The 57,671-nt window shown below is 70.1% G+C and carries 45 protein-coding genes, 2 tRNA genes and 1 pseudogene; 38 read left to right on the top strand and 10 right to left on the bottom strand.

The annotated features are described in order from the left end of the window. The first annotated feature begins 311 nt into the window (after positions 1-311). Positions 312-1,523: a glycosyltransferase gene (locus ASC56_RS05470; protein WP_055490030.1), complete on the top strand. Its 1,212-nt coding sequence runs from the start codon at positions 312-314 to the stop codon at positions 1,521-1,523. A gap of 74 nt (positions 1,524-1,597) precedes the next feature. On the opposite strand, the gene ASC56_RS05465 is transcribed toward ASC56_RS05470, so the two are convergent. Together ASC56_RS05465 and pepN are read right to left on the bottom strand one after the other, a co-directional pair. After that, positions 1,598-2,650: a hypothetical protein gene (locus ASC56_RS05465; RefSeq protein ID WP_055490029.1), complete on the bottom strand. Its 1,053-nt coding sequence runs from the start codon at positions 2,648-2,650 to the stop codon at positions 1,598-1,600. Between the two features lie 292 nt (positions 2,651-2,942). Next, positions 2,943-5,519, bottom strand: coding sequence for an aminopeptidase N (gene pepN, locus ASC56_RS05460; RefSeq protein WP_055490028.1), 2,577 nt, complete (start codon positions 5,517-5,519; stop codon positions 2,943-2,945). A gap of 134 nt (positions 5,520-5,653) precedes the next feature. Here pepN and ASC56_RS05455 point away from each other — a divergent pair, with 134 nt between their 5' ends. Continuing rightward, positions 5,654-6,316, top strand: a complete 663-nt coding sequence (locus ASC56_RS05455) for a DsbA family protein (protein WP_055490027.1) — start codon at positions 5,654-5,656, stop codon at positions 6,314-6,316. Positions 6,317-6,355: 39 nt separating this feature from the next. Here the strand turns inward: ASC56_RS05455 and ASC56_RS05450 are convergent, their stop codons facing one another. From ASC56_RS05450 to ASC56_RS05440, 3 genes are all read right to left on the bottom strand, one after another. After that, positions 6,356-6,586: a hypothetical protein gene (locus ASC56_RS05450; RefSeq protein WP_055490026.1), complete on the bottom strand. Its 231-nt coding sequence runs from the start codon at positions 6,584-6,586 to the stop codon at positions 6,356-6,358. A gap of 289 nt (positions 6,587-6,875) precedes the next feature. After that, complete coding sequence (locus ASC56_RS05445) at positions 6,876-7,517, bottom strand: superoxide dismutase (protein WP_055490025.1); 642 nt, start codon at positions 7,515-7,517, stop codon at positions 6,876-6,878. 182 nt (positions 7,518-7,699) lie between these two features. Beyond that, complete coding sequence (locus ASC56_RS05440) at positions 7,700-9,076, bottom strand: amino acid permease (protein ID WP_055490024.1); 1,377 nt, start codon at positions 9,074-9,076, stop codon at positions 7,700-7,702. Between the two features lie 469 nt (positions 9,077-9,545). Here ASC56_RS05440 and ASC56_RS05435 point away from each other — a divergent pair, with 469 nt between their 5' ends. Next, on the top strand, positions 9,546-10,124 hold the full coding sequence (locus ASC56_RS05435; RefSeq protein WP_055490023.1) for a biotin transporter BioY: 579 nt from the start codon (positions 9,546-9,548) through the stop codon (positions 10,122-10,124). Between the two features lie 346 nt (positions 10,125-10,470). Here the strand turns inward: ASC56_RS05435 and ASC56_RS05430 are convergent, their stop codons facing one another. Next, positions 10,471-11,952, bottom strand: coding sequence for an amino acid permease (locus tag ASC56_RS05430; protein WP_055490022.1), 1,482 nt, complete (start codon positions 11,950-11,952; stop codon positions 10,471-10,473). A gap of 272 nt (positions 11,953-12,224) precedes the next feature. Between ASC56_RS05430 and ASC56_RS05425 the strand changes: the two genes are divergently transcribed. Both ASC56_RS05425 and ASC56_RS05420 read left to right on the top strand, forming a co-directional pair. Then, positions 12,225-12,710: a ribose-5-phosphate isomerase gene (locus ASC56_RS05425; RefSeq protein ID WP_055490021.1), complete on the top strand. Its 486-nt coding sequence runs from the start codon at positions 12,225-12,227 to the stop codon at positions 12,708-12,710. Positions 12,711-12,997: 287 nt separating this feature from the next. Next, a complete protein-coding gene (locus ASC56_RS05420; protein WP_079102300.1) occupies positions 12,998-13,927 on the top strand; it encodes an Fpg/Nei family DNA glycosylase in 930 nt (309 codons plus the stop codon). Here the strand turns inward: ASC56_RS05420 and ASC56_RS05415 are convergent. Continuing rightward, complete coding sequence (locus ASC56_RS05415; RefSeq protein WP_055490020.1) at positions 13,815-15,044, bottom strand: GNAT family N-acetyltransferase; 1,230 nt, start codon at positions 15,042-15,044, stop codon at positions 13,815-13,817. The two genes, ASC56_RS05420 and ASC56_RS05415, sit on opposite strands and share 113 nt — an antisense overlap. Positions 15,045-15,193: 149 nt before the next feature. Here ASC56_RS05415 and ASC56_RS05410 point away from each other — a divergent pair, with 149 nt between their 5' ends. The 16 genes from ASC56_RS05410 (at position 15,194) to atpF (ending at position 33,391) form a co-directional block, all read left to right on the top strand. Then, positions 15,194-16,372, top strand: a complete 1,179-nt coding sequence (locus tag ASC56_RS05410; protein WP_055490019.1) for a PP2C family protein-serine/threonine phosphatase — start codon at positions 15,194-15,196, stop codon at positions 16,370-16,372. 202 nt (positions 16,373-16,574) lie between these two features. Next, positions 16,575-16,901 (top strand): hypothetical protein, encoded by a 327-nt coding sequence (locus tag ASC56_RS05405; RefSeq protein ID WP_055490018.1) that lies wholly within the window; start codon positions 16,575-16,577, stop codon positions 16,899-16,901. A gap of 175 nt (positions 16,902-17,076) precedes the next feature. Continuing rightward, the gene (locus ASC56_RS05400) at positions 17,077-17,391 is read left to right on the top strand and encodes a pore-forming ESAT-6 family protein (RefSeq protein WP_055490186.1); all 315 of its coding nucleotides are present in this window, start codon (positions 17,077-17,079) and stop codon (positions 17,389-17,391) included. A 42-nt stretch (positions 17,392-17,433) separates the two neighbouring features. Next, positions 17,434-17,823, top strand: a complete 390-nt coding sequence (locus ASC56_RS05395) for a DUF6507 family protein (protein WP_055490017.1) — start codon at positions 17,434-17,436, stop codon at positions 17,821-17,823. Continuing rightward, entirely contained in the window at positions 17,820-20,405 is a 2,586-nt protein-coding gene (locus ASC56_RS05390) for an ADP-ribosyltransferase (RefSeq protein ID WP_055490016.1), read from the top strand. Before ASC56_RS05395 ends, ASC56_RS05390 begins: the two co-directional genes overlap by 4 nt. A gap of 100 nt (positions 20,406-20,505) precedes the next feature. Next, positions 20,506-20,910, top strand: a complete 405-nt coding sequence (locus ASC56_RS05385) for a hypothetical protein (RefSeq protein WP_055490185.1) — start codon at positions 20,506-20,508, stop codon at positions 20,908-20,910. Continuing rightward, positions 20,903-22,048 carry a DUF6508 domain-containing protein gene (locus tag ASC56_RS05380; RefSeq protein ID WP_055490015.1) on the top strand — a complete coding sequence of 382 codons (1,146 nt, stop codon included), beginning with the start codon at positions 20,903-20,905 and terminating at the stop codon, positions 22,046-22,048. Before ASC56_RS05385 ends, ASC56_RS05380 begins: the two co-directional genes overlap by 8 nt. A gap of 60 nt (positions 22,049-22,108) precedes the next feature. Then, positions 22,109-22,477: a hypothetical protein gene (locus ASC56_RS05375; RefSeq protein ID WP_055490014.1), complete on the top strand. Its 369-nt coding sequence runs from the start codon at positions 22,109-22,111 to the stop codon at positions 22,475-22,477. A gap of 97 nt (positions 22,478-22,574) precedes the next feature. Beyond that, positions 22,575-23,027, top strand: coding sequence for an HD domain-containing protein (locus tag ASC56_RS05370; RefSeq protein ID WP_055490013.1), 453 nt, complete (start codon positions 22,575-22,577; stop codon positions 23,025-23,027). A 50-nt stretch (positions 23,028-23,077) separates the two neighbouring features. Beyond that, on the top strand, positions 23,078-23,380 hold the full coding sequence (locus ASC56_RS05365) for a hypothetical protein (RefSeq protein ID WP_055490012.1): 303 nt from the start codon (positions 23,078-23,080) through the stop codon (positions 23,378-23,380). Between the two features lie 76 nt (positions 23,381-23,456). Further along, positions 23,457-24,812 carry a type VII secretion integral membrane protein EccD gene (gene eccD / locus ASC56_RS05360; RefSeq protein WP_055490011.1) on the top strand — a complete coding sequence of 452 codons (1,356 nt, stop codon included), beginning with the start codon at positions 23,457-23,459 and terminating at the stop codon, positions 24,810-24,812. A 46-nt stretch (positions 24,813-24,858) separates the two neighbouring features. Next, on the top strand, positions 24,859-26,055 hold the full coding sequence (locus tag ASC56_RS05355; protein WP_055490010.1) for a MinD/ParA family protein: 1,197 nt from the start codon (positions 24,859-24,861) through the stop codon (positions 26,053-26,055). A gap of 21 nt (positions 26,056-26,076) precedes the next feature. Beyond that, a complete protein-coding gene (gene eccCa / locus ASC56_RS05350; protein ID WP_055490009.1) occupies positions 26,077-30,054 on the top strand; it encodes a type VII secretion protein EccCa in 3,978 nt (1,325 codons plus the stop codon). 82 nt (positions 30,055-30,136) lie between these two features. Continuing rightward, positions 30,137-31,561, top strand: coding sequence for a DUF6177 family protein (locus tag ASC56_RS05345; protein ID WP_055490008.1), 1,425 nt, complete (start codon positions 30,137-30,139; stop codon positions 31,559-31,561). A gap of 516 nt (positions 31,562-32,077) precedes the next feature. Continuing rightward, entirely contained in the window at positions 32,078-32,272 is a 195-nt protein-coding gene (locus tag ASC56_RS05340) for a hypothetical protein (protein WP_055490007.1), read from the top strand. Positions 32,273-32,881: 609 nt separating this feature from the next. Next, positions 32,882-33,391 (top strand): F0F1 ATP synthase subunit B, encoded by a 510-nt coding sequence (gene atpF / locus ASC56_RS05335; RefSeq protein WP_055490006.1) that lies wholly within the window; start codon positions 32,882-32,884, stop codon positions 33,389-33,391. Positions 33,392-33,591: 200 nt separating this feature from the next. On the opposite strand, the gene ASC56_RS05330 is transcribed toward atpF, so the two are convergent. Next, positions 33,592-33,665: transfer RNA gene (locus ASC56_RS05330), tRNA-Gly, on the bottom strand. A 152-nt stretch (positions 33,666-33,817) separates the two neighbouring features. Between ASC56_RS05330 and ASC56_RS05325 the strand changes: the two genes are divergently transcribed. The 5 genes from ASC56_RS05325 (at position 33,818) to clpX (ending at position 38,826) form a co-directional block, all read left to right on the top strand. After that, positions 33,818-33,894 (top strand) — tRNA-Pro (locus ASC56_RS05325). Between the two features lie 203 nt (positions 33,895-34,097). Beyond that, on the top strand, positions 34,098-35,486 hold the full coding sequence (gene tig / locus ASC56_RS05320; RefSeq protein ID WP_055490005.1) for a trigger factor: 1,389 nt from the start codon (positions 34,098-34,100) through the stop codon (positions 35,484-35,486). 414 nt (positions 35,487-35,900) lie between these two features. After that, the gene (locus ASC56_RS05315) at positions 35,901-36,512 is read left to right on the top strand and encodes an ATP-dependent Clp protease proteolytic subunit (RefSeq protein ID WP_055490184.1); all 612 of its coding nucleotides are present in this window, start codon (positions 35,901-35,903) and stop codon (positions 36,510-36,512) included. 154 nt (positions 36,513-36,666) lie between these two features. Further along, positions 36,667-37,347 carry an ATP-dependent Clp protease proteolytic subunit gene (locus tag ASC56_RS05310; RefSeq protein ID WP_055490004.1) on the top strand — a complete coding sequence of 227 codons (681 nt, stop codon included), beginning with the start codon at positions 36,667-36,669 and terminating at the stop codon, positions 37,345-37,347. Positions 37,348-37,539: 192 nt separating this feature from the next. Then, positions 37,540-38,826 (top strand): ATP-dependent Clp protease ATP-binding subunit ClpX, encoded by a 1,287-nt coding sequence (clpX, locus tag ASC56_RS05305; RefSeq protein ID WP_055490003.1) that lies wholly within the window; start codon positions 37,540-37,542, stop codon positions 38,824-38,826. A 72-nt stretch (positions 38,827-38,898) separates the two neighbouring features. Here clpX and ASC56_RS05300 read toward each other — a convergent pair whose 3' ends face one another. Continuing rightward, positions 38,899-39,867: a hypothetical protein gene (locus tag ASC56_RS05300; protein ID WP_055490002.1), complete on the bottom strand. Its 969-nt coding sequence runs from the start codon at positions 39,865-39,867 to the stop codon at positions 38,899-38,901. A 137-nt stretch (positions 39,868-40,004) separates the two neighbouring features. Between ASC56_RS05300 and ASC56_RS05295 the strand changes: the two genes are divergently transcribed. The 11 genes from ASC56_RS05295 (at position 40,005) to ASC56_RS05245 (ending at position 55,852) form a co-directional block, all read left to right on the top strand. Beyond that, positions 40,005-42,629, top strand: coding sequence for a valine--tRNA ligase (locus tag ASC56_RS05295; RefSeq protein ID WP_055490001.1), 2,625 nt, complete (start codon positions 40,005-40,007; stop codon positions 42,627-42,629). Positions 42,630-42,715: 86 nt separating this feature from the next. After that, positions 42,716-44,224 carry a folylpolyglutamate synthase/dihydrofolate synthase family protein gene (locus ASC56_RS05290; protein ID WP_063784925.1) on the top strand — a complete coding sequence of 503 codons (1,509 nt, stop codon included), beginning with the start codon at positions 42,716-42,718 and terminating at the stop codon, positions 44,222-44,224. Between the two features lie 6 nt (positions 44,225-44,230). Continuing rightward, a complete protein-coding gene (locus tag ASC56_RS05285) occupies positions 44,231-44,605 on the top strand; it encodes a DUF4233 domain-containing protein (RefSeq protein ID WP_055490000.1) in 375 nt (124 codons plus the stop codon). A gap of 104 nt (positions 44,606-44,709) precedes the next feature. Next, positions 44,710-45,123: a nucleoside-diphosphate kinase gene (gene ndk, locus ASC56_RS05280; protein WP_055489999.1), complete on the top strand. Its 414-nt coding sequence runs from the start codon at positions 44,710-44,712 to the stop codon at positions 45,121-45,123. A gap of 341 nt (positions 45,124-45,464) precedes the next feature. Then, on the top strand, positions 45,465-46,484 hold the full coding sequence (locus ASC56_RS05275; protein WP_055489998.1) for a rod shape-determining protein: 1,020 nt from the start codon (positions 45,465-45,467) through the stop codon (positions 46,482-46,484). 221 nt (positions 46,485-46,705) lie between these two features. Beyond that, the gene (gene mreC / locus ASC56_RS05270) at positions 46,706-47,650 is read left to right on the top strand and encodes a rod shape-determining protein MreC (RefSeq protein WP_055489997.1); all 945 of its coding nucleotides are present in this window, start codon (positions 46,706-46,708) and stop codon (positions 47,648-47,650) included. Positions 47,651-47,662: 12 nt separating this feature from the next. After that, complete coding sequence (gene mreD / locus ASC56_RS05265; RefSeq protein WP_055489996.1) at positions 47,663-48,331, top strand: rod shape-determining protein MreD; 669 nt, start codon at positions 47,663-47,665, stop codon at positions 48,329-48,331. A 138-nt stretch (positions 48,332-48,469) separates the two neighbouring features. Beyond that, entirely contained in the window at positions 48,470-50,719 is a 2,250-nt protein-coding gene (gene mrdA, locus ASC56_RS05260) for a penicillin-binding protein 2 (RefSeq protein WP_055489995.1), read from the top strand. Next, complete coding sequence (rodA, locus tag ASC56_RS05255) at positions 50,716-51,915, top strand: rod shape-determining protein RodA (protein WP_055489994.1); 1,200 nt, start codon at positions 50,716-50,718, stop codon at positions 51,913-51,915. The genes mrdA and rodA overlap by 4 nt, the downstream gene beginning before the upstream one ends. Before the next feature lie 133 nt (positions 51,916-52,048). Then, positions 52,049-53,770: a CYTH and CHAD domain-containing protein gene (locus ASC56_RS05250; protein ID WP_055489993.1), complete on the top strand. Its 1,722-nt coding sequence runs from the start codon at positions 52,049-52,051 to the stop codon at positions 53,768-53,770. 126 nt (positions 53,771-53,896) lie between these two features. Then, positions 53,897-55,852 (top strand): TIGR03960 family B12-binding radical SAM protein, encoded by a 1,956-nt coding sequence (locus tag ASC56_RS05245; protein ID WP_055489992.1) that lies wholly within the window; start codon positions 53,897-53,899, stop codon positions 55,850-55,852. Positions 55,853-55,955: 103 nt separating this feature from the next. On the opposite strand, the gene ASC56_RS05240 is transcribed toward ASC56_RS05245, so the two are convergent. Continuing rightward, positions 55,956-56,309: a DUF805 domain-containing protein gene (locus ASC56_RS05240; protein WP_055489991.1), complete on the bottom strand. Its 354-nt coding sequence runs from the start codon at positions 56,307-56,309 to the stop codon at positions 55,956-55,958. A 797-nt stretch (positions 56,310-57,106) separates the two neighbouring features. Here ASC56_RS05240 and ASC56_RS40495 point away from each other — a divergent pair. Next, positions 57,107-57,671, top strand: a pseudogene (locus ASC56_RS40495) (hypothetical protein); the annotation flags it as partial.

Raw genomic sequence — 57,671 nt, 5'->3', positions numbered from 1 at the left:
GGCTCACCCCTCTCCGGCAGCACCGGCTCCGCCCGCTCCACGGCCGGCTCCCGTGGGCCGTCGTGATCGCGGGGTGATCGACCCGGTCGTCCGGGGCCATCCGGTGATCGTTCCACCGCTATCGCACCGGGACCAGGGCATGCGAAGACCCCGGAATTACGGAGTAAACCCATCCGACTCGGACATGAGACCCGCCGTTCATCTGTCTGAAACATCTATGCCGCGTCATATCGGCTAACCCGCTGTTCACGGGGATGGTTCGCTATATGTGCAAGGCGGGTGGTCGTGTGCGCATGAGGCACGGTCTGCGCGTGCTCTCGGTCTATGAGGGCTTCTTCTCCGGGGGCGCCCGGATCCTCCACAGTGACGTCGTCCTGGGACTCCACGAAGGCGGCCAGCACCACAGTGTGCTGAGCCTCCACGGGGAGGTGCTCCGTGAGGCCACCCGGCAGCCGATGGAGGCCGACGCCTGCTACCGGTCGCTGACCGCGGCCGGGGTGGGCGTCACGTCCCTGGGCCGCACCTTCGGCCTGCCCGGGGCCTCGGCCGTCGATCCTGTGCTCTTCAGCGGGCCGGAGCTGGCGGCGACGGCCAGGGCCATGGCCGGTGCCGACGTCATCCTGTCGCTCAAGGAGCAGCCGCTCGGGCTGCTCAACCAGGGCGGCCTGCCGCGCCGGCCGGTGATCGTCTGCCTGCACCGCTCGGACCCGGAGAACCAGGGCGCGGCCCTGTGCGAGCTGAAGGCGGCCATCGCCGACGGCACGGTGGTGGCCTGCGTCTGCTGCGCCGAGTCGACCCGGGCCGCCTACGAGGCCGCCGGGATTCCGCCCGAGCTGCTGCACGTCATCCCCAACGGGGTCGACCTGCTGCGCTTCCGGCCCGATGCCGGTCGGCGCGCCCTGCTGCGGTCGGTGCTCGGCATCCCGGACTCCGCGCCGGTCGTCGTCTTCGCGGCCCGGTACGACACGATGAAGAACGTTCCGCTGTTCCTGCGCGCGGCACGGGCCTGGCTGCGGCGCGAGCCCCGGGGGCACGTGCTGATGTGCGGCGCGGGCATGACCGAGGCCCAGCCGGCGCTGCGCGCCGACATCGAGGCGGCGTTCGGGGACGACACGGCGCGGCTCACGCCCCGGCTCCACGCACTGGGAGTGCGGCGCGACATGGAGACCGTCTACGCGGCGGCCGACGTGGTGGCGCTGACCTCGTCCTGGGGCGAGGCGGCCCCGCTGTGTCTGATCGAGGGCATGATGTGCGGGGCGGTGCCCGTCGCCACCGACGTGGGCGACAGCGCGGCGATCGTGGCCGGGCACGGCTTCGTCACCCCGCCGGACCCCGACGCGATCGCGCGGGCCTGGAGCGACGCCGTCGCCGCCCGCCCGGCCCTCGCACCGGTCCTCGCCCACAGCCGTGAGCGCTTCAGCCGCACCCGCATGATCGCCTCGTACGCCGCGCTCATCGACCGTGTCCACGCCGAGGGGGTCAGGTCGCCGCTGCCCGAGCCGCCCCTGCCGGAGCCGCTCTGACCGCACGGCATGAGGAGGGGCCGCCGACGGACCGGCGGCCCCTCCTCTCCCCTCCGGAAGCCCGTGCAAGCGCCCTAACGGGGCAGCACCACGACATACGCGGCCGGCTCCCGGTCCGCCGCCGCCATCAGGGCCGTGCGGACCACGGCCGCCTGCTGCTCCAGCGAGTCCCGCAGCTTCTTCGGGGTGATGTGGACGACCGTGATGCCGAGCCGCTCCAGGTGTTCGCGCTTGCGCGCGTACTCCGACCACAGCGCGTCGTCGTCCTGGCGCGGCGCGCGGGTGTCCAGTTCCAGCGCCACTGCCTGGTCGGGCCAGTACGCGTCCAGACCGCCGAGGAAGGGACCGCCGGGAAGCCTGAGGTCCACGTTCCACATCGGGTCCGGGAGGCCGTACTCGCGCACCATCCGGTACAGCCGGCTCTCCGCGATCGCCCGGCCCTCCGCCAGGAGCGAGTCCACCGCGTCCACCACGTGCGGACGGCTCAGCAGCTTGGCCTGGTTCAGCTCCCTTACGACGGCGGCCGGTTCGCAGTGGCCGCCGCGTACCGCCTCCGTCAGCAGACGGCGCACCGCCCCGGTGTCCGCGAGTTCCGCCACCGCGTCGGCCAAGGCGCGCGGCACCGGTGCGACGGGCAGGCCGGTCACCGGCTGCGGGGCGGGCATCGCCGCGGTGCGGACGACCCGCGCGCAGCCCACGCTGCGCAGCCGGCGCAGCCGGGGGACCAGGACATCGATCTTCTCCAGCGAGGTCAGCGGGGGCGCGCAGGCGAAGCCGTGCAGCGTCAGCGCGGCCAGGCCCGTGATCACCGCGTCCGGTTGGCGCCGCGCGGTCCCCGGGCCCTCCGCGCCCGGCTGGACCGGGACGCCGGGCGCCGGGCCGCCGAGCGGTGAACGCGCCGCGTACAGGAGCACCGCGTGCAGACGTTCCTCGGAGGTCGGCGGGCCCGGGTGCAGCAGGTACACGCCGGGCAGGAACTGCTGCCAGGGGCCGCCGGGCCCGCACTGCTCGTTCGTCTCGGTGGCGGTCACACCGTGGGCGCGCAGCTGGGCCGTGGTCAGCACCCGGCGCTGTGCCTCCGACAGATGACGGAGGGGGCGGGGGGAGAGCGGGGTGTTGTGGTTCATGACCCCGGAGTTCCCGCCCGGGACGGGCCCCCTAACCGCTGTTACACGCCTGTCGACAAATGCGGACAAGATGGCGCTAAAGTACGCGCGTTCGACTGCCGAAAGAGGCTGGTCCGCGTGAGGGGAGCGGTGGGTTACGGCTTCGGATACTCGTATTTCGTAACTGTCGTTTCCCGAAGCCCGTCAACCGCCGTCCCCGTCAACCGCCGTCCCCGTCAACCGCCGTCCCCGCCGGGCGCCGGGCGTCGCGACGCCGCGGCGCCGCGACGCGGCGGAGATCCGTCACAGGCGCCTAGCGGGCCGCCCCCGCGTCGCACGCCTGGCCCCGCAGGGTGCGCGCCAGGTCGTCGCGCGCCTCCAGCACCAGCCTGCGCAGCGCCGGCGGCGCGGACTCGTGCGCGGCGAGCCACGCGTCCGTCGCGTCCAGCGTCCCCTGCGAGTCCTGGAGCGACGGGAACAGGCCCCTCACCACGTCCATCGCGATCTGGATGGACCGCTCGTGCCACACCCGCTCGATGGCCGCGAAGTACTTCGCCGCGTACGGGACGAGCAGCTCCCGCTGGGAGGACTGCACGAAGCCGGCGATGGTCGCCTCGACGAGCGCGTTCGACAGGGTGTCCGACTCGACGACTTGCGCCCACGCCTGGGCCTTGACCGCGGCCGAGGGGCGCGCGGCCAGGCAGCGGACCTGGTGACGCTTGCCGGAGGCCGTGTCGTCGCGGGCCAGTTCCGCGGCGAGCACCGACTCCTCCGCGGCCCCCCGTGCTGCCATGGGTTCCAGGAACGCCCAGCGCAGCTCCTGGTCGACGTCCAGGCCGTCGATCTTCTCCGTGCCCTCCAGCAGGCCCCGCAGCAGCCGCAGATCGGCCTCGTCCGACGCCACCGCCGCGAAGAACCGCGCCCACGTCAGCTGGTGCTGACTGCCCGGCTCCGCCTGCCGCAGCTCGCTCAGGGCGCCCTCGGCCAGCAGCCGGCCGCCCGTCTCGCGCCACTCGGGCGCCGCGTAGTGCGTCAGGGCCGAGTTCGCCCAGGTGTGCAGCATCTGGAGCACCCCGATGTCGGACTCGCGGCCGGAGAACCGCAGCACCAGATCGATGAACTCCCGTGCCGGCAGCAGCGCGTCCCGGGTCATGTTCCACAGTGCCGACCAGCTCAGCGCCCGCGCCAACGGGTCGGTGATCTGGCCCAGGCCCTCCTTCAGGGCCGCCAGGGAGGTCTCGTCGAACCGGATCTTGCAGTACGTGAGGTCGTCGTCGTTGACCAGCACCAGCTCCGGCGCCTCGGCGCCCGCCAGTTCGCCGACGAGCGTGCGCGGACCGTGGACGTCCGCCTCGGCGCGCGCGTACCGGACGAGCGCGCCCGCCTCACGGCGGTACAGGCCCACCGCCACCCGGTGCGGCCGCAGTTCCGGATGGGACTCCGACGCCTCCTGGAGCACCGACAGTTCGGCGATCCGCCCGTCGGTGCCGAGCAGCACCTGAGGGGTCAGGGAGTTGACGCCCGCCGTCTGCAGCCAGGACCGCGCCCAGGCCGCCATGTCCCGGCCGCTCGTCTCCGCCAGGACCGACAGCAGGTCGCCGAGGCGCGTGTTGCCGTACGCGTTCCGCTTGAAGTAACGGCGCGCCCCCTCCAGGAACGCCTCCCGGCCCACGTACGCGACCAGCTGCTTCAGCACGGAGGCACCCTTGGCGTAGGTGATGCCGTCGAAGTTGAGCTTCGCGTCCTCCAGGTCGCGGATGTCCGCCGTGACGGGGTGCGTGGAGGGCAGCTGGTCGGCGCGGTACGCCCACGCCTTGCGGTTGTTGGCGAAGGTGATCCAGCCGTCGGTGAAGCGGGTCGCCTCCACGAGCGAGAAGGAGCCCATGAAGTCGGCGAAGGACTCCTTCAGCCAGAGGTCGTCCCACCACACCATGGTCACCAGGTCGCCGAACCACATGTGGGCCATCTCGTGCAGGATCACATTGGCCCGGCGCTCGTACGACGCCTGCGTGACCTTGCCGCGGAAGATGAACTCCTCGCGGAAGGTGACCAGCCCCGGGTTCTCCATCGCGCCGAGGTTGTACTCGGGCACGAACGCCTGGTCGTACTTGCCGAAGGGGTACGGGTAGTCGAAGTGGTCGTGGAAGAAGTCCAGGCCCTGCTTGGTGACCAGGAAGACGTCGTCCGCGTCAAAGTGCTTCGCCAGGCCCTTGCGGCACATCGCGCCGAGCGGGATCCCCAGTGTCGTGCCGTCGTCGAAGGTGCGGGAGTAGGTGTCCGTGACGTAGTGGTACGGGCCCGCGACGACCGCCGTGATGTACGTCGAGATCGGCTTGGTCTCCCCGAAGAGCCAGACCCCGTCGTGCAGTTCGCCCGGGCCGTTGCTCCACACCGTCCAGCCCTCGGGGGCGCGGACCTCGAAACGGAAGGGGGCCTTGAGGTCCGGCTGCTCGAAGTTCGCGAAGACACGGCGTGAGTCGGCGGGCTCGTACTGCGTGTACAGGTACACCTCGCCGTCCTCCGGGTCGACGAAGCGGTGCAGGCCCTCGCCGGTGCGGGAGTAGGCGCACTGGGCGTCGACGACCAGCTCGTTCTCGGCGGCCAGGTCCTCCAGCTGGATGCGGGTGCCGTCGAAGACCTCGCTGGGGTCGAGGTCCTTGCCGTTGAGCGAGACCGCGGTGACGCTCGGGGCGATCAGGTCGGCGAAGCTCGTGGCGCCCGGATCGGCACAGCGGAAGCGGATCGTGGTGACCGAGCGGAACGTGCGCGGCTCGGTGGCGGGGGCGTCGCCCACCGCCGAACGCAGATCGAGCGACACGTCGTACCCGTCGACGGACAGCAGCGCGGCCCGCTCCTGGGCCTCGTCGCGGGACAGGTTCTCACCGGGCACGGGCGGCACTCCCTCTGGCGGCTGGGTGGGGCGAACAGGACCGATCCTGCCATGTGCCCCTGACGCGGGGCACCCGGGAATGACGGCGCCCACCCCGGTTGTTGCGCAGTCAACGACCGTTTCCGAGGAGAGCCATGTCCGAGACCGTGACCGCTTCCGGCAAGACCCCCGTCGACTTCTGGTTCGACCCGCTGTGCCCCTGGGCCTGGATGACCTCTCGCTGGGTCCTGGAGGTGGAGAAGGTCCGGGACATCGAGGTCCGCTGGCACATCATGAGCCTGGCCGTCCTCAACGAGGACAAGCTGGACCAGCTGCCGGAGGAGTACCGGGAGATGCTCGCGACCAAGGCGTGGAAGCCGGTGCGCGTGGTGACCGCGGCATGGCAGAAGCACGGCGCGGACGTGCTGGGCCCGCTGTACACCGCGCTCGGTACCCGTTTCCACAACCAGGGCGAGGGTCCGACGGCCGAGGCCATCGCGGCGGCGCTGGAGGAGGTCGGTCTCCCGGCCGACCTGATCGACTACGCCGACCAGGAGAACTTCGAGTTCGACGCCGAGCTGCGTGCCTCGCACAAGGAGGGCATCGAGAAGGTCGGCCAGGAGGTGGGCACGCCGGTGATCGCGGTCCCGGGCGCCGACGGTGAGCAGATCGCCTTCTTCGGCCCGGTGGTCACCCCGGCCCCCAAGGGCGAGGAGGCCGCGAAGCTGTGGGACGGCACCCTGGCGGTCGCCTCGGTACCGGGCTTCTACGAGATCAAGCGCACCCGCACGAAGGGCCCGGACTTCAGCAACCTGTAGGACCGACCGCGGTGGGGCTCCCGCCGGAGGGGTGTGGTCCTACACCCCCTCCGGCAGGGTGGCCCCCAGGCTCCAGTGGTCCTTCCGCTGAACCCGGCGGCAGCCCGGGCGCGCGCAGCGGTGGAAGTCCTTCGCGACGAAGAGCCGGCCCTCCAGGTGCGGCCTGAGGACCTCCTCGGCCGCCGCCTTCTCCGCGTCCGACCCCAGCTCCCGGAAGTCCTGCATGGTGTCGCCGCAGTTGGGGCACCGCCGATATGCCCGGTATGTCACGAGAGCCTCCTCCGGGGACGGCCGCGGCCGCCGGACGCCGCGGTCCGGTGAGCGTAGGCGCGCCCGGCGCCCGGCGGCAGCGCGGAACCGGTTCCACCACCCGTTCGGGGGGCGGAATGGGCCCGGCCGCGGGCGCCCGTGGCCGGCCCTGGTCGGTGTTTCGCCCCACCGTGCCCCGCACATGACGGGGCGGCCCCCGCGAGTCACGTCCTCGCGGGGGCCGCCTCTTCTTCCGCCTGCCCCGTGAAAGGTGAGAAGACGATCACGAGCAGGACGCTTCGGGCCGTCCTCAGGGAGCGAGCAGCAGCACGTCGGCGCGGGACCTGGCCGCCTCGTGACGCCGTGCCACGTCCTGCCAGTCGACCACCTGCCACATCGCCTCGATGAAGTCCACCTTCTGGTTCCTGTACTGCAGGTAGAAGGCGTGCTCCCAGGCGTCGAAGACGAGGATCGGGGTGGCGGCCTGGCCGACGTTGCCCTGGTGGTCGTAGACCTGCTCGACGATCAGCCGGCCGCTGAGCGGCTCGTACGCGAGGACGCCCCAGCCGGAGCCCTGCGTGGTCGCGGCGGCCTTGGACAGCTGCGCCTTGAAGTGGGCGAAGGAGCCGAACGACTCGGCGATGGCGTCCGCCAGCTCGCCCACGCCGTCCTTCTCCAGCGGTTCGCCGCCGCCGTCACCGGACATGTTCTGCCAGTAGATCGAGTGCAGGATGTGGCCGGACAGGTGGAACGCCAGGTTCTTCTCCAGGCCGTTGATCGACCCCCACTGCTCCTTGTCCCGTGCCTCGGCGAGCTGCTCCAGGCTGTCGTTGGCGCCCTTCACATACGCCGCGTGGTGCTTGTCGTGGTGCAGCTCGATGATCTCGGGGCTGATCACGGGGGCGAGCGCGGAGTAGTCGTAGGGCAGGTCGGGCAGCGTGTAGACGGGCATGGCGGGTCCCCTCCGAACCTCTTATTGCAAAGAGCTTGCAACTACACGCTAGCAACAAAAGGGCCCGCGCAGGCAACAGCGAGGCCCGTGCGGGCCATTCGCAGGCAACAGCGAGGCCCCGCGGGCAACAAGAAGGCCCTCACGTGTGGCACGTGAGGGCCTTCGCGGGTGGGGGCGGCGGGTCAGCTCCTGGCCCGGCGCCGCTGCCAGACGTATCCGACCGCCGCCAGGAACAGGGTCATCCCGCCGGTCGAGTACAGCTGCACGCGGGTGTCCGGCTGCCGCGCCATCAACACGAAGATCGTCGCCATGCCCGCCAGCGCGACCCACGTCAGCACCGGGAACGCCCACATCCGCACGACCAGCTTCTCGGGCGTCTCCCGCTCCAGGCGGCGGCGCAGACGCAGCTGCGAGACCGCGATGAAGATCCAGACGACCAGGATCACCGCGCCGATCATGTTCAGCAGCCAGGGGAAGACGTCGTTCGGCCGCCAGTGGCTCAGCAGCACGCACACGAAGCCGAACACACAGGAGGTGAGCACGGCGATCCGCGGGACACCGCCGGAGACCCTGGCCAGGACCTTCGGACCCTGGCCGCGCTCCACCAGCGAGTACGCGATGCGCGAGGAGCCGTAGATGTTGGCGTTCATCGCCGACAGCAGCGCGACCAGCACGACGACGTTCATCAACTGGCCCGCGCCCGGGATACCGAGGTGGTCGAGGGCGGCCACGTACGGACCCTTCTCCACGACCTCCTTGGAGTTCCACGGGACCAGGGTGACGATCACCGCCATGGAGCCGATGTAGAAGAGCGCGATGCGCCACATCGCCGTACGGACCGCGCTCGCCACACCCCTGACCGGGTTCTCCGACTCGGCCGCCGCGATGGTGACGGTCTCCAGGCCGCCGTACGCGAAGACCGACGCGAGCAGGCCGATGACGAGGCCCTCGCCGCCGTGGGGGAGGAAATGGGTGAGGTTGCTCGTCCCCGGGGAGTGGGTGCCGGGCAGGACGCCCGCGACGGCCAGCACGCCGAGCACCAGGAACAGGGAGATCGCGCCCACCTTGAGCGCGGCGAACCAGAACTCGAACTCGCCGAAGTTCTTCACCGCGGCCAGGTTCGCGCCGCAGAAGACCACCATGAACAGCGCCACCCACGCCCACTCGGGAGTGCCCGGCAGCCAGCCGGTGACGATCTTGGCGGCGCCGATGCCCTCCAGGCCCACGGCGGTGCACAGCAGCACCCAGAAGGACCAGCCCGCGGCGAAGCCCGCCCACGGGCCGATCGCCCGCTCGGCGTGCGCGGAGAACGAGCCCGACGACGGGTAGGCGGCCGACATCTCGCCGAGCATCCGCATCACCAGCATCACGAGGATGCCGGAGAGGGCGTAGGCGACGACGATCGAGGGCCCGGCGGCGGCGATACCCGCGCCGGAACCGACGAACAGGCCCGCGCCGATCACGCCACCGAGGGCGATCATCGACAGGTGGCGCTGCTTCAGGCCGTGGGAGAGGGAGACGTCCGCCGCGGGCGGGGTCTCGACGTGGGTGCTGGGCATGGGCGCGGCTCGTCCAGTCCGTCGGATGGGTAAAACGCCCACAGTCTGGGCGGACTCTCCGCTCAGAGGGAGAGAGTGCCCACTATCCGGACGCCATCCGTACGGAGGGTGAAGGGTCGATCACGCTGCGACTCGCGCGTGGGTGCGGCGTCTCCCTCGATCGAGCAGCTCTCCCTGCCCACGACGCCGACCGGGATGTCACCGGTGACGGTCACCCCGTGCAGACGGCGTCCCACCTCAAGCCCGGTTGGCGAAACCCTACAGTCGTCGCCGGACGGGGATCCGTATCGGTGAAGCCTCCACCTCAGTGACCGGTATCACGCCGCATCAGGTGTAACACGCATCTTTTGTGCAGGGCCCACCAAGCCGTCGATCCAGCCTTTGTCGAGCGCTGACGGTGATCGGCTCGCGGCGCCTGGGATAGCGTCACCGTGTCCCGAACCGTCCCCACCGCCGGAGTGAGTCCCTCATGAGCACCGCTACCGCCACCACCCGCCCCGGCGAGGTCCTCGCCGACCTGCTCCCCGCCTCCCGCGTCCGCGACATCGCCCTCGTGGCCGGCGGCGCCGCGCTCACCGGCCTCGCCGCGCAGCTCTCGGTGCCGGTGCCGGGCTCCCCGCTGCCGGTGACCGGACAGACCTTCGCCGTGCTGCTCGTGGGCACGTCCCTCGGCGCCGGCCGCGGCTTCCTCTCGCTCGCCCTCTACGCGCTGGCCGGCATCGCCGGTGTGCCGTGGTTCGCGGGTGCCACCTCGGGCGCCACTGCGCCCTCCTTCGGCTACATCCTCGGCATGCTCCTCGCGGCCACCGTCGTGGGCGCCCTGGCCCGCCGCGGCGCCGACCGCTCCGTGCTGCGCACGGCCGGCGCGATGCTGCTCGGCGAGGCGATCATCTACGCGGTCGGCGTCCCGTACCTGGCCGCCGCCACCGGGATGTCCGCGACCGCCGCGATCGCGGCCGGGCTCACCCCGTTCCTGATCGGCGACGCCCTGAAGGCGGCCCTGGCGATGGGCCTGCTGCCCACCGCCTGGAAGCTCGTCAGGAAGTGACGCCGTAGTTCCTGCGGAAGAGGCTCGCCGGGTCAGCCCGGCGAGCCTCTCTCGCGTCCCCGCGTCGTACAGCCCCTCAGCGCGGTCCCCCGCCCCGCACGCGAAGCCGGGCGCCCGCCCGATCGTCCACGGCGCCACCTCGGCGAACGCCTGGTCCAGCACCGCCCGCGCGGTCTCGCGCCCGCCCCTCGTCAGCAGGCGCGGCAGGAACCGCCCTTCGCGGTGCGGTACGGAGTCGGGGGCCTCCTTCGCCGGCGCCACGCCCGGATGATCGGCCCGCGTGCGCCAAGCGGAAGGGCCCCGCGGCCGTATGCCACGGGGCCCCTCACTCCTGCTGGTGCGGTGGTCAGGCGCGGATCTCCGCCCGTGCCTCCTCCGCCTCCGCGACCGGCTCGGCGGACCCGGCACCGGTCAGCTTCTGCTTCACCACGGCGATCACCACGACGACCGCGGCGACGAGCAGCGACAGCAGCACGGTCGTCCGGCCGCTGCTCTCCCCCTGGGTGTCGGTGAGCATGTAGCCGAGGACGAACACGATCAGCGCGGCCGTCGCCCACGTCAGATACGGGTACAGCCACATCTTCACGACCAGCTTCTCCGGCGCCTCGCGCTGGATGATCTTCCGCATCCGCAGCTGCGAGAAGCAGATCACCAGCCAGACGAACAGGGCGACCGCACCGCTGGAGTTGACCAGGAAGAGGAAGACCGAGTTCGGGTACTTGTAGTTGAAGAAGACGGCCAGGAAGCCGAAGAGGACGGAGACGACGATCGCCGCCATCGGCACACCACGGCTGGTCGTCCGCGCGAATGCCTTCGGGGCGTCGCCCCGCTTGCCGAGCGAGAAGGCCATGCGGGAGGCCGTGTAGAGCCCGGAGTTCAGACAGGACAGCACCGAGGTCAGCACGATGAAGTTCATGATCTCACCGGCGTGCGCGATGCCGAGGGAGTCGAGGGCGGCGACGTACGAGCCCTTGTCCTTGATCGACGGGTCGTTCCACGGCAGCAGGGAGACGACCACGAGGATCGAGCCCAGGTAGAAGACGCCGATGCGCCAGATGATGCTGTTGGTGGACTTGGTCACGGCCCGCTGCGGGTCCTCGGACTCGCCGGCCGCCAGCGTGGCGATCTCGCTGCCCATGAAGGAGAAGACGACCAGCAGCACACCGGTGAGGATGGCGCCGGGGCCGTGGGGCAGGAAGCCGCCGTGGGCGGTGAGGTTGCCCAGGCCCGCCTTGTCGCTGTGGACGCCCGGCAGCACCCCGAAGACGGCGAGCCCGCCGACGACGATGAAGGCGCCGATCGCCACGACCTTGATGCCCGCGAACCAGAACTCGAACTCGCCGTAGGAACCGACGGAGACCAGGTTGGTCGCGGTCAGCACGATCATCACGATCAGAGCCCAGCCCCACTGGGGCACGGCCGGGATCCAGCCCTGGAGGATCTTGGCGCCCGCGGTGGCCTCCACGGCGAGCACGACCACCCAGAAGAACCAGTACAGCCAGCCGATCGAGAAGCCGGCCCAGCGGCCGAGTGCACGGTCCGCGTGGGCCGAGAAGGAGCCCGAGGTGGGGTTCGCGGCGGACATCTCGCCCAGCATGCGCATCACCAGCACCACGAGCGTGCCGACGAGGGCGTAGGAGAGCAGGATGCCGGGGCCGGCGGTCGCGATGCCGGAGCTGGAACCGACGAAGAGGCCGGCTCCGATGACGCCACCGATGGCGATCATCGACAGATGACGGTTCTTGAGTCCGGCCTGGAGGCTGCCGCCGGGTTCTCCGGCGTGCCCCGGGTCGTTACCGGCCTTGGTGGGGGTCGGCTGCGAGGTCATGAGGGATATTTCCTTTGAGCCGGGTGTACGGAATGTGGGGGACACACGTACGTACGGATGATGTGGGTCCCGTACCGCCGGATCACACGGAGTACGGGGGCTCGTACGAGCGGTGTACGAGTCGGTCCAGTGAATCCGAGGCGAAGAAATTCGGGAACCTTTGAATCCGGATTGTTACTTGAGGTTTTCTTGAGCTTCTATGGTGTAAGTCACATCTTTCCTGGTCGGAACCCGACGAAGCCGATCCGCAACCGCCGTGTCACACTCGGACCATGCGCGTGTATCTCGGCTCCGACCATGCCGGCTTCGAACTGAAGAACCACCTCGTCGAGTGGCTCAAGTCCGCCGGCCACGAGCCCGTCGACTGCGGGCCGCACATCTACGACGCCCAGGACGACTACCCCCCGTTCTGTCTCCGCGCCGCGGAGCGTACGGCGGCGGACACCGACTCCCTCGGCATCGTGATCGGCGGTTCGGGCAACGGGGAGCAGATCGCCGCGAACAAGGTGAAGGGCGTGCGGGCGGCCCTCGCGTGGAGCGAGGAGACGGCGTCGCTGGGCCGGCAGCACAACAACGCGAACGTCGTCGCCGTGGGTGCGCGGATGCACACGTTGGAGGAGGCGACGAAGTTCGTGGAGACGTTCCTGAACACGCCGTTCTCGGGCGAGGAGCGCCACGTCCGGCGCATCGAGATGCTGTCGCACTACGAGACGACGGGCGAACTGCCCCCGATCCCGGCCCACCACCCGCAGAGCTGAGCCAGGTCCGGGTCCAGGTCCGGGTCCGGGTCCGGGTCCGGAGCGGACCAGGAGCCGAGCCACCACGCTGCCACCGGCGGGCGCAGCACCCACCCGGCGGGCGGGTGCGATGACCCCGCGGGGGCGCGGCCCCCGATGCAGGGACGCAGTCCCCGCCCGGGCTCCGGGGCGATGCCCCCAAGCGGCCCAGGGGCGAGCCCCCGTGGGGCCCGCGGGCCGGGAGCGTCCGGGATGGCAGGGCTGAGTTCCGAGCAGGGCTGTGATGTCGATCGGGAGGTAGGGGGAGCGTGCCTGAGGGGCACACCATTCACCGGCTGGCCAAGGACTACGCCGCGCGGTTCGCCGGCGGCGCCGTCACCGTCCGCAGCCCCCAGGGCAAGTTCGCCGACGCCGCCGCCCTCCTCGACGGCGCCGAGCTGCGCACCGCCGACGCGCACGGCAAGCACCTCTTCCTGGGCTTCCGCGAAAGCGACTGGGTGCACATCCACCTCGGCCTCTTCGGCAAGGTCACGTTCGGCGACGCCCCCGCGCCCCCGCCCACCGACACGGTCCGCCTCCGCCTCGCGAATGCGACCTCGTACGTCGATCTCCGCGGCCCCACCACCTGCGCGCTCGTCACGGACGAGGAGAAGGCCGCCCTGCACGGCCGCCTGGGCCCCGACCCGCTCCGCGACGACGCCGACCCCGCTGTCGCGTACCGGCGCGTCTCCCGCAGCCGTACGACCGTCGCCGCGCTGCTCATGGACCAGAAGATCATCGCGGGCGTCGGCAACGTCTACCGCGCCGAGGTCCTCTTCCGGCACGGCATCGACCCCTACCGGCCCGGCAGGGACATCACCCCTGCCGAGTGGGACGCCATCTGGGCCGACCTTGTCGCCCTGATGCGCGAGGGCGTCCGCAACAACCGCATCGACACCGTCCGCCCCGAACACACCCCCGAGGCCATGGGCCGCTCGCCGCGGGTCGACGACCACGGCGGCGAGGTGTACGTGTACCGCAGGGCGAACCTGCCCTGCCACATCTGTGGCGGCGAGATCCGCACCGCCGATCTCGCCGCCCGCAACCTCTTCTGGTGCCCCGGCTGCCAGAAGCCTCGGCCGCCCGTCAGAACCCGTGCGGCAGCCACGGCGCCACCGCCGAGCCGAACGCGAGCGACGCCTCCGCCAGCGCGCCCCGCCTCAGCTCCCGCACCCGCCCGGCGGCCGCCAGCGCCATGAGCGACACCCCGCCCAGATAGGCCGAACCCAACTCCCGTACGGACAGAGCGATATCGGCCGTATCCGGCGTAGGCACACAGGACGCTCCCTTCGCGTCCCCCGTCAGCCGCCAACGCCCCGCGTTCCAGGGGCAGAAGGTGTCCTCGACCTCGAACACCAGGTCCACCGGCGCCTGGTACGTCCGTGCCTCCAGCGCACCTGCGACGTCGACGAGCCGCAGGTACAGCGCATCCCGCAGCCGTGGTCGGCACCGCCGGATGTCGGAGACCAGGTGCTGCCAGGCGTCGTCGGCCGGCCGTCCGCGCACGATCAGTGTCGTCGTCAGGTCGATACCGAACAGGAAGCGCCACAACGCCGCGTCCGTCGCCGGGTCCAGTGCGGCCAGATCGGTCAGGCGCACCGTGCCGTTGTGACCGGTCACCCCCCAGTCGAGTTTGGTACGGAACCGTGCGTACCCCGTGATCCGGCCGTCCCGTTCGGCGACCACGCACTGCAGTGGCGACGCGCCGTCCCGCTCGCTCACGGGATCGAGTACTCCCAGCCGCTCCCAGCCGGGCTGCCGCGCCAGCATGCCCGGGCGGCCGGGCACCAACCGCGCGTACACCGCCTCGCAGGCGTCGAGGACGTCGCCGGGGGCCGCGTACCGCAGCCGTACCTCGTCCGTGCCGGCCGGGACGGACAGACGTACCCGGCTCGTGTCGATCTCGGCGCTGGTGTGGAAGGTCGCCGCGCCGTATCCGAACCTGCCGTAGATCTCGGGCTCCGACGCGGTCAGCACCGCCAGCGGCTCGCCCCCGGAGCGGATGTCGTCCAGCTGCCGGCGCATCATCGATGTCAGCACTCCGCGGCGGCGGTGCGTGGCCGCGACGCTCACCATCGTGATGCCCGCCGCGGGAACCGAGGCGCCGCCGGGGACGGTGAGGCGGAAGCCGAACGCGCCCGCCGTGCCCACGCACACCTCGCCGTCCCAAATGCCGAGCGAGCGGTCGAATTCCGTGAGTTCACGCCAGAGTCCTCGCTCTTCGGGTGATTCGTCCACGCCGCCGAAGGCCCGGATGAGGTTGGCGTACCAGCCGTCCCACTCGTCCTGTCGCAACACCCGCACGTCTGTGGTCATGAGCCATGCCTACCAGGGCAATGCGGGACGAGCGAGGGGATTTCTCCCCGGTTGCCCGAGCCGCTTTCCTGTGAAGTTCAGCGCTCGGACGGGGGACAAGTGGGACCTCCCGTGCCAAGCGGCTGGTCGGATGGATAGGGTCCCGAACAATGGCAGCAGGACGAGAGCGGCGCGCGGAAGCCGAAACGTTCACGGCCCGGTTGAAGAAGCAGTGGCACCGGGCCCGAACCGGCGTGCGCAGATCCGCCGTGGACTACTTCCGCGGGGACGGCTCGGACTGGGTGGCCCTGGCCGGTCTGCTGCTGACCGTACCGGTGATCGCCGCGACCACCCTGTTCGATCCCGTGTGGTGCTCGCCGGCCGTCCTCGTCCTGCCGATCGTGGCGGGCGGTCTGCTGCTGCGCCCCTCCAGCCTGCTCGGCCTGTACGCCGCTGCCGCCACCGCGCTGATCGTCGAGTCCGTGAAGCTCGGCCCGTACACCGAGGGGCCGTCGAGGGTCACGCCCGGCATCGTGCTCGTGGTCGCGGCCTGCGGGTTCTTCGGCCTGCTGATCGCACAGTTCCGCAGCCGGGTCGGGGTGCCGTGGCGGCGTGGCGGAACCATGCTCTTCGACCTGCGCGAACGCATCCGCGTGCAGAGCAAGTTGCCGAAGCTGCCGCTGGGCTGGCACCGCGAGATGGCGCTCAGACCGGCCGGCGGGCAGTCGTTCTCGGGTGACTTCGTGGTGGCGGCCCGGACGAACGGCGGCCGCACCCTGGAGGTCGTCCTGACCGATGTCTCCGGCAAGGGCATGGACGCCGGCTCGCGCGCCCTGCTGTTGTCCGGGGCGTTCGGCGGGCTGCTGGGATCGCTCCCACCACACGCGTTCCTGCCGGCGGCGAACGGCTATCTGCTGCGCCAGGACTGGGACGAGGGCTTCGCCACCTCCATCCACCTGGTCCTCGACCTGGAGTCGGGCGACTACGAACTGTATTCGGCCGGACACCCGCCGGGCCTGCAGCTCAGCGCGGGCAGCGGCCGCTGGGAGGAGAAGGCGGCGGAGGGCCCCCTCCTCGGGGTCTACGACGGCGCCCAGTTCGACCCGGTGAAGGGCTTGCTGCGTCCCGGCGACGTGCTGATGCTGTTCACGGACGGCCTGGTGGAGACGGCCGAACGCGACATCGTCGAGGGCATCGACCGCCTCACGGGCGAGGCGGACCGCTATGTGGCCGGCGGTTTCCACGGCGCGGCCTGGCACCTCATCGAGGCGGTGGCGAGGGACGTGAACGACGACCGGGCGCTGCTGCTGATCTGCCGCGAGGGCCCGACGGCCCAGGCGGCACGCTGACGGGTGCCGCGGTCGGCCGCGGGCGCCGGCTGCTGCTGCTGTGGAGGATGCCTGATATGCCCCCAGGGTTTGGTCATGGAATGTGACGGCTCTGTGAGCACCGAGCCCCCAGATTGCAGCGGCAATCGCTGAGTTGATAGAGATGACTTGGTATACGCCGGGTGCGGAGCGCGTACCGGCTGCTGAGAACGGGGAGGTCGCGATGAAGTTCGACATGGGGGCGCAGACCCTGTCGACGCTGATGAAGGACTCGCGTGGGTCGAGTAGCGATCTGGGGTCGCTGGTGCGTCAGTTGGCGCAGGCGGCGGAGCCGTTGGAGGGGAAGTTCCACGGTGCGGGCCGGGTGGCGTTCGATCAGTTCAAGGCGCGGGCGGACGGGATCGCGAAGGAGCTGAACGGTTCGCTGGCGGCGATCTTGGGCGGTCAGTCGGGGATGGAGTCGGCGTTCGGGTCGGGTGACCAGGAGCAGGGTGAGAACGCGCGGCGTCAGATGGGGGCGGCGAACTTCGACGGGGCGCGGTTCCGCTGAGCGTCGCTGTGTCCGGTGGCGGTGTGGGCCTCTCGGTGGGCCCTTCCGTGGTCGTGTCGGTGGGCCCCTCGGTGGTCGTGTCGGCGGACGCGTCGATGGTCGTGTCGATGGTCGTGTCCGTGGGTGTTTCGGTGGACGTTTCGGTGGATGTCTCTATTACGGGGAGTGGTGTGTGATGGCGGGTTCGGGTGCGGACCGTCGGTCGTATGACACGGGTGCGTCGGCGGATGTGCAGGGTCACATCCAGTCGGTGATCGGTCAGTTGGAGACGTTGATCGCGGAGCGTGACCGTCAGGTGAAGGCGGCGATGGCCGACTTCAGGGCCGATGGGGTGGCGGACGAGTACCACGGCAAGGAGCAGCGGTGGAAGAGTGCGTCGCAGGAGGTGAAGAGCATCATCGCGTTGCTGAAGTCGACGTTGGAGCTGAATGACTCGACGGCGCAGTCGACGCTGGCGAAGGCGAAGGCGGCGGTTCACAACATCGGCTGAGGGTTCGACGGTGGATCGACGGGGAACAGAGGGCGACGCGGGATGACCGGCTGGGATCTGAAGCCGCAGGGTATTTCGCATGTGTTGAGGACGACGGGTACGACGGCGTCGCACATCGAGGATCATGCGAAGGCGTTCGGGAAGCATCTGACGTCGGCGGCGAGTCATGCCGGCACCATTTCCGCGGAGGGTGGGGGCGGGGAGGGGTCCGGGAAGCAGCAGGGTGGTCTGGTGGCCCTTGCGCTCTCGCAGTACGCGGAGCATGCGACGAAGGATCTGCAGTTCATCGCGGCGCGTGCTGGTAAGTCGTTGCAGGGTGCGGTGGATGCGACGACGGCGTATCTGCGGGGAGATGAGCATATGGCGCGGGAGGCGCAGCGCAGGGCGCTGGCGGCGCCGCGGGTGGACATGCCGGGGGCGGGGCGGGCGTGATCAAGCCGGAGGAGATTCCGCAGTTCACGGGGAACCTGGCGGAGCTGGAGAAGGACTACGGTGATCTGAAGGCGGATGCGTCGCATCTGCGTTCCACGGGTCAGGATGTCCATTCTCAGTTCCAGGGCTTGTCGGCGTATTACAAGGCGCCGGAGGCGGAGTTGCTGTTCGCGACGACGAAGCCGGTGGCGGAGCGGGCGCATGGTTTCGCGGACGGTCTGGAGAAGGTGTCCTCGGCGCTGTCGTCGTATGCGGTCGAGGTCCGTCCTCTTGTCGAGAAGCTGAAGCAGCTGAAGGCCGACGCGACGACGTTCGTCAGCTCGGTGAAGGACGACAAGGACTGGGAGTACGACGAGGACAAGGTCCACCGGCACAACCAGATCCGGGACGAGATCACCGCGACGGTGGCGGCGTTCTGGGCGGCGGAGCGGACCTGCCACAACAAGATCACTGCGTTGTTCCATGGCACGCAGATGGTGGCGGGGGATGGTTCGGACCGTAAGGACCAGTACGGGTTCAACGCGGCGGACATGAAGAACGCGAAGCTTCCCTGGGGTGACCCGGTGGAGCAGAAGCACCACTGGTACGAGATCGGCCACTGGGTGAAGTCGTTCCTGTGGGACGGCATCGTCGTGGACGGTATCTGGGGGACGATCAAGGGCCTGGGCACGCTGGTGGGGTGCGATGGCTGGGCGGCGATGGGTCAGGCGTGGAAGGGGCTTGCGCAGCTGGCGACCGGTCTGACGATCTCCACGATCCCTGGCATGAACGCGTTGTTCTGGACGATGCCGGACAACATGATGCCGTCGTGGTTGCGTGAGTCGCGGAACACGATGAAGCAGACCGGCAAGGCGTTGGTGGCGTGGGACGAGTGGGGCAAGAATCCGGCTCGGGCCGCGGGCGCGGTCACCTTCAACGTGCTCACGACCGTGTTCACGGGTGGTGAGGGTGCGGCGGTGGCGGGCGCGGGCAAGGCGGGCGCGGTCGCGAAGGCGATCTCGTTGGCGGGCAAGGCGGGCCGGATCATCGACCCGATGACGTATGTCGGCAAGGGCGTGGGTGCGGGTCTGTCGAAGATCGGCGATGTCACCAAGGCGCTGAAGGGCATCGGCCACGTCGACATCCCCAAGCTGCCGGACGGCTCCGTGCATCTGCCGGACGGCCGCCTGCTGGACACGAACGGCAACCTCCTCGGGCACGACGGCACCATCGACAAGACGCCGGTGCCCCATGAGGTGGCCCCTGGGCTCCCCGCCCACTGGACGATCCCGAACCAGCCGCCGGTGCCCGCGGGGGTCACCCACGCGGCGGCGGACGGTGTGCACGGTGGAGTCGGGCACACGACGGACGGTGTGTACGGCGGCATGCCGCACACCTCGCACGGTGTGTACGGCGGGGTTCCGCACTCCGCGGGCGCCGACGTCCACAGCCCCGCCACGCATGCCCCGAGCGACGGTGTCCACGGCGGCATCCCGCACAGCACGAAGGACGCGGTCTCGGCGGGCGGTCACTCCGGCCCGACCCCCGCGTGGTACCACGAGACGACGGTCAGCCCCACGCACGACGTGCCGACCACGACGCACGAGGTGCCCGGCAACCCGCACGACGCCCCGACGACCACGCCGCACCCAGGCGGCCACGACACGCCGCCGGGCGGGCACGACGGGTCCGGGCACGACGGGTCCGGGCACGACGGGTCCGGGCACGACGGGTCCGGGCACGACGGGTCCGGGCACGACGGGTCCGGGCACGACCACCATGACGCGGGCCACGACGGCACGGGTCACGACGCCGCGCACGTCGGCGACCACGGGGGTGTCCCTCACGATCTGGCGGACACCGGCGCCCACCACGGCGCCGACACCCCGGCTGTCCCCGGCCAGCGCGGAACGGATGTGCCAGGGCATGGCGGGGCCGGGGAGCCGTTCGAGTACAAGCCGCACATGTCGGTGGACGACTTCAACCAGCTGGCCACCGACGCGGAGAAGCACGCGGTGGCCACAGCCGAACTGGAGCGCGGCACGAACCCCGCGCCCAGCGTGACCGACGAAGCGGGGCAGAACTACGGCGACGCGTACTGGAACGACTTCCTGGACCAGCTCGAGCCCTCCAAGAGGGAGGCGCTGCATACCTACAGCGGCTTCTACTACACGCAGATCAACGGCCACCTCCGGGGCAAATACCCCGACGTGTCCCCCAAGGTCCTGCACACCATCGACGAGATGAATCAGGTCATGGGCGCCCGCCCTGTGCCCGAGGACGTCATGGTCATCCGCGGCACTGGGATCGACCACCTCAACTTGAGGTCGCCACTCGAGATGCTGGGCAACACGTACGACGACCCCGCGTACACCTCCACGGCGCTCGGCAAGACGGTGCCCGGGCCCTTCAGGCACAAGCCGGTGTACATGCACTGGCGGGTGCCGAAGGGTACGCCTGCCCTCTGGATCGACCACATCTCCGCAAACCCCGGAGAACGGGAATTGCTCCTCGCCAGCGGTACGGAGTACAAGGTGACGCGCGTCTTCATGGACGAGGCGGGCAAGTGGCACGTCTACGGTGAGGTCCTGCCGAGGCCGTAGGGAACGGCCTCGGCGGACCTGGCCCGCCAGCAAAGTTGGAGGCCGGTCGTCGGCCGGACCGCCGTTGCGCATCAGGTAGAGCTAGAGGAATGTGGACTTCATGAGCAGTGAGCAGCCGATCAACCCGCGCTTCGACGACGACCTGATGTTCGTCGAGAAGCCGGGCGGTCCGCCGCGCTACCGGGACTGGACCGAGAAGCCGGTGCAGTACTTCACGGTGGTCGACAAGCAGAGCGGTGCGGTCCTCGGATACGTGTGGGCCGGCGACGAAGAGGAGGCTGCCGCGTGGGAACCGCGGCAGGCTGCCGGGCCCCGGGGGGTGAACGAGGGCATGTCCTGGATCAGTCGGCTGCGCAAAGCCAAGGAACGGGGCCTCCAGCCGTCCCAGGCTCTCGCCGAGTTGTACGGCGACCGGGAGCCGGGCGGCAACGGTCGGCCCCTGCCCGGCTCCCTGACCGACGCCCCGAACGCCGCCGCGGTCGAAGCCCTGGCCCAGGGTGACTGAACAGCCCCCCGTCAACCCGCATCTGGACGACGACATGTGGTTCAACCAGGTGTCGCCGGGACCGTCGCGTTACCAGGGCCGGACCGAGAAGCCGGTGCAGTACTTCGCGGTGGTCGGCAAGCGGGACGGCGTGGTTCTCGGGTACGTGTGGGCCGGGGACGAGGACGACGCCGCCGCATGGGAACCTCGGCAGGCCGCCGGCCCCCGGGCCTTGATGGAGGGTTCCGGCTGGTTCCACCGCCTGGAGGAGGCCAAGGGTCGGGGCATCCTGCCGTCCCAGGCCCTCGCGGAGCTGCTGGCCGACCCGGAGGGCAACAGAGGCCGGGCCCTGCCGGGCTCCCTCGCCGAGGCCCCGACCCTCGCCGTCGTGAAGGCCTTGGCCGGTCCGTACGGCCCTGTCCGCATGGTCCACCCCGTGCACTACGTCACCGTCAGCGCGCCCGATGGGGAAGTGATCGGGTACGTGTGGGGTGACGCCACCGCCGTCGGGTGGATTCAGCGGGCGGCGAGCAGCAGAAGTGCGTACCGGGCGGGGGCGGAGTGGGCCCGCAAGGCCGATGACGCGCGTCAGCGCGGCCTCGCCCCCGTCGCCGTCCTCACCGAACTCAGCCGCGAACCGTACGTCGGGCCCGTCACCGGTGCCCCCGGTACCGCCGCGATCCAGGAACTCGCCCGTACCGTCACCCCGGCCGACGACCGACGGCTCCTCGCCCAGCTCCGCCAGGACGACCACGCCGCCTGGCGGGAACTGGCCGACGCCGTCGAGGCCCTTACGGACGAGGACCGGAACATACAGTGGGGCGGGGGCCATAAACAGGCGAACGGTGTGTATCAGTGGCCGTACCCGATCTACAGCAAGCCCCTGTTGCGTGCCGTCACCGCGCTGTCGGGTGTCGGGGCCGTCACTCCCGAGCATCGGTGGACGGCCGGCGAGGTGCCTGAAGTTCCGCCCGGCGGGCGGATGCATCCCGCGGACGCCGTGCGCGCCGCGACCGCCGTCGTGATCGCGGAGCGGCCCTGTGAAGGGACCATCGCCGAGGCCGTGGAGATCGGGCTCTTCGACGCCGTGGCGGAGTCCCTTCGCGGCTGGTACGCGGCCGCCGGAACCGAGTTGGCGCCAGACCCTCCCCCGCGATAGACACAACCGCCCTACGGCACCCGATTCACCAGGAACCCCGTCCCCAGGAGCCCCCTCCCCATGACCACCCCACCGGGCAATCCCTACGCCCAGCAGGCCAACCCCGCCGCCCCGGCGGGCCAGTGGGCCGCTCCTCAGGGCCACGGCCCCTACCTCACCTGCCGGTTCTGCGGTTCCGCCCCCGCCGTCGACGTCACCTTCCGCGCCCACCGTGGGCTCCTCGTCCTCATGACGTTCCGGAAGCTGGAAGGGCCCATGTGCCATGGCTGCGGGATGCAGGTGTACAGGAAGCTGACCACGGAGACGCTCTGGCAGGGCTGGTGGAGCCCCCTCTCCCTGGTGCTGTTCACCCCGCTCACCCTGCTCTGGAACGTCGTCGCCAGTGCCAAGGTGAAGAAGCTCCAGGCCGCCGTGCCCGCCCCGTACTGACCCACCGTCCGTCCCACGCGTGCCCGGCCGCCCCCAGGGTGTACCGCCGGCTCTCGCATGCCTTATGTTGCACAGGCAAAGTTAGGGGGAGCATGTCATGCCGCTCATGAGCCCGGCCGAGGTCGAGGCCGTCGCGTGCGCCGCGCACGCCGCGCAGAAGGACAAGGCCGGGCGGCCGTACGAGGAGCATCTGCGGGCCGTCGCCGAAGGCGTACGCGCGCGCGGCGGCGGGGCCGAACTCGTCGCCGCCGCCTGGCTGCACGACTCGGTCGAGGACGGTGTGCTCAGCGAGGAGTGGCTGGAGGCCGCCCCCCTGTCGCAGGTGACCAAGGACGTCGTGCGGGCCGTCACCAAGCACCCCGGCGAGGAGCCCGCGGCGTACGCGCGGCGTATTCTCGCCACCCCGGGCGCCCGGCTCGTCAAGGCCGCCGACCTCGCGCACAACGCCGACCCGCACCGGCTCGCCACCCTCGACGCCCCCACCGCCGAGCGGCTCACCCGCAAGTACGCCACCATGCGGCAGTACCTCGGCCTCGGCGCGGATGAGTGACGTTCCGACCCCGGCGACGACGTACGACCACGAAGGCACAGGACGACTGAATGGCACGGGACTACGACAGCCAGCTGCTGGAGTCGGTGGCGGTGCGCCGCCGGCGGATGCGCGACGCGCTGCTGTTCGGCGCCCAGCGCGGCCGGCGCACGGTGGACGAGCGGCTCGGCAAGGTGTTCGCGGGTATCGCGATCGCCGCCGTGCTGTGCGCCGGATGCGTCGGCTGGTCCTTCCTCCAGGCCACCTTGGCCAAGCAGAAGGCCGAGCAGAAGAAGCAGCAACAGCAGCAGGAGCAGATGTACGACCCGTCGGGGAGCGCGTCCCGCACGCCCTCCGGCAGCCGCACGCCGTGAGCGTGTGGTGGGCCTGCACGGAACCCCCGTATGGAAGCCCCGATTCGGACAACATCACGATGATAGGTTCCCGTAAGTGGTGAGCACAGCAACGACTTCCCGGGCCCAGCTGAGCCGGGTCACCCTGGTCGGCGAGCGACGGCGAGCCGACATCGTCCTTCCGTCGGACACCCCGATCGGCCAACTGCTCCCTGACATCCTGCAGTTGCTCGACGACCGAACCGCCGTCCGCCCGATGACCCGGCAGCTGATCACCTCCGACGGCTCGGTGCTGCCCCATGACGCCACGCTGTCCTCCGCCGAGGTCGCCGACGGCGCCGTGCTCCGGCTCGTCCGGGCCCATGCCGCGCCGCCCGCGCCCGTGGTGCACGACGTCACGGACCAGGTCGCCGACGATCTCGATCTGCGCGCCTGGCGCTGGCGGCCCGGCGCCCGGCGGGTCACCGCCGGCGTGGCCACCTTCGCCTTCGCGGTGACCGCGGCCGTGCTCGCCCGGCGCGAGTTCGCCCTGGGGTCCCTCACGACCGGGCTCGTGGCCGCCACCGTCCTCTTCCTCGTGGCCGGGGCGGTCGTCGCCAAGGCCGGGGAGGGCAACCGTGGCCTGGCCACCGCACTCCTGCTCGCCTCCGGCGGCCTCGGGCCGCTCACCGCCTGGACCGCCGCCGACGCCTACGCCTGGCCGGCCACGGCCCGGCTCGCCGCTGTCGTGGCCGCGCTGGTGCTCACCCTCGTCCTGCTCGCGTTGTTCTCCCCGCTCGGCCGCGGTGGGCTCATCGGCGCCGGGACCACCGCCGCCATCGCCGTGGTGTGGGAGGCCGTGGCCGCCGTACAGGACCAACCCGCCCGGCTCGGCGCGGTGATGGCGGTGTTCTCCGTGGTGCTGCTCGGCCTGCTGCCCCGGTTCGCGCTGATGGCCTCCGGGCTCACCGGGCTCGACGACCGCAGGTCGGGAGGCGTCTCCGTCAGCCGGCACCAGGTCGGCAACGCGCTGGCGGCCACCCACCGCGGGCTCGCCCTCGCCACCGTCGTCACCTCCGCGTCGGCCGCCACCGGGGGATGGCTGCTGACCACCGCGCACCGGCCGACCGTATGGACCGTGACCCTCGCGTCGCTGGTCGCCGTCGTGCTGCTGTCCCGGGCCCGGGCCTTCCCGCTGGTCGCCGAGGTGATCGCGCTGTTCGCCGCCGCCGCGCTGCTCGTCGTACGCCTGGTGGTGCTGTGGATGGACCACTCCGCGGGCGCCGGGCCGCTCGCGGTGCTGTGCGCGGCCGCGGTGCTGCCCCTGCTCGTCCTGGCCGTACAGCCGCCGGAACATGTGCAGGTACGGCTGCGGCGGGTCGCCGACCTGATCGAGTCGATCGGCGTGATCGGGCTGTTCCCGCTCCTCGTCGGCGTCTTCGGCATCTACGGGCAGCTGCTCAACAAGTTCTGACATGGTGCTGCCGCTCCGGGCGGGGCGGACAGGAGAGAAGGGCGACATGCCGAACGGCGACAACTGGCAGAGCGACGTGCTGCGCGACCTGAGGGGCGCCTCCGGGCAGCCGGAGCCCCACTCCCAGCCGCAGGGCACCCCCACCCCCGCCGCCGGTGCCGGGCACCCACAGGGCGCACCCGCGCAGGGCCAGGCGCCCGGCCACCCCCGGCAGCCCGGGCCCGCGCAGGCATACGCCGGCCACCAGGGCGTACCGGCGCAGCCCCAGCAGGCGTACGCCCCCCAGCAGGCCCCCGCCCAGCACTCCGCCGCCCGGCCCCGCACCCCCGATTCCCGCCCGGTCGTGGACAAGCAGCTCGCCGGGGCCGGGCTCAAGCCCCGCCACGGCGAAGCGCTCACCGCCCGCGCCCTGCGCGCGGTGCGCCGTACCGTCTCCTCCTCCGCCGCCCGCGAGGTCGCCGGGGCCACCGCCACCGCCGAAGTGCTTCAGCAGGCCGTGACCACCGGCCGCCAGATCGCCGTCACCTCCATCCGCGGCGGAGCCGGGAAGACGACCGTCGCCGCGCTGCTCGGCACCACGTACGCGCACTACCGGCACGACCCGACGCTCCTCGTCGAGGCCGACCCGGCGCTCGGCTCGCTGCCGCTGCGGCTCGGCGCCGAGACGCTGCGGTGGACCACCGGCGACCTCGCGGGCATCGTGGAGCCGCAGATGTCGCTGCTCGACGTCACCGGCTACCTGGTCCAACTCCCCGACAACGCCTGGCTGTTGCCCGGCAGCCAGGGCCAGATCGGCGCGATGCTCGACACCAGGGCGTACGAGAAGGTCATGGTGCTCCTGCGCCGCTACTTCGGCGTGACCGTCGTGGACTGCGAGACCCTGCCCGCCGAGGTCGCCCGTGTCGCGCTGTCCGCCGCCCAGGCCCGGGTGCTGACGGCGCCCGCCACCCTGGAGGGCGTCTCCAGCACGTACGCCGTGCTGGAGTGGATGCGCGGACTGCCCCGGCACGTCATCGAGGGGACCGTCGTCACGCTGACCGAGATGGTCCCGCACACCGGGCTCGACGCCGCCAAGGCCGCCGAGACGCTGAAGGCGACCGGCGCCCGGGTCCACCTACTGCCCTACGACCGGCACCTGGCGGCGGGCGGCCCGATCCGCACCGAACTCCTCGCGCACGCCACCCGGCGGGCCGCCACCCGCCTGGCGGCGGAGGTCTTCCAGCTCTCCCAGAACCGCCGCTGAACCGGGGGAGGAACACCGCACATGAGCACAAGACTGATCCACCGCCCGGCCCGCACCACCAGGCCCCCGGCGGCACCCGCACCGCGCACCATCGAGGCACCGCCCAACCTGCCCGAGGGCAAGACGGGTTCCATCGCGACCTCGCTGCTGCCCGTGGCCGGTGTGATGTCGTCCGTCGTGATGATGACCGTCGTGCGCAACAGCCAGTTCGCCGGGCTGGGCGCGATCATCCTCTTGGTCACCGTCGCCGGTTCGATGGCCATGGTCTTCTCCCAGCGCGGCAAGGCCCAGCGCACGCGCCGTACCCAGCGCGAGGCCTATCTCGCGTACCTGGAGGACCTGCGCGACGAACTGTCCAAGGAGGAGCGGGAGCGGCGCGAGACGGCCCAGGTGCTCAACCCGCCGCCGGACGCGCTGTACGACATCGTCCGCGACCCGGCGCGGCTGTGGGAGCGGCGCCGGGTGGACGGCGACTTCCTGCGCGTGCGCGTCGGCACCGGCGAGATGCCCGTACGGGATCTGAAGGTCGGCCAGCAGAGCTCTTCCGTACTCACCCCGCCCGACCAGTTCATGCTCAACGAGGCCTCCGCGCTGACGGCCCGCTTCGGCACCGGTACCGAAGTCCCGCTCACCGTCCCGCTCGACCGGGTCGGCAACATCAGCGTCATCGGCGACCGCGAGGACACCCTGCGGGTGGCCCGCGCCCTGATGGCCCAGGCCGCCGCCACGCACGCCCCGGACGACGTGGCCATGGCGCTCGCCGTGCCCGGCGACCGGCTCGCGGAGTGGGAGTGGGCCAAGTGGCTGCCGCACCTGCTCGACACCGAGCAGTTCGACGGTCCCGTCGCCGCCCGCCGTATCGCCCCCTCGCTGCCCCAGCTGGCCCGCCGGATGGGCCCCGAGCTGCGCCGCCGGGCCTCCTTCGCGGCCGAGGTGCGCCGCGGTCTGTCCGGCAAGGACGCGCTCGCCATGTCCTCCCGGCTGCTCGTCGTCACGGACGGGCACGGCGGGGACGCCGTCGACCTGCCGCGCCCCGATGACGCGGTGGGCCTGCGCGACATGGGCGTCACCGTGCTGCATCTGCTCGACCAGCGGGTGCAGGAGCCGGGCCACGTCGGCGTCCGGATCACCGTGGACGGCGACCGGATCGTCATCGAGGACCTGCGCGAGGCGGAACCGATCAGCGCGCACGGCACCGTCGACGAGGTGAGCATCCCGTTCGCCGAGGGCCTGGCCCGGATGCTCGCCCCGCTGCGGCTGTCCGCCGAGTCGATGGTGGACGCGCCGCTGACGGGCCCGGTCGACTTCGCGGAGCTGCTCGGCATCGACGACGTGGCCCACCTCGACCTGGACCGTCTGTGGGCACCGCGCGGCGAACGCGCCTTCCTCCGCGTCCCGATCGGCATCAGCGACAGCCGCGAGCCGGTCCTGCTGGACCTGAAGGAGTCCTCCGAGCTGGGCATGGGCCCGCACGGCCTGTGCGTCGGCGCCACCGGTTCCGGCAAGTCGGAACTCCTGCGCACCCTCGTGCTCGCCCTCGTCGCCACGCACCCGCCGGAGGACCTCGCCCTGGTCCTCGTCGACTACAAGGGCGGCGCCACCTTCGCCCCCTTCGCGGACCTCCCGCACGTGGCCGGTGTGATCACCAACCTGGAGAACCAGGCGGGCCTCGTCGAGCGCGTGCACGCGTCGCTCGCCGGTGAGGTCAAGCGCCGCCAGCAGGTCCTCAAGGACGCGGGCAACGTCGCCGACATCGGCCACTACGCCGCCCTGCGCGCCGAGCGGCGACCCGACCTGGAGCCGCTGCCGCACCTGTTCGTCGTCATCGACGAGTTCGGCGAACTCCTCACCGCCAAGCCGGACTTCATCGACCTTTTCCTGTCCATCGGCCGCATCGGCCGCTCCATCGGGGTGCACCTGCTGCTGTCCAGCCAGCGCATCGAGGGCGGCAAGCTCAAGGGCCTGGACACCTATCTGTCCTACCGGCTCGGTCTGCGCACCTTCTCCGCCGACGAGTCACGTACGGTGCTGGACACCACGGACGCCTTCCACCTTCCGCCACTGCCCGGCTTCGGCTACCTCAAGGTCGACACCAGCCACTACGAGCGGTTCAAGGCGAGCTACGTCTCCGGCGCCTACCGGGGTCCCGTCCAGCGTGAGACGGAGGACACCGGGCCGCTCGCCCTGGAGTACGAGGCCTTCAACACCCTCGGGCAGGCGGAGGGTTCGGGTCCGGAGGAGCCCCAGGTGCGGCGCCGGGAGACCGGGCCGACCGAGATGGGCGTCATGGTCGAGCAGATCGAGAACGCGGGCACCGGGCCCGTACGCCAGATCTGGCTGCCCCCGCTGCCCGACGCCATCGCCCTCGACAAGGTCGCGGGGCCCGTCGAGGTCGGCGCACGCGGCATGCAGCTCGCCGGGCGGAGGGGCCCTCTCCGAGTGCCGATGGGCGTTCTCGACGACCCCACCAAGCAGTGGCAGGGCCAGTGGTACCTGGACCTGACGGTCGCGGGCGGCCACGCGGCGGTCATCGGTGGCCCGCAGTCCGGCAAGACCACGCTCCTGCGCACCCTCGCCCTCTCCCTGGCGCTGACCCACACGCCCCAGGAGGTGGGCATCTACGGCCTCGACCTGGTCGGCGGCGGCCTCCAGGCCCTCGCCGGGCTCCCGCACGTCGGCGGGGTCGCGGGCCGCGCCGACCGCGAGCGCGCCGCACGCACCATCGACTCCGTGCTCGGCATGCTCGACCAGCGCGAGGAACTGTTCCGCATCCACAACATCGACTCGCTGGAGCAACTGCGGGACCTGCGCGCGGCGGGCCGGCTGCCCGAGCTGGCCTCCACCGAGATCGTGCTGCTCATCGACGGCTTCGGCGCTCTGCGCGACGACTTCGAGGAACTGGACGACGCCGTCGTCGACATCCTCAAGCGGGGAGGCGGCTACGGCATCCACGTCGTCGCCGGCATGCTGCGCTGGAACGACGTGCGCATCGCCACCCAGTCCCAGTTCGGCACCCGCGTCGAGCTGCGGCTGAACGACCCCGGCGAGTCCAGCATCGAGCGCAAGCTCGCCCAGACGCTCGCGCCCGAGGAGAAGGGCCGCGTCCTCACCGACGGCAAGCTGTTCGCCCAGGTCGCGCTGCCCCGCACGGACGGTCTCGCCGACACCGCGGACCTCGGCGCGGTCCTGGAGCGCACCGCCCGTACGATTCGCGCCACCTGGACCGGCGACGTCGCCCAGCCCGTCCGCGTGCTGCCGCACGTCCTGGAGCCCCAGCTGCTCCCGGGCCCGGTGGCCGAACCGCGCCGGGTCCCCATCGGCCTCGACCAGAACCGACTGGCACCCGTCCTGCTCGACCTGTTCGAACACGACCAGCACCTGCTGATCATGGGCGACAGCGAGTGCGGCAAGACCAACCTGCTGAAGGTCATCGCGAACGGCCTCATCGAGCGCTACGGCGAGGACGAGCTGGTCTTCGGGATCATGGACCCGCGCCGCGGGCTGCGCGGCGCGATCCCGGAGGAGTACCGCGGCGGCTACGCCTACAACTCCAAGCTGGCCGGGGCCCTGTCGGCCGGCATCGCGGGCGAGCTGGAGAAGCGGCTGCCCGACGAGAGCGCGGACAGCGAGGACCTGGAGCCGGGCAGTTGGGGCACGGGCCCGCGGATCGTGATCCTGGTCGACGACTACGACGTCCTCACGACCGCCGGGCAGCAGCCGCTGGCCCCCTTCCTGCCCTACATCCCCTCGGCCGTCGACATCGGCCTCCACTTCATCGTCACCCGCCGCGTCGCGGGCGCCTCCCGCGGCCTGTACGAGCCGCTGCTGCAGGGCCTGCGCGAATCGGGCGCCTCGGCGCTGGTGATGGCGGGCGACCGCAGCGAGGGCCAGCTCTTCCCCGGCGTGTACGCCACCCAGCAGCCGTCGGGGCGCGGGGTGCTGGTGCGCCGGGGCGAGCCGAACCGGCTGATCCAGACCGTGTACGCGGGGCCCCGGTGAACCGGACGTCTCCTGCGGGGGATCCGGGACAGCACCGGCGTACGACACCAGAACCGAACAGCACGAAGGACCGGCCGACCCCATGACCAAGGACGTCATCGCCCTCACCCGGAAGATGCCCGACCCGCTGAGCGTGATCGCGGGTCTGCTCTCCGGCGGCCCGGACAAGCTGGTGGGAACGGAGGGCGACGGGGCGGTCGTGCAGCTCTGTGACGAACAGGGGCGCCCGCTCGTCTCGGTCGAGGCGCCGCTGCTGGTGCAGGTGCGCGGCGAGGCCGAGCGTCTGCTCGGGGCCACGGAACCGCCCGTGCCGTACTGGTGGACCGAGGCCCGGGCCACCACCGGGGTGAAGGAGGCCGAACAGCTCGCGGGCACCTTCGCGGCGCGCCTGGCCACGCTGGTCGGCGGCACCGCCTGGCCGCCGGCGGCCGCGACGTCCCTGGCCGTGGTGAAGACCGACGGGGTGAGCGCGGTGCCGACGCCCGCCGCGGCGCAGCCCGCCGTGGACGTGCTCACCGACAAGGTCGCCGTCGTCATCCAGGACCGCCCGGTCGTCGCGATGACGGCGTGGCTCTCGGACGCCCTGCGCGCCGCGGCCGACGCCGAGCTGGGTCTGCAGATCGTCACCCCCGCGGGCACCCGCCTCTCGCCCGCAGTCCGCAACAGCCTGCCGGGCTGGCCCTGCCGCTGGGTCGTGCAGGACGAGAAGGACGGCTACTACGACGGGCTCTCCGGGGCCGTACTGGAGTGGAACAACGGCCTGTTCGTGACGGTCGAGTCCGCGGAGGCGACGCCGCAGGACCCGCGCACTCCGGTGGCGGACTCCTTCAAGAAGGACATCCGGGACGACGGGGAGCGCCAACTGGCGATCTCCTACCGGGCGATCCACCCGGCCGACGACCGCCTGGTACTGGGCGGCGCCCTGGAAGCCGTGTGGCGCGAGATCACCGGTGAGCCGCCGGCGGGCTGGGGCACCGAGGAGCCGGCCAACCTGCCCTGGTCGCTGCGGCAGGTGACGGACGTGGCACACGAGCGCTCGCCCGCCCCGACCTGGCTGGTGGTCGTCGGCACGCCCGAGCGTCCGGGGCTCGCGACGGTCCGTGTCAGCCGTACGGAGGGCGGGATCGAGGAGGACGTGACGCTGGCGTTCGGCTACGGGCCGGGGGAGGAGGTGCCCACGGACGCGGTGCGGGCGGCCGCCGAGGTGCTGGCCATGCGGCACGACCTCCAGTCGATGCTGGTCCAGATCCGCAAGGCCCGCCGCGACCTGTCGGTCCCGCCGCGGTTCGAGGGTCCGGGCGTCCCGTTCGCGTTCGTCCTCGGCGCGGAGGAGGTCCGGGCGATGCCGGGCGACAGGGCCCGCCGCACACCGCTGTCGCAGGCCCCGGTCCCCCTGGGACCGAAGACCCGCCCGGCGCTGTACTACCCGCTGCCGGGAGACCCGGGGGACCTGTCGGGATGGCAGGACTTCGAGAGGCTGATCCGCCACCTGAAGGGCGCCGCGTAACGGGCGACGCCAGGGCCTTGTCCCGGCGTAATCCCTTGCTCAGCATCGCGGTTAACGCGTGCGCTGTCCCTCGGGGGAGGAAGTCGGCATTGCCGGGGCATGTTCTCGCGCACATGGACGATCGCGCCGATTCTCCCGCCCCACACGGTCGTTCACGGTCGTTGTGTCCGCATTGATCCCGACCAAAGGGTGCATAACGTTCGCGGGCGACTCTGGCGGAACGTCCGGTCGAAGGGCGTTGTCGAGAGAATTCCCACTACCTGCGGACGTGATGTGTGGGCATGGAAACCATCGCTGTCACATTCCTGTCCGGAACCGCCCAAATGCCGTGCGGAAACAGGGGGTTCAAGGGAGCCCGACCACCTGGCCGCTGCGGTCCGTGCGACCGAGGTGGTCGACGATGCCTCACCGGTCGCATACGGCGGGCCCGTTGGTGGCACGATGGTTCTGGCGGGGGTGCGCAGGGGATGGCGCCCCCGGGCCGGGAGAGCGGACCGACCGAGGGTGTGATCAGTTGTGGCCATTTCGCTGTCAGTGGTGCTGCTTTTGGCGATCATCTTGGTGGTGTTGATGCGAGGGGGCTCGATCAAGGCCGGTCCGGCGATCGTGGCGATCCTCTTCGGCTTCTTCCTCGCTTCCACCGGCATGGCTCCGTCCATCAACCGGTTCCTCAGTTCCATAGCGCAGACGATCAACTCGATCGGCTTCTGACCGGCTCGTCCGTGCCCGCCGACGGTGGAAGGCGTGCGAAGGATGTCCGCCGCGCGACGCGAACCCGGCGACGTGAACCCGGCGAGACGGACCCGGCGACGCGAACCCGGTGGAGGCGGCCGGTCGCCGTATCGAGGACCGCCTGCGCAAGGGCGGCATGAGCATGATCGCCCAGTGGCGCCGACACGCGCGCCGCTGCGCGCGATCACGGGCGCGGCCGTCACCCATCGCACGGTCCGGTCATCCGTGCGCGATCAAGGCTCCCGCACCCGATCCAGGGCCCGCGCCGGGGGCTCCCGGAAACGATCAGGGCCAGGCGGGGGAATGACCTCCGACCTGGCCCTGAGCCGTATGGAGCGGGCGACGGGAATCGAACCCGCGTAGCTCGTTTGGAAGACGGCGTATGCGGGTCCCGGCCGACCTGCGAAGTCCCTGCCCTGGTCCGGAGCGTGGTCGCCGCCGCTGTTCCCCGTCAGCCCCTGCCACGATCCGACGGAACGGGCACGCAACGGGCACGCGGGCCGTCAGTCATCCGATGCCCACCAGATGGGAGCAAGCTATTACTTGAAGTGCTCCTCAACGTGCAGGTGGCTCCCATACGATCTTGGCATGGGCATTCTGATACCTGGGCTCGCGCCGACAGTCGTGTGCGTGGTGACCTTCGCTGTGGTCTTCGTCTCTGTGACCAAGGTTCTTTTGCCGCGCGTCAACAAGGTCCTCGATGAGCGGAAGGGCGCAATCGAGGGCCAGGTGGAACGTGCTGAACAGTTGACGATGGAGGCGGGTGAAGTCCTCGCCGAGTATCGCGAGGAGCTGGCTGAGGCCCGACACGAGGCGGCCCGCCTGCGTCAGGGGGCTTTGGAGCAGGGCAGGCAACTGATCGCCGAGATTCGTGCTGAGGGCCTGCGGGAACGCGAGGCGATGATTGCGGAGGCTCAGGCGCAGCTCGCGGCCGATCTGGTCATTGCGGAGACGGAGCTACGGGGAGACATCGTGTCGTTGGCTACGGAGTTGGCCGGCCGGGTAGTCGGCGAGCCTCTCGAAAGTGCCGCCAACAGCGAGATCGTGGACCGCTTCTTCTCAGACCTCGATGCTCGGAGCGCGGCAGGCTTGCAGTAGTCCCTGAGCCTGCTGCTGCTTTCCCACCTCAACCCACCACTCTCCCCAGCTCCCATCCCGTCTGCCGTCGACCCACACACCGTGGAAGAAACAAGATCGAAAGCCCAAGGGGCGACGCGGGGGACACGGAGGGCTGATCGGAGCCCCCGGAAACGATCAGGGCCAGGTGGGGGAATGATCCTCCGACCTGGCCCTGAGTATGGAGCGGGCGACGGGAATCGAACCCGCGTAGCTAGTTTGGAAGACTAGGGCTCTACCATTGAGCTACGCCCGCAACAGGACGCGCCGCAGGTCCCTGACCGCGGCACAGGAGGCATCGTAGCGGGTCGTCCGCCTCGTAGGCCAACGCGTTGTTCCGCGCGCCCACCCATGAACAAAGCGGCCGACGCAGCCGGTCCGGGCATGTACCCTACGTGTCGCACCAGACGGGGTGTGGCGCAGCTTGGTAGCGCGTCCGCTTTGGGAGCGGAAGGCCGTGGGTTCAAATCCCGCCACCCCGACCACCGGCCGGCGCCTGCCGGGCGCCGGCTCGCGTGATCGCCTTTTGGGGCGCTGAGCGGCTGCGGTTACTATGCAAGCTGCGCGCCCGTGTGTCTGCACTGCCATGTCTCTCAGGCAGGGGCCCGCTGATCCGCCGAAGGCCCGCCCCTCCCGGGCGGAGCATCTCGGCAGAACCCCAAGAAGTCAGCCACAAGGAGACCGAACCGTGAAGAGCGCCGTGGAGACCCTGAACCCGACCCGGGTTCGGCTCACTGTTGAGGTGCCCTTCGAGGAGCTCAAGGACAGCCTCGACGCGGCGTACAAGAAGATCAACCAGCAGGTCACGGTGAAGGGCTTCCGCAAGGGCAAGATCCCGGCCCGGGTCATCGACCAGCGGTTCGGCCGTGGCGCCGTGCTGGAGGAGGCCGTCAACGACGCGCTCCCGAAGCTGTACACCGAGGCGGTCAACGAGGCCGAGCTGAACCCGCTGGGCCAGCCGGAGGTCGACATCACCGAGCTGAAGGACAACGAGCTGCTGTCCTTCACCGCCGAGGTCGACATCCGCCCGACCATCGAGATCCCGGACTACTCCGGCATCGAGGTCGAGGTCGACGCCGTCGAGGTGACGGACGAGGACATCGAGAAGTCGGTCGAGCAGCTGCGTGAGCGCTTCGCGTCGACCACCCCGGTGGAGCGCGCCGCCGAGGACGGCGACGTCGTCACCATCGACCTGGAGGCCAAGGTCGACGGCGAGGTCCTGGAGGACGGCGTCGCGAGCGGCGTCTCCTACACCATCGGCTCCGGCGAGCTGCTGGACGGCATCGACGACGCCGTGAAGGGCCTGTCGGCCGGCGAGGAGGCCACCTTCACCTCCGAGCTCAAGGGCGGCTCGGCGGCCGGCCAGGAGGCCGAGGTGACGGTCAAGGTCACCCAGGTCGCCTCCCGGGAACTGCCGGAGCTGGACGACGAGTTCGCCCAGCTCGCGTCCGAGTTCGACACGCTGGAGGAGCTGAAGGCGGACAGCCGCAAGCGCCTTCGGAACATGAAGCAGTACGACCAGGCCACGCAGGCCCAGGAGCGCGTCCTGGACGAGCTGCTGGAGCTGGTCGAGGTCCCGATCCCCGAGAAGCTCCTCGAGGACGAGATCAACACGCGCAAGCACAACCTTGAGCACCACCAGCTCGGCCAGATGGGTCTGACCCTCGACCGGTACCTGGAGATCCAGGGCAAGACGGCCGAGGAGTTCGAGACCGAGACGCGCGAGGCCGCGATCAAGGGCATCAAGACCCAGTTCGTCCTCGACGAGCTGGTCAACAAGGAGAAGCTGAACGTCAACCAGGAGGAGCTGACCGAGCACCTCATGCGACGCGCCGCCTCCTCCGGCATGTCCCCCGACCAGTTCGCCCAGGCGGTCGTCGAGGGCGGCCAGGTTCCGATGCTGGTCGGCGAGGTCGCCCGCGGCAAGGCCCTCGCGGTGGTCGTCGAGGCCGCCACCGTCAAGGACACCAACGGCGAGATCGTCGACCTGGACGACGAGGACGAGACGGAGGCCGAGACGGCGGAGGGCTCCGCCGAGGCCACCGAGCAGGACGCCGAGGAGAAGCCGGAGGCGTAACCCCTCCGGCACACCGGTCACCGACGGGCCCCGGGGCGCACGGCGCGTCCCGGGGCCCGTCGCCGTCGGCGATGCCGCGCCGTGCGGGGGCGCGGTTCCACGCCACCAGCCGCGGACGACCGGAGGCGACCCGCCGCCGTCGGAGCTACGGTGATCTCACGGGCGTCCGGGGTGCGGCGACATGACCGCCGTCGGCCCCCGGGCACCGCGCAGCCAACCTCCATGCGCTGACAGCGAACACCCGCAGAAGCGGGATGGCACCCGACTGCCTGCGCGTTAGGGTCCATGAATACGAGGGCAGGGGAGTCCCCGAAGCCGCCCCGCGGCGGCCGCGCGGGGTCCCACGCCCCAGCAGAACACGTGAGACGGCCCCGCGCCGTCGTAAGACGAGCAGGTGGATACGTGACGAATCTGATGCCCTCCGCCGCCGGCGAGCCTTCCATCGGTGGCGGCCTCGGTGACCAGGTCTACAGCCGGCTGCTCAACGAGCGGATCATCTTCCTCGGCCAGCCGGTCGACGACGACATCGCCAACCGGATCACCGCACAGCTGCTGCTCCTTGCCGCCGACCCGGACAAGGACATTTACCTGTACATCAACAGCCCCGGTGGTTCCATCACGGCCGGCATGGCGATCTACGACACCATGCAGTACATCAAGAACGACGTGGTGACGATCGCCATGGGCATGGCGGCCTCCATGGGACAGTTCCTGCTCAGCGCCGGCACCCCGGGCAAGCGCTTCGCCCTGCCCAACGCCGAGATCCTGATCCACCAGCCCTCGGCAGGTCTCGCCGGTTCCGCGTCGGACATCAAGATCCACGCCGAGCGGCTGCTGCACACCAAGAAGCGCATGGCCGAGCTCACCGCCTTCCACACCGGTCAGCCGGTCGAGCAGATCACCCGCGACTCCGACCGCGACCGCTGGTTCGACGCCGAGGAGGCCAAGGTGTACGGCCTGATCGACGAGGTCATGACCACCGCTGCCGGCGTACCGGGCGGCGGAGGCACCGGGGCGGGCTCGTAAGGGCTCACCGGGCCCCGTACGGCCGGTAGAGCCCCAAGGCGGCACCGGGCCCACACCGGCCGGTCAGCCCCGCGAGGGCTCCACCGGGCCCCGTAGAGCCCTCCATGCCCCTCCAGCCCCTCAGCCACCGCCCCAGCCCCTTTCAGGAGACACCGTGAACGACTTCCCCGGCAGCGGCCTCTACGGCCGTGCGCGCGCCGAGTACACCGGCCCGTCCGCCGAGTCCCGCTACGTCATCCCGCGCTTCGTGGAGCGCACCTCGCAGGGCATCCGCGAGTACGACCCGTACGCGAAGCTCTTCGAGGAGCGCGTGATCTTCCTGGGCGTCCAGATCGACGACGCCTCCGCCAACGACGTCATGGCGCAGCTGCTGTGCCTGGAGTCGATGGACCCCGACCGTGACATCTCGGTCTACATCAACAGCCCCGGCGGCTCGTTCACCGCGCTCACGGCCATCTACGACACGATGCAGTTCGTGAAGCCGGACATCCAGACGGTCTGCATGGGCCAGGCCGCCTCCGCCGCCGCGGTCCTGCTGGCCGCGGGCACCCCGGGCAAGCGCATGGCGCTCCCCAACGCGCGTGTGCTGATCCACCAGCCGTACAGCGAGACGGGCCGCGGCCAGGTCTCCGACCTGGAGATCGCGGCCAACGAGATCCTCCGGATGCGCTCGCAGCTGGAGGAGATGCTCGCCAAGCACTCGAACACGCCGATCGAGAAGATCCGTGAGGACATCGAGCGCGACAAGATCCTGACGGCCGAGGACGCGCTGGCGTACGGCCTGATCGACGAGATCATCTCGACCCGGAAGATGAACAACGCAGCGGTCCGCTGACGCGAATCCACCGGATTCGCCGATCGGATCTGTATCGTCTGCCGCTCCTTGGCACGGTTGACTCGGTGCACGTCAAAGTGAACCGTGCCAAGGGGGGCCCGAACGGGGGGCCCGGCAAGGTACCGTCGGACATAAGGCAGCACCAGGAGCCGCTGGATCCAAGGCGTCTCCCAGGCGAAGGGGAAGCACACCGTGGCACGCATCGGTGACGGCGGCGATCTGCTCAAGTGCTCGTTCTGCGGCAAGAGCCAGAAGCAGGTCAAGAAGCTCATCGCAGGCCCCGGTGTGTACATCTGCGACGAGTGCATCGATCTCTGCAACGAGATCATCGAGGAGGAGCTCGCGGAGACGAGCGAGGTGCGCTGGGAGGAACTCCCCAAGCCCCGCGAGATCTACGAGTTCCTGGAGGGGTACGTCGTCGGTCAGGAGGCCGCGAAGAAGGCCCTGTCCGTGGCGGTGTACAACCACTACAAGCGGGTGCAGGCCGGTGAGAACGGCGGCGCCCAAGGCCGTGACGACGCCATCGAGTTGGCGAAGTCGAACATCCTGCTGCTGGGCCCGACGGGCTCCGGCAAGACGCTCCTCGCGCAGACCCTGGCCCGCATGCTGAACGTCCCGTTCGCCATCGCCGACGCGACGGCGCTGACGGAGGCGGGGTACGTGGGCGAGGACGTCGAGAACATCCTGCTGAAACTGATCCAGGCGGCCGACTACGACGTCAAGAAGGCCGAGACGGGCATCATCTACATCGACGAGATCGACAAGGTGGCCCGGAAGAGCGAGAATCCGTCGATCACGCGGGACGTCTCGGGCGAGGGCGTCCAGCAGGCGCTGCTGAAGATCCTGGAAGGCACGACGGCCTCGGTCCCGCCGCAGGGCGGCCGCAAGCACCCGCACCAGGAGTTCATCCAGATCGACACGACGAACGTGTTGTTCATCGTGGGCGGAGCGTTCTCGGGCCTGGAGAAGATCATCGAGGCGCGTGCGGGCGCGAAGGGCATCGGCTTCGGCGCCACGATCCGCTCCAAGCGCGAGCTGGAGTCCAAGGACCAGTTCGAGGACGTGATGCCCGAGGACCTGGTGAAGTTCGGGATGATCCCGGAGTTCATCGGCCGCCTTCCGGTGATCACCTCGGTCCACAACCTCGACCGCAAGGCCCTCCTGCAGATCCTCGTCGAGCCGCGCAACGCGCTGGTGAAGCAGTACCAGCGCCTCTTCGAACTCGACGGTGTGGAACTGGACTTCGAGCGCGAGGCCCTGGAGGCCATCGCGGACCAGGCGATCCTCCGTCAGACGGGCGCCCGGGGCCTGCGCGCCATCATGGAGGAGGTCCTCCAGGCGGTGATGTACGAGGTCCCGTCCCGCAAGGACGTGGCCCGGGTCGTCATCACGGCGGACGTGGTCCTGTCGAACGTGAACCCGACGCTCATCCCGCGGGACGCCCGCGGGCGTGGGACGGGGGAGCAGAAGACGGCGTGACCGCGCCCACACAGCAGGAAGCGCCCGGCACCGAGAAGTGCCGGGCGCTTCGCCGTCGGGCCGCCGCGTCCACTACTTCTTGACGCGGACCTCCTTGCGGACCTTGGTGGTCACGTCGATCGCCGTGTCCTTGGAGACGTCCCCGGTGTTGTCGCCGGGGGAGACCATGGCCAGGGTGCTGTAGTCCGCCCAGGCGCAGAACCAGTCCGTCTTCTCCTTCTTGGTCACCGCGTTCGTGCCCTTGGCGGCCTGGCACTTCATCACCGCGCCGTCGAGGCTCGCCGACTCGGGCTCGCCGATCAGCTGGGTCTTCTGGCCCGTGCTGCTGCTCGACGAGCTGTCCTGGGTCGACTTCTTGATGGAGGCGAAGAACTTGTCCAGAGCGGCGCCGGGGTCGGCGATCTCGCCGTAGCCGCCGACGAAGGTGATGCCCTTGGCCGTCGCGAGCTCCGCCGCGCTGGGCGCGGTGGACGGGTCCTGCGGGTTGTAGTTGCTGAGGTTGGCGGTGGAGTACACCCCGAAGACGGCCGTGCCGTTCTTCACGCCGCTGGCCTCCAGGTCCTTCACGGTCGACGCGTCATTGGCGGTCGCACCGTCCTTGGTGACCCTGCTGTAGTTGCCCAGGAGCTTCGCCGGCGTCGTCAGCGTGTGCGGACCGTCGTTCGAGAGGCCCGATCCCCCGCCCCCGCCGATCACGAAGTAGGCGCCGACCGCGATCGCCGCCACGACGGCCACCGCGCCGATCACGAGCCCCGTCTTCTTCTTGCCGCCGTCCGGCGCCGGCGGCTGCGGGACGCCGTAGGGCTGCTGGCCGTACGGAGGCTGGCCGTAGGGAGGCTGCTGCTGGCCGTACGGGTTCTGCTGCGGAGGGACGCCCTGGGGAGCCTGCTGCGGGTAGCCGTAGCCGGGCTGCGGGGCCTGCTGTGGGTAGCCGTAGCCGGGCGGGGGGGCCTGCGGCGGCTGGCCGTAGGGGCCCGGCTGACCGTACGGTCCGGGCTGCTGGGGCTGCCCGCCGTACGGGCCCGGCTGGTTGTAGCTCATGTTCTGGGTTCCCCTCCAGATGCTTATGTGTTCCTGACATCCTGGCGCAAGTGCGGGAACACCGGGTCGTCGGGGGGTTCGCCGTTACCAAAGAATCGCGTTTCGGGACGGGCCCGTGACACCCCTAAACTGAGCCCGTGACCGAGAACGCTCAGCAGCAGCCATCAGCGCCCGAGACCGAACTGCCGACCCAGTACGCGCCGGCCGACGTGGAGGGGCCGCTGTACGAGCGCTGGGTGGAGCGGGGTTACTTCGAGGCCGACGAGAAGAGCGACAAGCCGCCCTACACGATCGTCATCCCGCCGCCGAACGTCACCGGCAGCCTGCACCTCGGGCACGCCTTCGAGCACACCCTCATCGACGCCCTCACCCGCCGCAAGCGCATGCAGGGCCATGAGACGCTGTGGCAGCCGGGCATGGACCACGCCGGTATCGCCACGCAGAACGTCGTCGAGCGGGAACTCGCCAAGGAGGGCAAGTCCCGGCACGACCTCGGCCGCGAGGCCTTCGTCGAGCGCGTCTGGCAGTGGAAGGCCGAGTCCGGCGGTCAGATCTCCGGGCAGATGAGGCGCCTGGGAGACGGTGTCGCCTGGTCCCGTGAGCGCTTCACCATGGACGAGGGCCTGTCCAAGGCCGTCCAGACCATCTTCAAACGGCTGTACGACGACGAGCTCATCTACCGCGCCGAGCGCATCATCAACTGGTGCCCGCGCTGTCTGACGGCGATCTCGGACATCGAGGTCGAGTACCAGGACGACGACGGAGAGCTCGTCTCCATGAAGTACGGCGAGGGCGACGACAGCCTCGTCGTCGCCACGACCCGTGCCGAGACCATGCTCGGCGACACCGCGGTCGCCGTCCACCCGGACGACGAGCGCTACAAGCACCTGGTCGGCAAGCTCATCAAGCTGCCGCTCACCGCCCGGTCCATCCCCGTCGTCGCCGACACCCACGTCGACCCCGCGTTCGGTACCGGTGCCGTCAAGGTCACCCCGGCCCACGACCCGAACGACTTCGAGATCGGCCAGCGCCACGACCTGCCGGCCATCACGGTCATGGACGAGCACGCCGTCATCACGGTCCCCGGCCCCTTCCAGGGCCTGGACCGCCTGGAGGCCCGCTCCGCCATCGTGGGCGCCCTGCGCGCCGAGGGCCGGATCGTCGCCGAGAAGCGGCCCTACCTCCACTCGGTCGGCCACTGCTCCCGCTGCAAGACCACGATCGAGCCGCGTCTGTCCATGCAGTGGTGGGTCAAGGTCGGCCCGCTCGCGAAGGCCGCCGGTGACGCGGTCCGCGAGGGCAAGGTCAAGATCCACCCGCAGGAGATGGAGAAGCGCTACTTCGACTGGGTCGACAACCTGCACGACTGGTGCATCTCGCGTCAGTTGTGGTGGGGTCACCGCATCCCGGTCTGGTACGGCCCGAACGGCGAGGTCGTCTGTGTCGGCCCGGACGAGGAGCCCCCGGCCGGCGAGGGCTGGCGTCAGGACACCGACGTCCTCGACACCTGGTTCTCCTCCGGCCTGTGGCCCTTCTCCACGCTGGGCTGGCCCGAGCAGACCGAGAGCCTGAAGAAGTTCTATCCGAACTCCGTCCTGGTCACCGGCTACGACATCCTCTTCTTCTGGGTCGCCCGGATGATGATGTTCGGCCTGTACGCGATGGACGGCACCCCGCCGTTCCACACCATCGCCCTGCACGGCATGGTCCGCGACCAGTTCGGCAAGAAGATGTCGAAGTCCTTCGGCAACGCGGTCAACCCGCTGGACTGGATGGACAAGTACGGCTCCGACGCGCTCCGCTTCACCCTCGCGCGCGGTGCCAACCCGGGCGTCGACGTGCCGATCGGCGAGGACTGGGTCCAGGGCTCCCGCAACTTCGCCAACAAGATCTGGAACGCCACGCGCTTCGCGCTGATGAACGGCGCGACGGTCGAGGGCCCGCTGCCGGACGCGTCGAAGATGTCGGCGACGGACCGCTGGATCCTCTCCCGCCTGGGCTCGGTCGTCGCCGAAGTCGACGCGTACTACGACGACTTCCAGTTCGCGAAGCTGTCCGACGCCCTCTTCCACTTCGCCTGGGACGAGGTCTTCGACTGGTACGTCGAGCTGTCCAAGACCACCTTCCAGGCGGGCGGCGAGGCGGCCGAGGTCAGCAAGCGCGTCCTCGGCGAGGTCCTGGACGTCACGCTGAAGCTGCTGCACCCGGTGGTCCCGTTCGTCACGGAGACGCTGTGGACCACCCTCACGGGCGGTGAGTCCCTCGTCATCGCGGACTGGCCGACGGACAGTGGCTTCCGGGACCCGGCCGCCGAGAAGGAGATCGAGACCCTCCAGTCGGTGATCACCGAGGTCCGCCGCTTCCGTGCCGACCAGGGCCTGCAGCCCGGCCAGCGGGTCCCGGCCCGGCTGACGCTGGACGGCACGGCGCTCGCCCCGCACGAGGCGGCCATCCGTCAGCTGCTGCGTCTGCAGCCGGAGGGCGAGGGCTTCACGGCGACGGCGACCCTCCCGGTCGCGGGCGCCACGGTCGCGCTGGACCTGTCCGGCACGATCGACGTGGCGGCGGAGCGCAAGCGGCTCGCCAAGGATCTGGCCGCGGCCGAGAAGGAGAAGTCCCAGGCCACCGCCAAGCTGGGCAACGAGGCGTTCCTGGCGAAGGCCCCGGACCACGTCGTGGAGAAGATCCGCACGCGGCTCGCCAAGGCGGACGAGGACATCGCACGCATCCAGGCCCAGCTGGACCGCCTGCCCGCCGCGTAGCCGAGACGGCGACCGAAGGCCCCCGGGACCTCATGGCTCCGGGGGCCTTCGCCCACCTTGTCACCGGTCCTCCGTAGACTGGCCTCGTGAGTGATCTGCACCCGCGCGACCCCAATGAGAGCGATCCCTTCGAAGAGATCGTCGAGGCCGAGACCGACCGCGACCCCGATCTCGCGGTGATCGAGGCCGGCAGCCGTACCCTGCGGACGCAGGGCGGGCGGCCGCAGGCAGACGTGCCCGCGCGGCCCGCCGACCCCGAGGCCGAGCAGGCGCTGCGGGCGGTCGAGGCCGAGCTGGCCACGCGTTGGGGCGAGACCAAGCTGGAGCCGTCCGTCAGCCGTATCGCGGCGCTGATGGACGTCCTCGGGGAGCCGCAGCGGTCGTATCCCTCCATCCACATCACGGGCACCAACGGCAAGACCTCCACCGCCCGCATGATCGAGGCCCTCCTGGGCGCCTTCGAACTGCGCACCGGGCGGTACACGAGCCCCCACGTCCAGTCGATCACCGAGCGGATCAGCCTCGACGGCGCGCCCATCTCCGCCGAGCGCTTCGTCGAGACGTACGAGGACATCAAGCCGTACGTCGAGATGGTCGACTCCCAGCAGGAGTACCGGCTCTCGTTCTTCGAGGTGCTCACGGGCATGGCGTACGCCGCCTTCGCGGACGCGCCCGTGGACGTGGCCGTCGTCGAGGTCGGCATGGGCGGCAGCTGGGACGCCACGAACGTGATCGACGGGGACGTCGCCGTCGTCACCCCCATCGATCTCGACCACACCGACCGGCTCGGCGGTACGCCCGGCGAGATCGCCCAGGAGAAGGCCGGCATCGTCAAGCAGGACGCCACGGTCATCCTGGCCCAGCAGCCGGTCGACGCGGCCCAGGTGCTGCTGAAGAAGGCCGTGGAGGTGGACGCGACCGTGGCCCGCGAGGGCCTGGAGTTCGGGGTCGTCTCCCGGCAGGTCGCCGTCGGCGGCCAGCTCCTGACCCTGCGCGGTCTCGGCGGCGAGTACGAGGAGGTCTACCTCCCGCTGCACGGCGCCTACCAGGCGCACAACGCCGCCGTCGCGCTCGCCGCGGTCGAGGCGTTCTTCGGCGTCGGCTCCCAGCGGCCCGAGTCGCTGGACGCGGACACGGTCCGCAAGGCCTTCGCCTCGGTGTCGTCCCCGGGCCGTCTGGAGGTCGTACGGCGCTCCCCGACGGTCGTCCTGGATGCCGCCCACAACCCGGCGGGCGCCCGCGCCACCGCCGAGGCCGTGAGCGAGGCCTTCGACTTCAGCCGGCTGATCGGCGTCGTCGGTGCCAGCGCCGACAAGAACGTACGGGGCATGCTGGAGGCCTTCGAGCCGATCTTCGCCGAGGTCGTTGTCACCCGGAACTCCAGCCACCGCGCGATGGACGCCGACGAGCTGGCCGCGATCGCCGTGGAGGTCTTCGGCGAGGAGCGCGTCCAGGTCGAGCCGAGGCTGCCCGACGCCCTGGAGGCCGCGATCACGCTCGCCGAGGAGGAGGGGGAGTACGCGGGCGCCGCCGTGCTCGTCACCGGCTCCGTCATCACCGTCGGCGAGGCCCGACTGCTCCTGGGGAAGGGCTGACGTCCCGTGCGTACGCTGTGTGCTTCGACCCTGATCGGCGAGTTCTTCGTCATCGGCTTCGCCGGTCTGGTCGCCATGAAGGACCCGAGCATGTCCATGGGCACGGTCTGGACCGTCAGCGGCATCGCCATGGCGGTCTGCATCCTGCTGTGCGGCCTGATCACCCGTCCCGGCGGCGTCCAGTTGGGCTGGGCCCTGCAGCTCGCGCTGATCGCCTCCGGTGTGTTCGTGCCGGCGATGTACTTCATGGGCGCGATCTTCGCGGCGCTGTGGTGGGCGTCCGTGCACTACGGAAGGAAGATCGACGAGGCGAAGGCCCGCTTCGCGGCCAAGAGCGACGACCACGGTCCGGGCACCACCACCAGCCCGTCCGGCGCTTGATCGAACACCGCCAAGAGGGCACCTGACGCTGCGTGACGTCCACCGGAGCCCGCCCTGTACCCTCTACGCACCCGCACCACCGTGACCTGTAAGGAGCCCCCCTCGTGACCTCGCGCACCCTCGTCCTCCTCAAGCCCGACGCCGTCCGGCGCGGGCTGATCGGCGAGATCATCAGCCGTATCGAGCGCAAGGCCGGCTGGACCATCAGCGCGCTGGAGCTGCGCACCCTGGACCAGGAGACGCTGGAGCAGCACTACGGCGAGCACAAGGGCAAGCCCTTCTACGAGCCGCTGGTGGAGTTCATGGCCTCCGGCCCGGTCGTCGCGCTCGTCGTCGAGGGTGAGCGGGTCGTGGAGGGGCTGCGCGCCCTGGCCGGCCCGACCGACCCGATCGCCGCCGCCCCCGGCTCCATCCGCGGCGACTACGGCGTGATCGTCCGCGAGAACCTGATCCATGCCTCCGATTCCGAGGAGTCCGCCGAGCGCGAGCTGAAGATCTTCTTTCCCGGCCGCTTCTGAGCGTCCGGATGATGAACTTCTGAACTCGTCCTGTGAATAATTCTGAGGCTTCGTCACGTCACTCGGATGCCTGAACACGGACGGCCGCGGAAACCTGTCGGGGAAACCCGGTCGTCCCGTGGCATATGCGTGCCGATCGGGGGAACGGCTACCCCCGAACGCCCGTCTCCACAAGCGAGGCGACGCGTCATCTGCTGACAATGGCGAAGACCCTCGCGCAGTGTTCGTGCAGGCGAGACTACGATGTAAGCCTTCACGCCACAGCACCCACTTCGCCGCCCCAACAAAAGCCAGCACACGCTCCACTTGGGAAGGCCAGACGAATCCTGATGGGGAACTCAATGTCGTTCATCGGCCGTGACATGGCTGTCGACCTCGGGACCGCCAACACGCTGGTGTACGTCAGGGGTCGCGGGATCGTACTCAACGAACCGTCCGTCGTCGCGATCAACACCAACACCGGTGGCATCCTCGCGGTCGGCGCGGAAGCGAAGAAGATGATCGGCCGGACGCCGGGCAACATCGTCGCCGTTCGCCCACTGAAGGACGGCGTGATCGCCGACTTCGAGATCACCGAGCGGATGCTCCGCTACTTCATCCTGAAGATCCACAAGCGGCGGTACCTGGCTCGTCCGCGGGTCGTCGTCTGTGTGCCCTCGGGGATCACGGGCGTTGAGCGTCGGGCCGTCATCGAGGCGTCCTCCCAGGCCGGCGCCCGCCAGGTGCACATCATCGAGGAGCCCATGGCGGCCGCCATCGGCTCCGGCCTGCCGGTCCACGAGGCCACGGGCAACATGGTGGTGGACATCGGCGGCGGCACCACGGAGGTCGCGGTCATCTCGCTCGGCGGCATCGTCACCGCCCAGTCCATTCGCGTCGCGGGTGACGAGCTGGACAACGCGATCATCCAGCACGTCAAGAAGGAGTACTCGCTCCTCCTCGGTGAGCGGACGGCCGAGCAGATCAAGATCACGATCGGTTCGGCGTACGACCTCGACTCCGACGAGCACACCGAAATCCGCGGCCGGGACCTGGTCTCCGGGCTGCCCAAGACCGTGGTCATCTCGGCGGCCGAGGTCCGCAGGGCCATCGAGGAACCGGTCAACGCGATCGTGGACGCGGTCAAGACGACCCTCGACAAGTGCCCGCCGGAGCTCTCCGGTGACGTCATGGACCGGGGGATCGTGCTGACCGGCGGCGGCGCCCTGCTGCGCGGCCTCGACGAGCGGCTGCGCCGGGAGACCGGCATGCCGATCCACATCGCCGAGGACCCGCTGGACAGTGTGGCGCTCGGCTCCGGCAAGTGCGTCGAGGAGTTCGAGGCACTCCAGCAGGTGCTGGACGCCCAGCCCCGCAGATGAGGCGACGCGCCGATTCCGCCGTACGAGACGATCTCCTCTCGTGCGGCGGATCGTTGATATAGAGACATAAGCGCCCCATACCATCCCCCATACCACCCCCGGGTCCCGCGCTCCGGGTCGTGCCCGCCAGGTGCTGCTCATCGGGTTCGCACCCACCGGGCACCGCGCACCCCGGGGCGCCCGCCCTATACATTCCGACGAGGAAGGCACGGCCGCCGCACGTGAGGGACACACGAGAGAGCCGGCTGCTCCTGGTGCTGCTGATCGCCATCGCGTTCGCTCTGATCACGGTGGACATCCGCGGCGGCCAGGGCTCTCCGGTCGAAGGTGCCCGCCAGGCCGCCGCCACGGTCTTCGGTCCGATCGAGAACGGGGTGTCGTCCGCCGTCGACCCCGTCGGCAACGCGATCGCGGCCGTACGCGACTCCGGCGGCCGGCACGACCGTATCGCCCAACTGGAGCGCGCCAACGCCACCTTGAAGGCGAAGCTGGGCAGCGACGACCGCAACCGCAGCCGCCTCAAGCAGCTCGACAGGATGATCCGGGTCGCGGGCGAGGGCCAGTACGGGATCAAGGGCGCGGAGGTCATCGCCATAGGAGCGGCCCAGGGCTTCTCCTGGACCGTCACCATCGACGTCGGCGCCAAGGACGGCATCAAGCGCGACATGACCGTCCTCAACAGCGACGGGCTGGTCGGCCGCGTCACCACCGTCGGCCCCGACACCTCGACCGTGCTGCTGGCCAACGACCCGGACTTCACCGTCGGCACCCGCATGGAGAGCAGCGACGAGCTCGGTTTCGCCTCCGGGCAGGGCGACCGTCCGCTGCGCGTGCAGCTCCTCAACGCCAAGGCCGACGTGAAGAAGGGCGACCGTCTGATCACCTTCGGCTCCCAGGCCGACAAGCCGTTCGTGCCCGGCGTCCCGGTCGGCGTGGTCTCACGGGTGGACCCCTCCGGCGGCGATCTGACCCGCACGATCTACGTGAAGCCGTTCGTGTCCTTCACCAGCCTCGACATCGTCGGAGTCGTCGTCCAGGCACCGAAGAAGGATCCGCGCGACACCGTCCTCCCGCCCAAGCCCCAGCCGACGCCCACACCGACCGTGACCGTCACCGTGACGCCCTCGGCCTCGGCCTCCACCCCCGGCCAGCAGCAGACGCCCTAGGAGCTGAACCACATGCGCCTCAACCGGATGCTGCTCTCCACCACCCTGGTGATCGTCGCCCTGGTGATCCAGGTGAGCGTCCTCGCCCGCCTCCATCTGCCCGGCGCCGTCCCCGACCTGGTGCTGCTGACCGTCGTCGGCCTCGCCCTGGTCTACGGCCATGTCGGCGGCTGTCTCATCGGCTTCGGCGCGGGACTGCTCTCCGACCTCGCCCCGCCCGCCGATCACGCCGCCGGCCGTTACGCCCTCGTGCTCTGCGTCATCGGCTACCTCGCCGGACTCGCCCGGCCCGAGAACGGCCGCCTCAAGTCCGCCAGCGGCCCGATGGCCGTGGTGGTCGCCGCCGCGATCGGCTCCACGCTGCTGTACGCGGCCGTGGGCGCCCTGGTCGGCGACACCGCCGCCCGCCATGTGGGCCTGTTCAGCCTGCTGTTCACGGCCGCCCTGTACGACCTGCTGCTCGCGCCCTTCGTGGTGCCCGGCATCATGGGCCTGGCCCGCCGCGCCGACAACGACCCGCTCGCCGAGACCAACTCCGCCAAGGCGGCCGATGTCTCCTCCGGCTGGCTCTCCTCCGGCACCGGGCTGCGCATCGGCAGCCAGCGCGGGGTACTGCGCGTCAAGGCGGCCAGAGCCCGGATGGCCCGCGCCGGGCGCATCAAGGGGGTCAAGCGGCTGTGACGACCCGTGAGCCGGCCGCGTGGCCGCACAGGTTGATCGTGTACTCGTATGACCCGTACGTACCCGGAGAGGGGGAGGCAGCAGTGACCAACGCCCACCCGTCTCCCACCGCCACCCTCGACGGAATGGGCTTCGCCCATGACTAACATCCCCGAGACGGGACGGACCCCGCGCGTCCAGATCCGGCTCGTCGTCATCCAGATCCTCGTCCTCTCCCTCCTCGGCACCCTCGGCGGCCGCCTCTGGTACCTCCAGATCCGCAACGGGGCCGAGTACGCCAAGGAGGCCTCCGGCAACCACGTCCAGCAGGTCGTCCAGCCCGCCGTGCGCGGAGAGATCCTGGACGCGCGGGGTGTCCCGCTCGCCGACAACGAGACCCGGCTGGTGGTCTCCGCGTCCCGCACCGACCTGCTGAAGATGAAGGACAAGGGCAAGGCGGTCCTCACCAAACTGGCCGGCGTCCTGGGCATGAACCCCCAGGAGGTCGTGGACAAGGTCCGCCTCTGCGACGCCAAGACCCCGCAGCCCTGCTGGAACGGTTCCCCGTACCAGCCGATCCCCATCACCGACACGGCCACCCCCCGGCAGGCCCTGCAGATCCGCGAGCGCTCCGAGGACTTCCCCGGCGTCACCGCAGAGCCCCAGGCCCTGCGCCGCTACCCGAGCCCCGGCGAGGCCAACACCGCCCAGGTGCTCGGCTATCTCTCGCCCGTCACCGACAACGAGATCCAGCAGGCCAAGAACACCAGCTCCCCCTACCTGCGCTCCGACCAGGTGGGCCGATCCGGCCTGGAGCGGCAGTACGACCAGGTGCTGCGGGGCAAGGCCGGCGTCACCCGTTACGAGGTCGACAACCTCGGCCGTGTCATCGGCAAGGCCAAGGGCGATGCCGCCCAGCCCGGCTCCAGACTGGTCACCAGCATCGACGCCCGTGTCCAGCGGGTCGCCGAGTACGAGCTGAACGAGGCGATGAAGGCCGCCCGCACCCAGTTCGACAAGAACAGCGGCGAGAACTACAAGGCGGACTCCGGTGCCGTCGTGGTGATGGAGGCCAGGACGGGCCGTGTCGTCGCCATGGCGTCCAACCCGACGTACGACCCGAACGTCTGGGTCGGCGGCATCTCCGCCAAGGACTACCGGCAGCTCACCGGCAAGGACTCCAACTACCCGCTGCTCAACCGGGCCATCCAGGGACAGGCGGCTCCGGGGTCCACCTTCAAGGTGGTGTCCACGGCCGGAGCCGTCGAGGCCGGTTACGCCTTCGACGGCCACTATCCCTGTACGGCCTCGTACTCGGTCGGCAGCCAGGTCTTCAAGAACTTCGAGGGGGAGAACTTCGGCCCGATCTCGCTCGGCCGCGCCCTCGAGGTCTCCTGCGACACCGTCTTCTACGGCCTCGCGGACAGCGAGTGGAAGAAGGACGGCGGCATCAACCCGAAGAAGACGCCCAAGGACTACTTCTTCAAGGCCGCCCACCAGTTCGGCCTCGGCAAGCCCACCGGCGTCGACCTGCCCAACGAGGTCTCCGGCCGCGTCCCCGACCGCCAGTGGAAGCAGAAGTACTGGGAGGCCAACAAGGACGCCTGGTGCAAGACCGGCAAGAAGGACGGCGACTACGTCCAGAAGATCGCGTACGAGAACTGCCTCGAGGGCAACAGGATGCGCGAGGGTGACGAGATCAACTACTCCATCGGCCAGGGCGACACCCTGGTGACGCCGATCCAGGAGGCCGTCATCTACTCGGCCGTCTCCAACGGCGGCACCCTGTGGAACCCGACCATCGGCAAGGCGATCATCAGCCCGGACGGCAAGCAGACCACCGAGATCAGGCCCCAGTCGCACGGCAGGCTGCCGATCACCAAGGAGACGCGGGACGGCATGGACCAGGCCTTCGCGGGCGTCGTCACCCGCGGTACCGCCGCCTGGAAGTTCGGCGGCTGGCCGCAGGACAAGATCCCGCTGCACGCCAAGACCGGTACCGCCGAGGTCTACGGCAAGCAGACCACCTCGTGGCTGGCCACGTACAGCAAGGACTACGCGGTCGTCATGACCATCGCCCAGGCCGGTACGGGCTCCGGCGCCTCCGGTGAGGCCGTACGCAAGATCTACAACGCGCTGTACGGCGTCCAGGGCGACGGCTCGATCGACAACAAGAAGGCCCTGCTGCCCACCCCGCAGAAGGACCTCCCCAAGATCCGGCCCGATGGCTCGATCGTCTCCCCGAAGATCGAGAAGTACGACCCGAACGCGAACCAGGCCCCCGGCCAGGACCAGCAGGGCGCGCCCACCGACAACCCCTCGGCCACCGTGCCCTCCCCGTCCGCGAGCAACCGCACCACCCGACGGCGCACGGACCGCCCGAAGAAGAGGCGGAGGATCCCGACGTGACCGGAGCGAACAACTTCTCCGTCCCCGGGTACGGCCCCGCACGGGCCGGCTGGACACGGGTCTTCGCCCGCGACAGCGTGGCCCGCCGCCTCGACTGGCCGATACTGCTGTCGGCCACGGCGCTGTCCCTGATCGGCATGGCCCTCGTCTACTCGGCGACCCGCAACCGCACCGAGATCAACCAGGGCGACCCGCACTACTTCCTGATCCGGCACCTGATGAACACCGGCATCGGGGTGGCCCTGATGATCGGCACGATCTGGCTCGGTCATCGCACCCTGCGCACGGCCGTGCCGATCCTGTACGGCGCCTCGGTCTTCCTGATCCTGCTGGTGCTCACCCCGCTCGGCGCCACCATCAACGGCAACCGCAACTGGATCGTCTTCGGCGGCGGCTTCTCACTCCAGCCCTCCGAGTTCGTGAAGGTCACGATCACCCTGGGCATGGCGATGCTGCTCTCGGCCCGGGTCGACGCGGGCGACAAGCAGTACCCCGACCACCGGACCGTGGCCCAGTCCCTGGGTCTGGCGGCCGTCCCGATGATGATCGTCCTGCTCATGCCCGACCTCGGTTCGACGATGGTCATGGTGATCATCGTGCTGGGCGTGGTGCTCGCCTCCGGCGCCTCCAACCGCTGGATCTTCGGCCTGCTCGCCGCCGGCGCCCTGGCCGCGGTCGCCGTGTGGCAGCTGCACATCCTGGGCCAGTACCAGATCAACCGCTTCGCCGCCTTCGCCAACCCGAGCCTGGATCCCTCGGGCGTCGGTTACAACACCAGCCAGGCGCGCATCGCGATCGGCTCCGGCGGACTGACCGGGGCGGGCCTGTTCCACGGCTCCCAGACCACGGGCCAGTTCGTGCCCGAGCAGCAGACCGACTTCGTCTTCTCGGTGGCGGGGGAGGAGCTGGGCTTCGTCGGCGCCGGTCTGATCATCGCCCTGCTCGGTGTCGTCCTGTGGCGGGCCTGCCGCATCGCCCGCGAGACGACCGAGCTGTACGGCACTGTCGTCGCCGCCGGGATCATCGCCTGGTTCGCCTTCCAGTCCTTCGAGAACATCGGCATGAACCTCGGCATCATGCCGGTCGCGGGCATTCCACTGCCGTTCGTGTCCTACGGCGGCTCGTCGATGTTCTCCGTCTGGATAGCGGTGGGCCTGCTGCAGTCGATCCGGGTACAGCGGCCGCTGTCGGCGTAGGGGGGACCGGACGACGCCGAAGTGCCGAGCCCCCCTCGTCGCCTCCTGACCCGCTGGATTCAGCCCCAGTCAGGAGGCGGATCCGTCTCGGCGGCCTCTGCCGCCCCGGCCCGATTGCCACTAGATTCGGGTCATGGCGGACACGAAGCGCGAAATCGAGCGGAAATACCAGGCCGCTGCCGGGGACGAACTTCCCGACCTGACCGGCGTCGACGGGGTCTCGGCCGTCATCGACCAGGGCGTCGCGGATCTCGACGCCACCTACTACGACACCCCCGACCAGCGCCTCTCCGCGTCGTCCGTCACCCTGCGCCGACGCACCGGGGGCGACGACGCCGGCTGGCACCTCAAGCTTCCGGTCTCCGACGACGTACGCGACGAGATCCACGCCCCGCTCTCCGACACCATCCCCCCGTACCTCTCCGGTCTGGTCCGCTCCCGCGTGCGCGACGCCGACCTGGTCCCCGTCGTCCGGCTGCGCTCCGCGCGCGACATCCGCCATCTCGTCGACGCCCACGGCGCCCTGCTCGCGGAGGTCAGCCTCGACCGGGTGCGCGCCGAGCGGCTGAGCGGCGGCACGGGCACCACTGAGTGGACGGAGATCGAGGTCGAACTGGCGGACGACGGCGACCCCGCGTTCCTCGACAAGGTCGAGAAGAAGCTCCGCAAGGCCGGGCTGAGCCGCTCCTCGGCCCCGTCCAAGCTGGCGAAGGCGCTGGAAGAGACGGGGACGGGCACGAGGGGCACCGGGACCGGGCCCGACCGGGCCACTGCGGGCAGGCGGGGGAAGCCCGCGGCGGCCGGTGCGGGGAGCGGGACAGAGTTCGCGGAGGCCGGGGCGGGCCGGCCGACGAAGTCGGCGGTGGGTGGCGGGGGGAAGCGGACGAGGCAGGACGGGGCGGTTGCGGAGAAGCGCACAGGGCCTGCCGGAGCAGATTCGCAGAGGCGCCCGAGGCCTGCATCGGCCGATCGGGGGCAGCCGCCGGTCACCGCGGGCGACCACGTCCTCTCCTACGTCCGCGCCCAACGGGACGCCATCGTCGAACTGGACCCCGCGGTCCGCCGGGACGTCCCCGACTCGGTGCACTCCATGCGTGTCGCCACCCGCCGGCTGCGCAGCACGTTCCGCTCGTTCGGCAAGGTCCTGGACCGCCGCGTCACCGACCCGGTCGCCGACGAGCTGAAGTGGCTGGCCGGTGAGCTGGGCATCGACCGCGACCGGGAGGTCCTCACCGAGCGCCTGATGAACGCGGTGTCCGAACTGTCCCCCTCGCTGCTCTCCGGGCCGGTCCGCAACCGCCTCCGCACCTGGTCGAACATGCGGCACGAGGGGGCCCGGGATCAGCTGATCGCCGTCCTGGACTCGGAGCGCTACCTGCGACTGCTGGAGACCCTCGACGCCCTGATCGCCGACCCGCCCCTGCGGAAGTCGGCCGCCGGCAAGCCGTCGAAGGTGCTCGCCAAGGCCGTACGAAGGGACTTCCGCAAGGTCGCCGACCTGGTCGGCCAGGCCCTCGACCTGCCCTCGGGCCATGACCGTGACGTCGCGATGCACGAGGCCCGCAAGAAGACCAAGCGCACCCGGTACGCGGCCGAGGCCGCCGCACCCGCGCTCGGCAAGCCGGCCAGGAGACTGGTCAAGGCGATGAAGTCCCTGCAGACCCTGCTCGGCGACCACCAGGACAGCGTGATGGCCCGCGAGGCACTGCTGGAGCTGTCGGCCCAGTCCTACGCGGCAAGGGAGAACACGTTCACGTACGGCGTCCTGTACGGGCGGGAGGAACAGCGCGCGGCGGCCGCGGAGGCCGCGCTGCCGCAGGTGTGGCCGGCGGTGAGGAAGAAGGCCAGGGTCTGAGCGGCCGAGCGGGCGGCAGCCGACAGCCGCGGTCGTCCGGGCGTCCGGGCGTCCGAGGAGGGCTCGCGCCCGCGTTAGGCTTGAGGGTCACCCCTGTCAGTTCCTCCTGCTCACGAAAGACGCGAGATGTCTGCCGAAGCCGCCGAGTCGGTGTTCCCGCAGCTCGAAGCTCTGCTCCCGCATGTGCAGAAGCCGATCCAGTACGTCGGCGGAGAGCTCAACTCCACGGTCAAGCCGTGGGACGCCTGTGACGTCCGCTGGGCGCTCATGTACCCGGACGCGTACGAGGTCGGCCTGCCCAACCAGGGCGTCATGATCCTCTACGAGGTCCTGAACGAGCAGGAGGGCGTCCTCGCCGAGCGCACCTACAGTGTCTGGCCGGACCTGGAGGCGCTGATGCGGGAGCACGGCGTCCCGCAGTTCACGGTGGACAGCCACCGCCCGGTGAAGGCCTTCGACGTCCTCGGCCTGTCCTTCTCCACCGAGCTCGGCTACACGAACATGCTGACGGCCCTCGACCTCGCGGGCATCCCTCTGGAGTCCAGGGACCGGGGCCTGGACGACCCGATCGTGATGGCCGGCGGCCACGCGGCGTTCAACCCCGAGCCCATCGCCGACTTCATCGACTGCGCGGTGATCGGCGACGGCGAGCAGGCGGTCCTGGAGGTCACCAGGATCATTCGCGCCTGGAAGGCGGAGGGCCGCCCCGGTGGCCGAGAGGAACTTCTCTTCCGGCTGGCGAAGACGGGCGGGGTCTACGTCCCGGCGTTCTACGACGTCGAGTACCTGCCCGACGGCCGCATCGGCCGTGTCGTCCCCACCAAGTCGGGCGTGCCGTGGCGCGTGTCCAAGCACACCGTCATGGATCTCGACGAGTGGCCCTACCCCAAGCAGCCGCTGGTCCCCCTGGCGGAGACGGTCCATGAGCGCATGTCCGTCGAGATCTTCCGCGGCTGCACGCGGGGCTGCCGCTTCTGCCAGGCGGGCATGATCACCCGCCCGGTCCGTGAACGCTCCATCACGGGCATCGGCGCGATGGTGGACAAGGGCCTGAAGGCGACGGGTTTCGAGGAGGTCGGCCTCCTGTCCCTCTCCTCGGCGGACCACTCGGAGATCGGCGACATCGCCAAGGGCCTGGCGGACCGCTACGAGGAAGACAAGATCGGCCTCTCGCTCCCGTCGACCCGGGTGGACGCGTTCAACATCGACCTGGCGAACGAGCTCACGCGCAACGGCCGCAGGTCGGGCCTGACCTTCGCCCCGGAGGGCGGCTCGGAACGCATCCGCAAGGTCATCAACAAGATGGTCTCGGAAGAGGACCTGATCAGGACCGTCGCGACGGCCTACGGCAACGGCTGGCGCCAGGTGAAGCTGTACTTCATGTGCGGCCTGCCGACGGAGACGGACGAGGACGTGCTGCAGATCGCCGACATGGCGACGCGCGTGATCCAGAAGGGCCGCGAGGTCTCCGGCTCGAACGACATCCGCTGCACGGTGTCGATCGGCGGCTTCGTCCCCAAGCCCCACACCCCCTTCCAGTGGGCCCCGCAGCTGAGCGCGGAGGACACGGACGCCCGCCTGGAGAAGCTCCGCGACAAGATCCGGGGCGACAAGAAGTACGGCCGCTCGATCGGCTTCCGCTACCACGACGGCAAGCCCGGCATCGTCGAAGGCCTGCTCTCCCGCGGTGACCGCCGCATCGGCGCCGTCATCCGCGCGGTCTACGAGGACGGCGGCCGCTTCGACGGCTGGCGCGAGCACTTCTCGTACGACCGCTGGATGAACTGCGCGGAGAAGGCGCTGGCCCCCTTCGGCGTGGACGTCGACTGGTACACGACCCGCGAGCGCTCCTACGAGGAGGTCCTTCCCTGGGACCACCTCGACTCGGGCCTCGACAAGGACTGGCTCTGGGAGGACTGGCAGGACGCCCTCGACGAGACGGAGGTCGAGGACTGCCGCTGGACCCCGTGCTTCGACTGCGGTGTGTGCCCGCAGATGGACACGGCCATCCAGATCGGGCCGACCGGGAAGAAGTTGCTGCCTCTGACGGTCAAGAAGTCCCCGACCGGCACGGGTCGTTAGAGGTACCGGTAGACCGTGGTGATCCCACTGCAGCCGTCGGGACTACCGCCAAAGGGAAAGGCCCGCCGGAATCTTCCGGCGGGCCTGCTTCGCTGGGGCTGGCTCAGACGGCCGGAGCCAGCTTCGGGTTGGTGCCGTACTGGTTCGGCTCCGGCTTGCCCTCGGTGGCGAGGAAGACGATCAGGACGATCGCGCCCACCAGGGGGATGAGGGAGATGAAGATCCACCAGCCGGACTTGCCGGTGTCGTGCAGTCGGCGGACCGTGACACCGATGCTGGGGAGCAGGACGGCGACGCCGTAGAGGATGCTGAGGATGTTGCTGTCCATGGCGCTGTCGATGACCGTCAGCACGATGCTGATGATCAGGTTGAACAGGAAGAACATCCAGTATTCCTGCCGACGGGCGCGGCCGTTGAACACCGCGTACTTCTTCAGTACGTCCACGTACCACTGCATTCTTGTCCCCCCAGGGATCACGGTGCGCTTGATCTCTATCAGATCAGGCCAGCATGGCGGAATCTAGGAGCTTGGTGTGTGCGGGTCAAGCCGTTACCCTGCCGCAGCCGTTCAGTGATCAGTGCGGGGCGAGGACGGGGCAATGGCGAGTCCGGGTCCGCTCGCTCCGTCAGAAGGGCCCTAGTCGCTGCCGCCGCCCTCCTAACGGCCTTGGCCGGTGCGCGAGTTGGTCCCGGCATTGGTTCCAGGGTCGGTTCCCGGGAGGTCGTTGACTGTGATGGCGGGCGGGGGATCCGATGGTGTGGGCACCTCGACGAGGAAGGGGACGAACACGATGTGGCCGCCCTTGTGCAGAGGCCTCATGGAAACCCGGTAGCACACGATCCTATTCGGGTCGCGAATGGTCTTGTAGCACTTGAGAACCGACTCCTGGGAATTCCGCGGTGAGGTGCTTGCCTCACTCGCTGAGGCGCCCCATATGGCGGCCCCCAAGCAACTCGAGGCCACCGCTGTAGTACTGACGCTCCACCAGATTGTCTTCTTCATATATCTCACCCCGAAGGCTGGAAGAGAGCTGAACACCACAGTAGGGCTTCACGGGTCGGTCTTTCGAATGATGGGTAATTCTGCCCACCTCGTCGGTTGATCTGCCTCTTGATCGCCTGAAGCCGACGGCCGACGCTTGAGTCATGTCCAAACAGGGAGGGATCTGCTGCTGCCGGTTCCGCCCACTGCGTCAACGTCACGTCGTGGGCGGGATCGCGAGCGCGGTGCCGAAAAGGAGAAAGGGGAACCCTGTGAGAGGCAAGATCGCACTGAGTGTCGCCGCAACAGTCGCGCTGGCCGGAGGGATGGTGGCGACCGCTGTCGCGCCGGCCTCCGCTGCCCCGAACGCGACGTGTCGGGTGGTAGGAAGTACCCTGACGGGCGAGAATTTCGCGCCCAATGGGTCGTTCACCGTCACGCCTGGAGGGACCGCGGTGCAATCTTCTGCTGCCGGTCTCATCGGGCCGAAGGCCGTTACGGGTGCGGGCCCGTTCGCGGTGGGTCCTGTGACCTGCACCGGCGCGGCTGCATCGGCAACGGCATCGGCAGGAAACGGAGCCGCACTTGCCGTGGCTGCCGGAACGAGTGCGGCACAAGCGGCGAAGGCGAAAGGCGCCTCTGCACAGCAGGTGAAGGCGGCGGCCATAGCGGCGACAGAATCCAAGGCGAAGAGCCTCGGCCTGTCTCAGACGGCGATCACCCAAATCATTACTCAGACGACCAACAACGTGAACCAGATTGTCAATTCGCCTGGTTCGGTCCTCGCCGTAGGCACCCAGACGGGGACTCAGCAGGCCAATCCGCAGGCCAATCCGC

This window comes from Streptomyces sp. TP-A0356, from assembly GCF_001417775.1.
Lineage (GTDB): Bacteria > Actinomycetota > Actinomycetes > Streptomycetales > Streptomycetaceae > Streptomyces.
Note: the sequence above shows the minus strand (reverse complement) of the source record. Positions and strands in the feature narration are given on the sequence as shown.

Coding starts and splice junctions, on each gene's coding strand:
- ASC56_RS05370 (WP_055490013.1), top strand. CDS start 22,575: ATGCCGCTCATGAGCCCGGCCGAGGTCGAGGCCGTCGCGTGCGCCGCG.
- ASC56_RS05385 (WP_055490185.1), top strand. CDS start 20,506: ATGAGCAGTGAGCAGCCGATCAACCCGCGCTTCGACGACGACCTGATG.
- ASC56_RS05445 (WP_055490025.1), bottom strand. CDS start 7,517: ATGCCCGTCTACACGCTGCCCGACCTGCCCTACGACTACTCCGCGCTC.
- ASC56_RS05400 (WP_055490186.1), top strand. CDS start 17,077: ATGGCGGGTTCGGGTGCGGACCGTCGGTCGTATGACACGGGTGCGTCG.
- ASC56_RS05430 (WP_055490022.1), bottom strand. CDS start 11,952: ATGACCTCGCAGCCGACCCCCACCAAGGCCGGTAACGACCCGGGGCAC.
- ASC56_RS05465 (WP_055490029.1), bottom strand. CDS start 2,650: ATGAACCACAACACCCCGCTCTCCCCCCGCCCCCTCCGTCATCTGTCG.
- mrdA (WP_055489995.1), top strand. CDS start 48,470: ATGACTAACATCCCCGAGACGGGACGGACCCCGCGCGTCCAGATCCGG.
- ASC56_RS05410 (WP_055490019.1), top strand. CDS start 15,194: ATGGCAGCAGGACGAGAGCGGCGCGCGGAAGCCGAAACGTTCACGGCC.
- ASC56_RS05440 (WP_055490024.1), bottom strand. CDS start 9,076: ATGCCCAGCACCCACGTCGAGACCCCGCCCGCGGCGGACGTCTCCCTC.
- mreD (WP_055489996.1), top strand. CDS start 47,663: ATGCGCCTCAACCGGATGCTGCTCTCCACCACCCTGGTGATCGTCGCC.
- ASC56_RS05435 (WP_055490023.1), top strand. CDS start 9,546: ATGAGCACCGCTACCGCCACCACCCGCCCCGGCGAGGTCCTCGCCGAC.
- eccCa (WP_055490009.1), top strand. CDS start 26,077: ATGAGCACAAGACTGATCCACCGCCCGGCCCGCACCACCAGGCCCCCG.
- ASC56_RS05425 (WP_055490021.1), top strand. CDS start 12,225: ATGCGCGTGTATCTCGGCTCCGACCATGCCGGCTTCGAACTGAAGAAC.
- ASC56_RS05245 (WP_055489992.1), top strand. CDS start 53,897: ATGTCTGCCGAAGCCGCCGAGTCGGTGTTCCCGCAGCTCGAAGCTCTG.
- atpF (WP_055490006.1), top strand. CDS start 32,882: ATGGGCATTCTGATACCTGGGCTCGCGCCGACAGTCGTGTGCGTGGTG.
- ASC56_RS05365 (WP_055490012.1), top strand. CDS start 23,078: ATGGCACGGGACTACGACAGCCAGCTGCTGGAGTCGGTGGCGGTGCGC.
- ASC56_RS05415 (WP_055490020.1), bottom strand. CDS start 15,044: ATGACCACAGACGTGCGGGTGTTGCGACAGGACGAGTGGGACGGCTGG.
- ASC56_RS05250 (WP_055489993.1), top strand. CDS start 52,049: ATGGCGGACACGAAGCGCGAAATCGAGCGGAAATACCAGGCCGCTGCC.
- ASC56_RS05455 (WP_055490027.1), top strand. CDS start 5,654: ATGTCCGAGACCGTGACCGCTTCCGGCAAGACCCCCGTCGACTTCTGG.
- ASC56_RS05345 (WP_055490008.1), top strand. CDS start 30,137: ATGACCAAGGACGTCATCGCCCTCACCCGGAAGATGCCCGACCCGCTG.
- ASC56_RS05300 (WP_055490002.1), bottom strand. CDS start 39,867: ATGAGCTACAACCAGCCGGGCCCGTACGGCGGGCAGCCCCAGCAGCCC.
- ASC56_RS05375 (WP_055490014.1), top strand. CDS start 22,109: ATGACCACCCCACCGGGCAATCCCTACGCCCAGCAGGCCAACCCCGCC.
- ASC56_RS05355 (WP_055490010.1), top strand. CDS start 24,859: ATGCCGAACGGCGACAACTGGCAGAGCGACGTGCTGCGCGACCTGAGG.
- ASC56_RS05275 (WP_055489998.1), top strand. CDS start 45,465: ATGTCGTTCATCGGCCGTGACATGGCTGTCGACCTCGGGACCGCCAAC.
- ASC56_RS05240 (WP_055489991.1), bottom strand. CDS start 56,309: ATGCAGTGGTACGTGGACGTACTGAAGAAGTACGCGGTGTTCAACGGC.
- ASC56_RS05405 (WP_055490018.1), top strand. CDS start 16,575: ATGAAGTTCGACATGGGGGCGCAGACCCTGTCGACGCTGATGAAGGAC.
- ASC56_RS05315 (WP_055490184.1), top strand. CDS start 35,901: ATGCCCTCCGCCGCCGGCGAGCCTTCCATCGGTGGCGGCCTCGGTGAC.
- ASC56_RS05395 (WP_055490017.1), top strand. CDS start 17,434: ATGACCGGCTGGGATCTGAAGCCGCAGGGTATTTCGCATGTGTTGAGG.